The organism is Mycobacterium syngnathidarum (assembly GCF_001942625.1).
Lineage (GTDB): Bacteria > Actinomycetota > Actinomycetes > Mycobacteriales > Mycobacteriaceae > Mycobacterium > Mycobacterium syngnathidarum.
Window position 1 is genome coordinate 1 of the sequence record NZ_MLCL01000019.1, and the last position, 57,671, is coordinate 57,671.

General features: G+C 64.8%; 51 protein-coding genes and 2 pseudogenes (1 of these 53 running past the window's edge). 18 read left to right on the forward strand and 35 right to left on the reverse strand.

The window, feature by feature from the left end; genetic code table 11:
- Positions 1-532 precede the first annotated feature (532 nt).
- Positions 533-2,842, forward strand: coding sequence for an HNH endonuclease signature motif containing protein (locus BKG60_RS32300; protein ID WP_242671567.1), 2,310 nt, complete (start codon positions 533-535; stop codon positions 2,840-2,842).
- Positions 2,843-2,887: 45 nt separating this feature from the next.
- On the opposite strand, the gene BKG60_RS32305 is transcribed toward BKG60_RS32300, so the two are convergent.
- The 4 genes from BKG60_RS32305 to BKG60_RS32310 form a co-directional block, all read right to left on the reverse strand.
- Positions 2,888-3,250 (reverse strand): hypothetical protein, encoded by a 363-nt coding sequence (locus BKG60_RS32305; RefSeq protein ID WP_242671569.1) that lies wholly within the window; start codon positions 3,248-3,250, stop codon positions 2,888-2,890.
- A gap of 269 nt (positions 3,251-3,519) precedes the next feature.
- The gene (locus tag BKG60_RS03995; protein ID WP_242663674.1) at positions 3,520-4,131 is read right to left on the reverse strand and encodes a hypothetical protein; all 612 of its coding nucleotides are present in this window, start codon (positions 4,129-4,131) and stop codon (positions 3,520-3,522) included.
- A gap of 158 nt (positions 4,132-4,289) precedes the next feature.
- Complete coding sequence (locus BKG60_RS04000; protein WP_120764818.1) at positions 4,290-4,754, reverse strand: hypothetical protein; 465 nt, start codon at positions 4,752-4,754, stop codon at positions 4,290-4,292.
- Positions 4,720-5,052: a hypothetical protein gene (locus BKG60_RS32310; protein WP_075909263.1), complete on the reverse strand. Its 333-nt coding sequence runs from the start codon at positions 5,050-5,052 to the stop codon at positions 4,720-4,722. The genes BKG60_RS04000 and BKG60_RS32310 overlap by 35 nt, the downstream gene beginning before the upstream one ends.
- Before the next feature lie 190 nt (positions 5,053-5,242).
- Here BKG60_RS32310 and BKG60_RS04010 point away from each other — a divergent pair, with 190 nt between their 5' ends.
- Positions 5,243-5,755: an Rv2253/PknI dimerization domain-containing protein gene (locus tag BKG60_RS04010; protein WP_120764819.1), complete on the forward strand. Its 513-nt coding sequence runs from the start codon at positions 5,243-5,245 to the stop codon at positions 5,753-5,755.
- An 85-nt stretch (positions 5,756-5,840) separates the two neighbouring features.
- Here BKG60_RS04010 and BKG60_RS04015 read toward each other — a convergent pair whose 3' ends face one another.
- The 8 genes from BKG60_RS04015 to BKG60_RS04050 are packed head-to-tail and all read right to left on the reverse strand — an operon-like array spanning position 5,841 to position 15,032.
- The gene (locus BKG60_RS04015; RefSeq protein ID WP_070947160.1) at positions 5,841-7,409 is read right to left on the reverse strand and encodes an MCE family protein; all 1,569 of its coding nucleotides are present in this window, start codon (positions 7,407-7,409) and stop codon (positions 5,841-5,843) included.
- Positions 7,409-8,644, reverse strand: a complete 1,236-nt coding sequence (locus BKG60_RS04020) for an MCE family protein (RefSeq protein ID WP_070947161.1) — start codon at positions 8,642-8,644, stop codon at positions 7,409-7,411. The genes BKG60_RS04015 and BKG60_RS04020 overlap by 1 nt, the downstream gene beginning before the upstream one ends.
- The gene (locus tag BKG60_RS04025) at positions 8,641-10,098 is read right to left on the reverse strand and encodes an MCE family protein (RefSeq protein WP_070947162.1); all 1,458 of its coding nucleotides are present in this window, start codon (positions 10,096-10,098) and stop codon (positions 8,641-8,643) included. Before BKG60_RS04025 ends, BKG60_RS04020 begins: the two co-directional genes overlap by 4 nt.
- Complete coding sequence (locus BKG60_RS04030; RefSeq protein ID WP_070947163.1) at positions 10,095-11,177, reverse strand: MCE family protein; 1,083 nt, start codon at positions 11,175-11,177, stop codon at positions 10,095-10,097. The genes BKG60_RS04025 and BKG60_RS04030 overlap by 4 nt, the downstream gene beginning before the upstream one ends.
- Positions 11,177-12,208 (reverse strand): MCE family protein, encoded by a 1,032-nt coding sequence (locus tag BKG60_RS04035; RefSeq protein WP_070947164.1) that lies wholly within the window; start codon positions 12,206-12,208, stop codon positions 11,177-11,179. Before BKG60_RS04035 ends, BKG60_RS04030 begins: the two co-directional genes overlap by 1 nt.
- Positions 12,205-13,392: an MCE family protein gene (locus tag BKG60_RS04040; protein WP_070947165.1), complete on the reverse strand. Its 1,188-nt coding sequence runs from the start codon at positions 13,390-13,392 to the stop codon at positions 12,205-12,207. The genes BKG60_RS04035 and BKG60_RS04040 overlap by 4 nt, the downstream gene beginning before the upstream one ends.
- A gap of 12 nt (positions 13,393-13,404) precedes the next feature.
- Positions 13,405-14,265, reverse strand: coding sequence for an MlaE family ABC transporter permease (locus BKG60_RS04045; RefSeq protein ID WP_070947166.1), 861 nt, complete (start codon positions 14,263-14,265; stop codon positions 13,405-13,407).
- Positions 14,262-15,032 (reverse strand): MlaE family ABC transporter permease, encoded by a 771-nt coding sequence (locus tag BKG60_RS04050; protein ID WP_029110801.1) that lies wholly within the window; start codon positions 15,030-15,032, stop codon positions 14,262-14,264. The genes BKG60_RS04045 and BKG60_RS04050 overlap by 4 nt, the downstream gene beginning before the upstream one ends.
- A gap of 243 nt (positions 15,033-15,275) precedes the next feature.
- Here BKG60_RS04050 and BKG60_RS04055 point away from each other — a divergent pair, with 243 nt between their 5' ends.
- On the forward strand, positions 15,276-16,154 hold the full coding sequence (locus tag BKG60_RS04055; protein ID WP_070947167.1) for an alpha/beta fold hydrolase: 879 nt from the start codon (positions 15,276-15,278) through the stop codon (positions 16,152-16,154).
- Here BKG60_RS04055 and BKG60_RS04060 read toward each other — a convergent pair.
- Positions 16,151-16,795, reverse strand: a complete 645-nt coding sequence (locus BKG60_RS04060) for a TetR/AcrR family transcriptional regulator (protein WP_070947168.1) — start codon at positions 16,793-16,795, stop codon at positions 16,151-16,153. The genes BKG60_RS04055 and BKG60_RS04060 overlap by 4 nt on opposite strands.
- Positions 16,796-16,913: 118 nt before the next feature.
- On the opposite strand from BKG60_RS04060, the gene BKG60_RS04065 reads away from it, so the two are divergent.
- Positions 16,914-17,765, forward strand: coding sequence for an IclR family transcriptional regulator (locus tag BKG60_RS04065; RefSeq protein ID WP_064878331.1), 852 nt, complete (start codon positions 16,914-16,916; stop codon positions 17,763-17,765).
- 7 nt (positions 17,766-17,772) lie between these two features.
- Here the strand turns inward: BKG60_RS04065 and BKG60_RS04070 are convergent, their stop codons facing one another.
- From BKG60_RS04070 to BKG60_RS04105, 8 genes are all read right to left on the reverse strand, one after another.
- Positions 17,773-18,615: an SDR family oxidoreductase gene (locus tag BKG60_RS04070; protein WP_070947169.1), complete on the reverse strand. Its 843-nt coding sequence runs from the start codon at positions 18,613-18,615 to the stop codon at positions 17,773-17,775.
- A gap of 2 nt (positions 18,616-18,617) precedes the next feature.
- A complete protein-coding gene (locus BKG60_RS32315) occupies positions 18,618-18,956 on the reverse strand; it encodes a hypothetical protein (protein WP_242663675.1) in 339 nt (112 codons plus the stop codon).
- Between the two features lie 445 nt (positions 18,957-19,401).
- Positions 19,402-19,896 (reverse strand): nuclear transport factor 2 family protein, encoded by a 495-nt coding sequence (locus tag BKG60_RS04080; RefSeq protein WP_070947170.1) that lies wholly within the window; start codon positions 19,894-19,896, stop codon positions 19,402-19,404.
- Positions 19,897-19,898: 2 nt separating this feature from the next.
- Positions 19,899-20,744, reverse strand: a complete 846-nt coding sequence (locus BKG60_RS04085; RefSeq protein ID WP_070947171.1) for an LLM class F420-dependent oxidoreductase — start codon at positions 20,742-20,744, stop codon at positions 19,899-19,901.
- Between the two features lie 2 nt (positions 20,745-20,746).
- Complete coding sequence (locus BKG60_RS04090; RefSeq protein WP_070947172.1) at positions 20,747-21,541, reverse strand: SDR family NAD(P)-dependent oxidoreductase; 795 nt, start codon at positions 21,539-21,541, stop codon at positions 20,747-20,749.
- Between the two features lie 8 nt (positions 21,542-21,549).
- Positions 21,550-22,383, reverse strand: coding sequence for a mycofactocin-coupled SDR family oxidoreductase (locus BKG60_RS04095; RefSeq protein WP_070947173.1), 834 nt, complete (start codon positions 22,381-22,383; stop codon positions 21,550-21,552).
- Positions 22,380-23,183 carry a mycofactocin-coupled SDR family oxidoreductase gene (locus BKG60_RS04100; protein ID WP_070947174.1) on the reverse strand — a complete coding sequence of 268 codons (804 nt, stop codon included), beginning with the start codon at positions 23,181-23,183 and terminating at the stop codon, positions 22,380-22,382. The genes BKG60_RS04095 and BKG60_RS04100 overlap by 4 nt, the downstream gene beginning before the upstream one ends.
- A complete protein-coding gene (locus BKG60_RS04105) occupies positions 23,183-24,781 on the reverse strand; it encodes a flavin-containing monooxygenase (RefSeq protein WP_070947010.1) in 1,599 nt (532 codons plus the stop codon). The genes BKG60_RS04100 and BKG60_RS04105 overlap by 1 nt, the downstream gene beginning before the upstream one ends.
- A gap of 146 nt (positions 24,782-24,927) precedes the next feature.
- On the opposite strand from BKG60_RS04105, the gene BKG60_RS04110 reads away from it, so the two are divergent.
- From BKG60_RS04110 to BKG60_RS04135, 6 genes are all read left to right on the forward strand, one after another.
- Positions 24,928-25,992 (forward strand): ferredoxin--NADP reductase, encoded by a 1,065-nt coding sequence (locus tag BKG60_RS04110; RefSeq protein WP_070947009.1) that lies wholly within the window; start codon positions 24,928-24,930, stop codon positions 25,990-25,992.
- Between the two features lie 98 nt (positions 25,993-26,090).
- Positions 26,091-27,272 (forward strand): acyl-CoA dehydrogenase family protein, encoded by a 1,182-nt coding sequence (locus BKG60_RS04115; protein WP_070947008.1) that lies wholly within the window; start codon positions 26,091-26,093, stop codon positions 27,270-27,272.
- Between the two features lie 13 nt (positions 27,273-27,285).
- A complete protein-coding gene (gene bphC / locus BKG60_RS04120) occupies positions 27,286-28,194 on the forward strand; it encodes a biphenyl-2,3-diol 1,2-dioxygenase (protein ID WP_070947007.1) in 909 nt (302 codons plus the stop codon).
- On the forward strand, positions 28,191-29,657 hold the full coding sequence (locus BKG60_RS04125; protein WP_070947006.1) for an FAD-dependent oxidoreductase: 1,467 nt from the start codon (positions 28,191-28,193) through the stop codon (positions 29,655-29,657). The genes bphC and BKG60_RS04125 overlap by 4 nt, the downstream gene beginning before the upstream one ends.
- A 191-nt stretch (positions 29,658-29,848) precedes the next feature.
- Entirely contained in the window at positions 29,849-30,688 is an 840-nt protein-coding gene (locus BKG60_RS04130) for an IclR family transcriptional regulator (protein ID WP_070947015.1), read from the forward strand.
- Complete coding sequence (locus BKG60_RS04135) at positions 30,685-31,608, forward strand: alpha/beta hydrolase (RefSeq protein ID WP_070947005.1); 924 nt, start codon at positions 30,685-30,687, stop codon at positions 31,606-31,608. Before BKG60_RS04130 ends, BKG60_RS04135 begins: the two co-directional genes overlap by 4 nt.
- On the opposite strand, the gene BKG60_RS04140 is transcribed toward BKG60_RS04135, so the two are convergent.
- A complete protein-coding gene (locus tag BKG60_RS04140) occupies positions 31,585-32,790 on the reverse strand; it encodes an NADH:flavin oxidoreductase (protein ID WP_083339436.1) in 1,206 nt (401 codons plus the stop codon). The two genes, BKG60_RS04135 and BKG60_RS04140, sit on opposite strands and share 24 nt — an antisense overlap.
- 439 nt (positions 32,791-33,229) lie before the next feature.
- Here BKG60_RS04140 and BKG60_RS04145 point away from each other — a divergent pair, with 439 nt between their 5' ends.
- Positions 33,230-33,871 (forward strand): Dabb family protein, encoded by a 642-nt coding sequence (locus tag BKG60_RS04145; RefSeq protein ID WP_070947014.1) that lies wholly within the window; start codon positions 33,230-33,232, stop codon positions 33,869-33,871.
- Between the two features lie 8 nt (positions 33,872-33,879).
- On the opposite strand, the pseudogene BKG60_RS32320 reads toward BKG60_RS04145, so the two are convergent.
- Positions 33,880-34,128, reverse strand: a pseudogene (locus BKG60_RS32320) (HNH endonuclease); the annotation flags it as partial.
- 362 nt (positions 34,129-34,490) lie between these two features.
- On the opposite strand from BKG60_RS32320, the gene BKG60_RS04155 reads away from it, so the two are divergent.
- Positions 34,491-35,177, forward strand: a complete 687-nt coding sequence (locus BKG60_RS04155) for a class I SAM-dependent methyltransferase (protein WP_070947003.1) — start codon at positions 34,491-34,493, stop codon at positions 35,175-35,177.
- 129 nt (positions 35,178-35,306) lie between these two features.
- Here the strand turns inward: BKG60_RS04155 and BKG60_RS04160 are convergent, their stop codons facing one another.
- The 5 genes from BKG60_RS04160 to BKG60_RS04180 all read right to left on the reverse strand — a co-directional run bounded on the left by BKG60_RS04160 (position 35,307) and on the right by BKG60_RS04180 (position 42,171).
- Positions 35,307-37,766 (reverse strand): ABC transporter permease, encoded by a 2,460-nt coding sequence (locus tag BKG60_RS04160; protein WP_131823452.1) that lies wholly within the window; start codon positions 37,764-37,766, stop codon positions 35,307-35,309.
- Positions 37,767-37,792: 26 nt separating this feature from the next.
- Positions 37,793-38,389, reverse strand: a complete 597-nt coding sequence (locus BKG60_RS04165; RefSeq protein ID WP_242671570.1) for an ABC transporter ATP-binding protein — start codon at positions 38,387-38,389, stop codon at positions 37,793-37,795.
- Between the two features lie 160 nt (positions 38,390-38,549).
- On the reverse strand, positions 38,550-39,983 hold the full coding sequence (locus BKG60_RS04170) for an aspartate aminotransferase family protein (RefSeq protein ID WP_070947001.1): 1,434 nt from the start codon (positions 39,981-39,983) through the stop codon (positions 38,550-38,552).
- A 2-nt stretch (positions 39,984-39,985) separates the two neighbouring features.
- Positions 39,986-41,209 carry an aminotransferase class III-fold pyridoxal phosphate-dependent enzyme gene (locus BKG60_RS04175; protein WP_070947000.1) on the reverse strand — a complete coding sequence of 408 codons (1,224 nt, stop codon included), beginning with the start codon at positions 41,207-41,209 and terminating at the stop codon, positions 39,986-39,988.
- A gap of 287 nt (positions 41,210-41,496) precedes the next feature.
- Positions 41,497-42,171 (reverse strand): LppX_LprAFG lipoprotein, encoded by a 675-nt coding sequence (locus BKG60_RS04180; RefSeq protein WP_165617863.1) that lies wholly within the window; start codon positions 42,169-42,171, stop codon positions 41,497-41,499.
- Between the two features lie 314 nt (positions 42,172-42,485).
- Here BKG60_RS04180 and BKG60_RS04185 point away from each other — a divergent pair, with 314 nt between their 5' ends.
- Complete coding sequence (locus BKG60_RS04185) at positions 42,486-43,424, forward strand: polyprenyl synthetase family protein (protein ID WP_341350324.1); 939 nt, start codon at positions 42,486-42,488, stop codon at positions 43,422-43,424.
- 80 nt (positions 43,425-43,504) lie between these two features.
- Here the strand turns inward: BKG60_RS04185 and BKG60_RS04190 are convergent, their stop codons facing one another.
- The 3 genes from BKG60_RS04190 to BKG60_RS04200 form a co-directional block, all read right to left on the reverse strand.
- Positions 43,505-45,289: an IS1634 family transposase gene (locus tag BKG60_RS04190; protein WP_242663666.1), complete on the reverse strand. Its 1,785-nt coding sequence runs from the start codon at positions 45,287-45,289 to the stop codon at positions 43,505-43,507.
- Positions 45,290-45,454: 165 nt separating this feature from the next.
- On the reverse strand, positions 45,455-46,009 hold the full coding sequence (locus BKG60_RS04195; protein WP_070946998.1) for a hypothetical protein: 555 nt from the start codon (positions 46,007-46,009) through the stop codon (positions 45,455-45,457).
- Positions 46,010-46,169: 160 nt separating this feature from the next.
- Positions 46,170-47,279 (reverse strand): ParB/RepB/Spo0J family partition protein, encoded by a 1,110-nt coding sequence (locus BKG60_RS04200; RefSeq protein WP_070946997.1) that lies wholly within the window; start codon positions 47,277-47,279, stop codon positions 46,170-46,172.
- A gap of 253 nt (positions 47,280-47,532) precedes the next feature.
- On the opposite strand from BKG60_RS04200, the gene BKG60_RS31670 reads away from it, so the two are divergent.
- The 3 genes from BKG60_RS31670 (at position 47,533) to BKG60_RS04210 (ending at position 52,309) form a co-directional block, all read left to right on the forward strand.
- Positions 47,533-47,718, forward strand: coding sequence for a hypothetical protein (locus BKG60_RS31670; RefSeq protein ID WP_131827500.1), 186 nt, complete (start codon positions 47,533-47,535; stop codon positions 47,716-47,718).
- Between the two features lie 282 nt (positions 47,719-48,000).
- Positions 48,001-50,673 (forward strand): MMPL family transporter, encoded by a 2,673-nt coding sequence (locus BKG60_RS04205; RefSeq protein WP_242663668.1) that lies wholly within the window; start codon positions 48,001-48,003, stop codon positions 50,671-50,673.
- Positions 50,674-51,061: 388 nt separating this feature from the next.
- A complete protein-coding gene (locus BKG60_RS04210) occupies positions 51,062-52,309 on the forward strand; it encodes a TetR/AcrR family transcriptional regulator (protein WP_070946995.1) in 1,248 nt (415 codons plus the stop codon).
- Positions 52,310-52,404: 95 nt separating this feature from the next.
- Here the strand turns inward: BKG60_RS04210 and BKG60_RS04215 are convergent, their stop codons facing one another.
- On the reverse strand, positions 52,405-53,124 hold the full coding sequence (locus BKG60_RS04215) for an inositol monophosphatase family protein (protein WP_070946994.1): 720 nt from the start codon (positions 53,122-53,124) through the stop codon (positions 52,405-52,407).
- Positions 53,125-53,155: 31 nt separating this feature from the next.
- Between BKG60_RS04215 and BKG60_RS04220 the strand changes: the two genes are divergently transcribed.
- Entirely contained in the window at positions 53,156-53,506 is a 351-nt protein-coding gene (locus tag BKG60_RS04220) for a transposase (RefSeq protein ID WP_070946993.1), read from the forward strand.
- Here BKG60_RS04220 and BKG60_RS04225 read toward each other — a convergent pair.
- From BKG60_RS04225 to BKG60_RS04235, 3 genes and pseudogenes are all read right to left on the reverse strand, one after another.
- A pseudogene (locus tag BKG60_RS04225) lies at positions 53,449-54,492 on the reverse strand (HNH endonuclease signature motif containing protein); the annotation flags it as partial. The gene BKG60_RS04220 and the pseudogene BKG60_RS04225 sit on opposite strands and share 58 nt — an antisense overlap.
- A gap of 53 nt (positions 54,493-54,545) precedes the next feature.
- Positions 54,546-55,433: an SDR family NAD(P)-dependent oxidoreductase gene (locus tag BKG60_RS04230; protein ID WP_070946992.1), complete on the reverse strand. Its 888-nt coding sequence runs from the start codon at positions 55,431-55,433 to the stop codon at positions 54,546-54,548.
- Positions 55,430-57,355, reverse strand: coding sequence for a flavin-containing monooxygenase (locus BKG60_RS04235; RefSeq protein WP_070946991.1), 1,926 nt, complete (start codon positions 57,353-57,355; stop codon positions 55,430-55,432). Before BKG60_RS04235 ends, BKG60_RS04230 begins: the two co-directional genes overlap by 4 nt.
- Positions 57,356-57,458: 103 nt before the next feature.
- Here BKG60_RS04235 and BKG60_RS04240 point away from each other — a divergent pair, with 103 nt between their 5' ends.
- Positions 57,459-57,671, forward strand: the beginning of a protein-coding gene (locus tag BKG60_RS04240; protein ID WP_070946990.1) for an acyl-CoA synthetase. Its footprint extends 1,374 nt past the window's final position; 213 of the gene's 1,587 nt are visible here — the first part of the coding sequence; the start codon lies at positions 57,459-57,461; its stop codon lies beyond the right edge, outside the window.

Here is a 57,671-nt window from a genome sequence, read left to right on the forward strand (position 1 = left end):
GAAAGGCCCGACCGGAGCGCACAGGAACAGCTGGACAGACCAGCAGATACCCCCTGCCCGCGACCAGGACCAGCCCTCAACAGCCCAGCGAGGCACACCTACCCCAATTCATCAGTGGATCGAGGCTTAGTCCACAGATCCACCGGCGCAGGCACTTCAGGGCGTACGCCGGAAGCCGCAGCATGGACACCCGCCGCGGCCAGTCACCGGCACGAAAGTGGGCATCTGTGCCGCCGTCGACGAAGATGACACTGCTGCAAAGGAACTCGACGACGTCAGACAACGTGAACGCCATCCACGCGCCAAGGGGGTCAGGAACGAGCGCCTTGGCTTAGCGCGGGGAGGCCGGCCGCCACTCGAGGTGCATCATCAGGCCACTGCGAGATGGTAAGGCGAACACGAGGATCGATGGGTTCACTAACGGCCGCCGCCAGAGCCTGGAACCTGAAGTGTCACCACCAAGACCACCAGAACTGTCACCGATGTCCTGAGAGATAACACACTTCGTGCGGCCGCATTTGTCGGTGCTCGAATGTATGTTCGAGTCATGCAGGCGGGTGCGGTTCAGGCGGTGGCCGGGTTGCGGGCCGCCTTCGACGTGTTCGCCGCGTGTGACTTCGCTTCGCTGAACCGCGGTGAACTGCTGGCGGTGCTCGACGAGTACGAGACCCTGACCTGCCAACTACCTTCCCCGCTGCATCGGCTGCTGGCCCAGTTGCAGGCCGACACCACACCCCGCGAGTTGGGCGCCAAATCGTGGAACGAGGTGCTGCGGGTGCGGTGGCGGTTGTCGACCGCTGAGGCCTCTCGCCGGTTGGGCGAGACGGCCGCGCTGGGGCCGCGCCGCGCCCTCACCGGTGAACCCCTGCCGGCGGTGTTGCCGGTGGTGGCCGCCGCCCAGGGTGCCGGGCTGATCAATCCTGATCACGTCACGGTGCTGCGCGACGCGGTCACTCGACTGCCCGGGTTCGTCGATGCGAGCACCCGTGAACAGTTCGAGGCCGACCTGGTGCGCGTCGCGGTCGGGGTGGGCCCCAAAGAACTCAAAGACACCGCCGACTTGCGGCTGTTTCTGCTCGATCAGGACGGCCCCGAGCCCGACGACACCGAACGTGCCCGCAAACGCGGGCTGTCGGTGGGCAAGCAGGGTCGAGACGCCATGACACCGTGGACGGCGAACCTGAGTCCGGAAGCGGCTGCGGTGTGGGAGGTGCTGTTCGCCAAATTCGCCGCCCCGGGCATGTGCAACCCCGACGACGAGCAGCCCTGCACCAGCGGCACCCCGACCCAAGCCCAGATCGACAACGATCACCGCAGCCTGGCTCAACGCCAACACGACGCCCTGCTCGTGGTCGGACGCATCGCGTTGATGAGCGATCTCGGTCAGCTCAACGGGCTGCCGGTGTCGATCATCGTGCGCACCACCTTGCGAGATCTGGAGTCGCGCGCCGGGATCGGGGTGAGCGGTGGCGGCACCAAAATCCCGATCAAAGACGTCATCCGGATGGGTGCCCATGCCAGTCACTACCTGGCGATCTTCGATCAGGCCACCGGGGCGGCGCTGAACTATTTTCGGGCCCGCCGGGTCGCCAGCGCGGCCCAGCGCATCATGCTCATCGCCCGCGACGGGGGCTGCACCAAACCGGGTTGCACCGTGGGTGCCTACGGGTGCCAAGCCCACCACGCCACCGACGACTGGGCTGCCGGCGGCGACACCAACGTCGACACCATGAGCTTGGCGTGCGGCCCCGACAACCGCCTCGTCGATGACGACGGTGGCTACACCACCACCATCAACGAGCGTGGCGAGGTGGAATGGCAGCCCCCGCCGCACCTCGACCACGGCCAACACCGCATCAACTACCACCACCGCCCCGAACTACTACTCACCCCACCCGAGGACGAACCACCGGCCGAACCCAAGCCCCAGGCGCAGGCCGGGCCCCAGCCCCAAGACGCCGAATGGGACGGCACGCAACCCACGCCCCCCAACCGGGAATGGGAACCCGAGTGGAACCCCGACTGGGACAACGACCTCAACCTCGACATCGACTCTGTTTTCGACGAATCCGCCCTCATGGCACCCACCGCGGAACAACTCTGGGACTCCGAGACATTCGACCCGGAACAATCGCCCAAGTGGATTCTGCGGGACGAATCCTCGCAAGACACAGACACCTACGACGACCCTGCGGCGTGGCGATCGAACAACGACCAAGCCTTCGACTGGGCCGCCGGTGGGAACACCAACGTCGATGACATGGCCCTGGCCTGCGGCCCCGACAACCGTCTGGTCCACGCCGACGGCGGGTACAGCACCACCATCAACCTCGACGGTGTCGTGCAGTGGCACCCGCCGCCAGAGCTGGATCACGGCCAGAACCGCATCAACTACCTTCATCGGCCCGAACTGCTGCTCACCCCACCCGAATCCGAACGCGCACCAGCCGACCTCACACCGGATCCCACATGGGAACGGGGACCAGGTCCCCACCAACGTTCCCAGCCGGACCCGAACCTCACCCAAGACCCATACCCAGTCCCAGACCCAGACCTTCGGCCCCAGCCCGAGCTTGACCCAGACCCGGACTGGGACATAAAGCCACACCAGCAGCACACGCCCGATACAGAGTGGGACGTCGACTGGAACACGGACTGGGACAACACCTTCTGCCCACCTGACCTTCCCAGCGTTGAACACCTCTGGGACCCAGAACCATACGCCGTGGAAGCCGTCGAACCGGAAATCCCGGCTGGCTGGACACTGCTCGACACTCCCGACCCATGGCAGCCCATAAGCAATGGCAACTCCATCAGCGACAAGGCAGTACGCGGACCGTAGCCAGATGTCACGGTCCGAGTGCCGTCGACTCCCCCGTCGTATCCGCTAGATCGGGTCGAACGACGAGATCAGCCAGTTGCCATCCACTTTGGCAAGGCCGACGGTCACTGCACTGGCAGCCTGCGCGGGTTCAGGGTTGTCGCGACTGGTCGTGGCCTGGTTCAGGAAGACCAATACCTGCGCAGTATCCGATTCCACGTTGATCGGAGCGGCGCGGACGACCGATGCGGTGGCGTGGATGTCTTTCTCTTTGGCCGCCGGCACGACGAACTTCTGTGCGAACTCGCTGTAGTAATCCAGGAAATCACCCGTCAAGTGGGATCGTGCACCGGCAATGTCTTGATCCAAACTGTCTGGCGCATAGGACAATAACGCCACTGAACCTTCGGACGCTGCGTCGACCACCACTGTGGATGCTCCGGCACTCCCATGGTCGGTGCGGTACATGCCGAAATAGAGACCTGCCGCCGCGCCTGCCGACGCGAGGAGTACGCACACGGCGGCAATCGGTCGCCATCGTCGTGCGATTCGACGAGTCCAGGACTCCGTGGGTTCAGGTCCCTCGTCTGCGCCGGCCTCCTCGGAACCCATGCCGTCGGCGTCGTCGACTTTTGGCTCCTCGACTGTCGATTCCTCGTCGGAGGCGCTCTCGATATCTACTTCTGCTGTCGTTGTACTCACGGGACGAACTCCACTTTCGACATCTTGATCTGTCCCCCGCCTTCGACCATGGTGAGGCTCAAGCGCCAGTTTCGCGGCTGCTGATTCGCTCCGGCCGAGTTGCTGACCGTGGTCGCCGAACTGACGAGGACCACTGCGGAGTCGGTATCCATGGACTGCACTGCCGAGGCGCGGACCGTCGCCTTCGTGGTTGCTTTCGAGTCCTGCGCCGCCTTGACCAGATCCTCAGCGGAGGATTGGATGTCGTCTTTGAATTGACCGGTCGAGTTGTCGATGATCTGCCGCACGTTGTCCTGCGCGGTCGCGCTGTCGATCGACATCAATGTGACGGCAGCTTGCGAGGCGGCCGCCGCGAACTCCGCTCGGCGCTGCTGCTCATGATCCGTCTGCCGGTGAAACCAGAGCATGTATCCGCTCGCCGCAAGTAACACTCCACTGAGAAGGATCGCGGCGGCCACGAGGACCGTTGCGAGTTTCGGTCGCCATCTACGTTTTTCGTCCACGACGGGTGGTTGGTCGTCAGTGCCGTCCTGTTGAGAGTCGAGGTCATCGGCCTCGTCCAGCATGGCTGTCTCAGTTTCCTGGTCGGAGCGGCTGAGTAACCGCATAGCGCACCTCCGGTTGGTCTCGGCCAGGCACGGATGGCACCGGTAGCGGCGGTCGTCTCATAGCCGATGTGACTTGCCGCACGCTAATGCCGCCTGAGCCGACGCCGACGCTGCTGTCCCACCCAGCGGACAAATCCATGCCGGACGGACTTGCGCGATCACCAGTTGCGCAGTGAGCACAACGCCCCTTTGGGCCCGTCGGCCCGGTCGACGAGGTTTCCGTCGATGGCCAGTTCACACCGCAGGGTCTGGGTAGGTTGCGGAGCCAATCCGGCCGTGGTGACGGTGACCATGGCCCACTTCATCGGGTCGGCGAGCATGGTCTCGCGGACCCAGGGCTTTCCCGGTTCCAATGTGAGATCGTCCCTGGGACTGAACTCATACGGATTGTGGCTGTAGTCGGCCCATGTGGGCGGATCGACCTCTCGGTAGTAGATGCCGACCGTCGTCGGCTGCTCGGCAGTGACCGTGTACGTCACCCGATGCACCATCGGTGCGTCATCGGCCTGTGCCGGGACCGCCGCCGCCACACCGGCACCGAGGCCGAAGGCCAGAAGTGCAGTGACCGCGCCTGTGCGGTACCGCGCGTCAGAGGTCACCACGAAGCCACCTGCTCGTTCCATCGCTCGACACACAACTCAGGAACAGCCCATCGGGCGCCTGTGCGACAGAATTCTCGAAGCCGGTACATGGTGTGTTCTCCTCGCGGACGCCCTTCAGTGGCGGTGACCGGAAGTAGCGCGGCTCGTAGCGACGCGGCGACCCGCAGAACACCAAACGGCCCCAAGAAGTGGTGCCGAAGACGTAGTACGCGGTATCCGAGCACGGCGCGCCGAGCACGACGCCACCGGTGATTCCGGGTACGCATGAGGGTTCACTGCAGCCGACAGGCTCTGCGCTCGCCGGCGACGGGGCGATCATCGCCGCCGCAACGAGCAGTCCTGCCGTGGCTACCAACGGTATTCGCACGTACGACACTGTGGCACGGCTGAATCCGGCCGCCAGCTCATGGCCCACTAGGTGGGACATTGTCCGTCAGAAGACAGAAGACGTTGCACAGTGAACACTGCCGCGGCGACCACCGGTGGCCGGCGTACAGAGGAGTTTGGTCATGCGGGTGTCGACTGCGTTCATCGGGGCGGCGGTGCTCACCGCCACTGGGGTGGCCGGCTTGTGCAGCCCGGTTGCCGCGGCGTCTCCGAGTTGGGGCCTCAACGGCACTTACATCGCCACGTCGAACGGCGAGTGGGCCAAGACGAACGACATCTTCCACGACGAGGCCAGTATCCGTGGCACCTGGACGATCTCGACAACGTGCAGCTACCCGAGTGAGTGCACCGGCACGGTCGACACCGACTGGGGCTGGAGCGCACCCATCTACAAGAAGAGCGGCGTCTGGTACGTCAAGAAGACCGTGGACAACTGGCAGCCCTGCGGCGACGGGACCGCAGGCCCGGGTCTGCAGGTGTACCGCTTCTTTCCCTCGAACGCGGACGCCACCGCAACCGATCCGGCGTCGACGACATTGCTGGGTGAGGACTCGACCACCGGGGTCAGCGGGTCGTGCGGCACCAGCAAAGTCGTGTTTATCACGATGCCGTTCAAACTCGTGAAAACCGCCTGAACGCATAGCCTTTCAGTTACTCGGTCAGGTACACCAAGGTCCCCGCAATGGCTTCTATTGCGGGGACTTTGGCATTCACGGGCAATCAGGTGGTGAACAGGTCTTTCCACGTCGGGTCGCCGGTCGACGGCACCAGATCGGTCTGCCGGTACACCTTGCCGTCCGGTGTGGCGTACCGCCCCGACTTCGGGTCGTAGGTGGCGATCGCGACCGACGGGCCATGAGATCCATTGGGAGTGAATGCACTCGGTGCTATCGTCGGGGCGTCCGGACTCGGAGGCACCTCACCTGCAGGCGGTGCGACAGGCTCCTCCACAGGTCCTTCGGAAGGCGCGGCAGCCGGCGGCATCGGGGTGCCCTCGACCGGGCCGTGGATGGCTCCGTCCCGGTCGACCCGCGAATCCGGCGCTATCCCCTGCGCCAGCAGATTGGGATCAATCGGGTAGGGGCCGAGGGGGTGCTGGCGCATCGCCAAAGGCTCGTAAGGTCGGTCGCTGTTACAGATTTCGACAGTGGGAGCACGTTTCCCGGGTTTCCCCATGCACGGGTAGTTGCGTGCTCCGCGGACACCGATCGGCGAATCCTGCGGCAGTTTGCAATACAACCCGTCGGGGGTGTCGATGTCGCTGGTGTCCTCCGGAGACCGCCACGCCGACGGCGGTAGGAATCCGACGGTGCACGCAGGCGGATCTCCGATGTTGAGGGTGAAGTCGCCCAGCGACATTCCAACCGGATTGTTCTTCGGCGCACCGTATGACTGCGTAGAGGCCACGGTTGGCGGCAGCAGCACCAGCAATTGCTCCAACGACGGGTGGTAGGTCACCCCGACCTGACCCAAGCTGGTGAGGTTGGCGAGCAACAGAGGCAACGTAGGTTTGACCTGATTGAACAAGCGGGATGCTTCGTCCGCGGTTCCCGGCCCGTCCTTCAGCAGGGTGCGCACGTGCTGGTCGTCGTCGGCGACCTGCTTGGTTATTCCGGCCATGCTCCGGGCCCAGGTGCGGATCGCATCGACCGACTCGGCCTGCCCGTCCAGCAAGGGCGCACCGTCGTCGATGAGCGCCCGGGACTGATCGGAGGCAGCGTTCGCCTCGTTGATCAGTCTCGACGAGGAGTCGAGCAGCGCTCCCATGTCATTCCCGGTCCCGTTGAAGGCCTTGAAGGTTTCGTCGAGCAGCGGGCTGATCTTGTCCTTCGGGATACTGCCCATGAGTGAACTGACCTGATCGAGCATAGGCCCCACGGCTTGGGGAATCGACGTGCTGGATGCCGGGATGACCGACCCGTCGTGGAGATACGGTCCCGAGTCGTTGCGGGGCTGCAGATCCACGTACTGCTCGCCCACTGCCGACACGCTGAGGACTGCGGCGTGCAGGTCCGCGGGCACCTTGGGTGACGTGTTCAGCGACAGTGTGGCCACCGCTCCGTCACGGGTTGGCCGCACCTCGGTGACCTTCCCCATCTGCACGCCGCGGTACGTCACGTTCGAGAACTGGTACAGGCCACCGGTTCCGGGCAGTTGCAGGGTCACCGTCATCCGCCCGATTCCCAACAGGGTGGGTGCCTGCATGTACACGATGCCCATCAGAGCCATCCCGATCACCGACGCCACCGCGAAGATGATCAGCTGAATTCGGACAAAGCGGGTGAGCATCAGTTGCCACCTCCGTTCGGCGCTGCTGCAGGGTCGGAAGGTGGCGTTGCGGCCGGCGGATCGGACTGCCCTTCGTCCGGAGCCGGGTCGACCAGCGGCGGCATCGTGGCCACCGCGGGAGGTGGCGGAGTCAGTGGCATGTTCAGGGGATCCTTGGTGTAGTTCGAGAACCAGGGATCGCCGGGCGCCGGTGTCAACGGCAAGCCCTCCTGGCCCCACCTGGTCCCCAGGAACAATCCTCGCTTCAGCCGCGGGACGGTGAAGTCGAAGGTGATGAACTCGTTGAGGTAGTCCCCGCGAATCGCCCGGTCAATGAAGTTCTGCGGATATGGGAAAGCCGGTGCATAGGCCAACACGGTGCCCAGATTCGGACCGACGTCGGCCAGTGCCTTCACTGTGGGTTCGAGGTTGCGCAGATTGGTCAGCAGGTCGTCCCGCGTCGCATGGACAAGCTTGGTGGCGGTGTCGCTGAACTTCCCAAACTTCTCCAGTGCGGTTGTGATGCGGGGGCGTTCCTTGACCAGGACGTCCAAGGCCGGCGGGATCCGTTCCAGCGCCGTGGTGATCACCTCTTGCTGTCCGGACAGCGTGCCCGCCAACCGGTTCAGTGCCGTGATCGAAGCGTTGATGTCGTCGCGCTGGTTGGCGAACATCCCCACGATGTCGTCGAGCCGGGTGAGGAGATCGCGAATCTGGTCTTCGCGGCCGTTGAGCGCGGCGTTGAATTCGGTGACCAGGTCACCGATCTTGCCCAGACCACCACCGTTGACGAGGACCGACAGCGACGACAAGGTCTGTTCGGTCGACGGATAAGTCGAAGTCTGGTTGAGCTCGAGCGTGGCGCCCGGTGACAGCCGCCCTGACGGTGACTGCCCCAGCGGGGGGTCGAGTGCGATGTGCATGGAGCCCAGCAGGCTGGTCTGACCGACGGTCGCGACCGCGTTGGCCGGAACGACGACGTCCGGCTTGACCGAGACCTCCACGTCCGCGTGCCAGCCCTTCACCACCATGCGGGAGACGCTGCCCACGATGACATCACCGATCATGACCGGCGAATTGGCCTCCAGCGTACCGATATTGGCGAGCTCGACGTGGTAGGTCGTGGCGTCAGCCCCGCGCCCCACCGTGCCGGGCAGCGGCAGCGAGTTCAGTCCGTGGAACGCACAGCCGGTCAGGCTCGCCGCCGCGCAGGCAGCTACCACGGCCAGCCGCGTCAATGACCTCCGAGCGCTCATGGGGTGCCTCCTGGGGCGGGTGGTGCGGGGGCCGGAGCCATCTCGGCGGGTAGAAGCATGTCCCCCAACGACTTCGGTGCTTGCACCGGCGTGTCCGAGACGATCGGTGATCCGGGATAGGCCGCGGGTGACGGGTTCGCGGGAAGTCCGTTGGGTGCATACGAGCCCGGCGGGCCCGGGGGCGCACCCCATCCCGCCGGGGGCGCCACGTCACCAGCACCGGTGTAGGCCGACACCGCCGGCTGCTGGTCCGCGTACGGCTGCGGACGCCCGCCGGCCCCGCCGGGTGCGAGATTGGGATCGGTGTACACCAGATTCTCCGGGCTGGGCGCCTTGCGCAGGTAGGCGTTGAAAGGCATCGGCAGGTAGTTGAAGTTGATCAACGACAGGGCAGGCCCGAGGTACTGGGCACACAGCTTGGAAGATTCGGACGCCGTGGCGTTCTTCACCGCCGAGATCGCCGAGCACACCACCGAAACCGGATCGGCGAAGTTCGACAGCGCGAAAGCACCGACGGCGGTCCCACTGTCGGGGTTGTAGATGTTGTAACCGTTGGCGATCGCGTTGGGCGCGACGTGCAGGACATTCTCCAGCTTGGTCTTGTTGTCCACCAGATTCTGGGTGACGTTGTTCAACCGCTCCAGTTGCTCAGCGGTCTGATCGCGCGTGCCGGCGATGAACCGCCGGACGTTGCCGACTGCATCGGCCAGATTGGTCAGAGCACCGTCCAGGTCGGAACGGCTCCCGTCGACAACACTGGTGACGTTGGCGAGATGTCCCTGGAATTCTACGATCTGGGCGTTGCTGTCCCGCAGTGCCGTGACGAAGACCTGCAGGTTCTTGATGGTGCCGACGAGATCGCCGCTCCCCTGGCCGAGGATCTTTGCAACTCCGGACAACTGGCTGATCGCCTCATGCAGTTTCTCACCGTTGCCGTTCATGGCGGCGGCGGCACTGTCGACGAAGCGGCTCAGCGAGGTGGCCGACGCCCCGTTGAGCGGTCCCAGATCGCTCGCCAACCGCATCAGCTGGTCCTTGACCTGGTCCCACTCGACGGGCACCGCGGTGCGCTCGACACCGATCTGGGCACCGTCGGCCATGGTCGGTCCGGAATCTTCATAGGCCGGGGCCAGCTGCACATAACGAGCGGCCACCAGGTTCTGCGCCATCAGGATCGCCTTGGCGTCGGCCGGAATCTTCACGCCGTGATCGACGGCGAGAGTGATCCGCGCCTGTCCCCCGACCGGTTCGATGCTCGTGATGGAGCCGACCTTGACGCCTGCCACGCGGACCTCGTCGCCCGGGTAGATCGCGGTGGCGGAGGTGAAGTACGCGGTGATGGTGGTCGGCTTGAAGACGGTCTGCCGCACGATCACCACCGTGCCGGCCAGGGCCAGCACGGCGAGCAGCACCAACACGGTACGGCTGATCCGCTTGCGGTTGCGGGCGATCATCGACTTCCTCCAGGAATACCGTTGTGGGGCCATGGGAATTCGGCGCGCGGACCGGCATTGTCCGGCGGTTGTCCGGCGTTGGTACCGCGCCGGAATCCGAAGGCATAGTCGAGGAAGGGCTGAAGAGTCTGCGCCGGCAGGAGGTTCCCGACGAAGGCGTTGTAGTAGAAGCCGTTGTTCACCGATTCACCCTGAGTGACCTGGTATTTGGCGAGACCCGCCAGGGCTGCCGCGATGTTGTCACGGTTCTTCTCCAGCATCGCCGTCACCGAGTTGAGCTGCTTGAGGGTGGGTGCGAGCTCTTCTTCGTTGTCGTGGACGAGTCCGGACAGCTGCTGAGACAGCGCCGAGGTGTTGGCCAGCAGGTTGACTATCGCGTACCGGCGTTGGTCGAGCACCCCGGTCAACGCGTTCGCGTCCAGCAGCAGTGTGTTGACCTGCTCGCTGCGCTTGGAGAGGATGCCGGTCACGTCGGCAGCGCTCTTGAGCAGGTTGGACAGCGATTCGTTGCGACTGTTCAGGGTTTCCGACAGCCGGGACAGACCCTCGAACGTTGGTCCCAGTTGCGGCGCCATGCGATCGATGGTGTCCGACAACGTGTCCAGGGATTGCGTGAGCGCAGCCGTGTCGGTGCCGGCCGTGTTGTTGGTGAAGTCACCGACGGCATTGGTCAACGAATACGGTGACGCCGTCCTGGTGATGGGGATGGTGTCGGAGGCGCGCATTGTGCCCGCGCCGCCCGGTTCGAGGGTGAGCATCCTGGCACCGAGCATGGTTCCGGTGCGGATGTGCGCGGTGGTCGCGGAGCCCAGGCGCACCTTGCTGTCGAGAGTGAAGGTCACCAGCGCCTTGCCGTGACTCAGGCTCACGTCGGTGACGAGGCCCTTGGTGACCCCGGAGATCTTGACGTCGTTACCGGTGGTGATCCCACCGGCCTCGGCGAACAGCGCATGGTACTTCACCGACGTGGCCCAGGACCACAGTGCCTGAGGTTGGAGCCCGACAGCGATGACCATCGCGATCAGCACGATCCCGATCAGTCCGCTCCGAATGAGATGCGATCCGCGGTATTTCAGCATCAGGGCTCCCCACAGCGTCCGGTGTTCTGCATGATCCACGGGAAGTACGCGGTGCGCCCCTGCAGGTCGGTGACCCGGACATTCATGCCGCACAGGTACTGATTGATGAAGCTGCCGTAGGCCCCCAACCGGACCAGCTTGCGGTAGTTCTTGGGTGCGTTCAGCAACGAAAGGTCCATCCGCGCCATGTCGTCCTCATTCGAGAGCAGCGGCGCCAGTCGGCTGAGTTGATCGACGGTGCCTGACAGGGGCGGCCGGGCCTGGGTCATGAGGTCTGTCAGAGAGGCGGTTCCGTTGTCCAGCGCGGTGATCGCCTCGCCGATGGGATCGCGTTCCTGGGACAGACCGGTGATGAGTTGTTGCAGTTGGTCGACGGCCCCCGAGAATTTGTCACCGTCCTTGGCAACCGTTGCCACGGTGGTTTTCAGGTTGTCGATCAGCTGTTGCACAGTCTGTCCGTTGTCGGCGAGGGCCTGGGTGAACGAGGTCGTGTGCGCCATCAGCGATTCCACAGTGCCGCCCTGGCCCTGCAGGATCTGGATCAGCGAGTTCGTCAGCGCGTTGACATTCTGGGCGTTGAGTCCCTGAATGACGGGCTTGAGCCCACCGAGCAGCAGATCGAGATCCAGCGCCGGCTCGGTGCGCTCGAGCGGGATCTGCGAACCTGCCGGCTGGATCTTGGTCGAGCCCGGGCCCTCCAGCAGTTCCAGATAACGGTTGCCGACAAGGTCGAGATAGCGCACCGCGACCTTGGTGCCGGTCGTCATGACCACTTCACGATCAGAGTCGAAGTTGACCAGCACGGTGTTGTCAGGTTGCAACGCAACGTCCTTGACCGTACCGACGCGAATGCCCGCTACTCGCACGGAATCGCCGACCTTCAGGCTGGACGCGTCGCTGAACACGGCCGAATAACCGTTGGTCGTCCCGGTGCGGTACTGGCCCATGATCGCGAACAACGCTGCGGTCAGGAGCAACATCGTCACGCCGAACACGCCGAACTTGATCGCGGTGCCGATGCTGCGCGTCATCCCGGTTGTCCAATCTGGGGTGTGTTGCGGGGCGGACCGTCGAGCGGGCCGTACAAGGCCTGCTTGAGTCCCTCGGAGTTCAACAGGATTCCTTGGTTTCCGTACTGCGCCGGGTTGGCATCGATGTCGGTGACAATGAACGGCGGCCGTTGTTCGAAGCCGACTTCGGGCAGGCCCTGGCACTGTGGGCCGCCGGTGGCGGCGACCTTGGGCAGGTTGCCCGGGTAGCGGTAGCGTTCGGTGCCCAGCAGGAACGAGTCCAGCAGCATGACGCCGGGTAGTGGCTGCGGCGGCCCCATCGCCAGTGGCTCCATGCCTTTCAGCGCGCAGTTGAGTGCCGCGTTGTACTGATTGGTCAAATTGGTGGTCGGCGCCAGCAGCCGCATGGAATCGGTGATGGCGGCGCTGTTGCTGCCCACCACGTCAGTGCCGACATCAGCCAGTCCGATCGCGCTGACGAGCAACGCATCCAGATCGTTTCGGTGCTCGATGAGCGTGTCGCTGAGCTTGGTCGCGTTGCGCACGGTGTCCATGAGTTCTGGTCCGGCATCGGCGTACGCGTTGAACACCTGTGGTGCCACGGCCATCTCGTGGCTCATCGTCGGAAGACTGGGGGCGATCTTCGCCAGCAGGGCCTCCAGATCGACCAAGGTCTGTCCCATCTTGTCACCGCGGCCGTCGATCGCCTGAGCCATCGCTCCCAAGGTCTCGTTCAGCTTTTCCGGCTGAATCTGTGCCAGCACCGACACCAGTTGCTCGAACACCGTGTTGATCTCGACGGTGGTGTGCCTCGCATCGAGCACCTGGCCCCCGTACATCGATGCCGACGACGGCTCCGCCGGCGGGACGAGTTGGACGAATTTGGCACCGAACACCGTGCTGGATGCGATCTCGACGCCGGTATTCTCTGGAATCAGCTGCAGGTCATCAGGATTCATCGCTAGGTGCAGCGCCGCCTGCCCGTCCGGCAACGTCTCGATGGCGACGACCTTGCCGACCTGCGCACCGTGCAGTTTGACCTTGGCCTCCGGGTTCATCACCAGACCGGCCCGCGGCGAGAGGACGGTCACCGCAGCGGTGGGCGCCACCCCACCGCGGAACAGCACGATGGCGCCGGTGATGATCGCGGCGATCACCACCACCGTGGTCAATCCCGTCAGAAGACGTTTAGCGTCGTGTGACATCAGATGCCTTCCCTAGCCGGAGAGGTTGAAATTGCCGTTGGAGCCGTAGACGGCCAGCGAGATCAGCAGCGTGATCGAGACGACGACGATCAGTGACGTCCGGACCGCATTGCCGACGGCGACGCCGACCCCGGCCGGGCCGCCAGTGGCGAAGAAGCCGAAGTAGGTATGCACGAGCAGAATCGCCAATGCCATCAGCAGCGCCTGCAGGAACGACCAGAGTAGGTCGATCGGATTGAGGAAGGTGCTGAAGTAGTGCCCGTACAGGCCACCGGACTGCCCGAGCAGCACGACCGTAGTGAACTGACTGGCCACGAACGACAGGATCACCGCGATCGAGTACAGCGGGGTGATGGCGATCATCCCGGCCACGATCCGGCTGGACACCAGATATTCGACGGGCCGGATCGCCATCGATTCCAGCGCGTCGATCTCCTCGTTGATGCGCATCGCCCCGAGCTGGGCGGTGACGCCGGCACCGAAGGTGGCGGCCAGACCGATGCCGGCCACGATGGGCGCCGAGATCCGGACGTTGATGAAGGCGGCCAGGAAGCCCGTAAGTGCTTCGATGCCGATGTTGCCCAGCGAGCTGTAGCCCTGGATCGCCAGCACGCCGCCGGTGGCCAGGGTCAAAAACCCCACGATCACCACCGTGCCGCCGATCATGGCCAATGTGCCTGCACCCATTGAGATCTCGGCGATCAGGCGGACCACTTCTTTGCGGTAGTGCACCGCAGCATGCGGCATGCCTGCCAGGGCCCGGCCGTAGAACAGCACATGGTCACCGATGCCGCTCAACGTGGCTCCGGGCCGTCGCACGGCCCGGGACAGCCGCGGATAGACCGATTGCAGTACGGCCGATGCCCCCGTCATCGCGTCGTCATCTGAATGCCGATGGCGGTGACCACCACGTTGACCACGAACAACGCCATGAAGGCGTACACAACAGTTTCGTTGACAGCATTCCCCACCGCTTTGGCACCGCCACCGGAGACGGTCAGCCCGCGGTAGCAGGCCACCAGCCCGGCGATCAGCCCGAACAATGCCGCCTTGACGCAGGAGATGACGACCTCCGGGATACCGGTGAGCAGGGTGATACCCGCCGCGAACGCACCGGGGTTGACGTCTTGAACGAACACCGAAAACAGGTATCCGCCAAGGATTCCGATGATGACCACAACGCTGTTGAGCAGGAGCGCCACCAGACCCGACGCCAGCATGCGCGGAGTGACCAGGCGCTGGATCGGGTTGATGCCCAGCACCTCCATGGCATCGATCTCTTCGCGGACGGTGCGCGATCCGAGGTCGGCACACATGGCGGTGGCGCCGGCGCCGGCCACGATCAGCACCGTCACCATCGGCCCGACCTGGGTCACCGCGCCGAAGGCCGCCCCCGCGCCCGACAAGTCGGCCGCACCGAGTTCGCGCAGCAGGATGTTCAGGGTGAACGACACCAGAACGGTGAACGGGATCGCCACCAGCAGTGTCGGTGCCATGGAAACCCTTGCCACAAACCAGGATTGGTCGAGAAATTCGCGCCATTGGAATGGTCTGCGCACCACGAATCTGGCGGCGTCCACCGACATGGCGAACAACCCACCCACCCCCTCGAGTGGGCCGGCGAGTTGTCGCTGCAACATCGAGTTCTCCGTTCTTGGCCTGAATCAGATCCGGTGGGTTGGTATGACCCGGACCACATGCCTCGACCGGGAACGATCACAGTTCGCCACCGGTCGCGCCACCGCGTATCCCACCTACCGGGAATCTGCCTTCGGGGCCGTCAAAACCCGCCGCTGACCCGGTCAGCGGAACATGCCGTTGCCACACCCCACACCCCCGTGTGAGGCTGAGTGCGACAAGTCAGCCACAGGAAAGAAAACGCCGTGTCGAATTCTGTTTCGGTCACCGACGGAGCCGGTACCACGGACACTCTCCGTGAAATCCATACCCCCGCAGGCGCTTTGCGCTACTACGATGTCGGCCGCGGCCCCACCGTGCTGTTCCTGCACGGATCGGGCCCGGGAGTCACCGGGTGGCGCAACTTCCGCGGGGTGCTACCGACGTTCGCCGAACGCTTCCGCTGCCTGGTCCTGGAGTTCCCAGGTTTCGGAGTTTCCGACGACTGGGGCGGGCACCCGATGGTCACGGCCCAGGGCGCCGTGACTCCGTTCCTGGATGCGCTCGGTATCAAACGGGTGGACATCGTCGGAAACTCCATGGGCGGCGGCGTCGGCATAAACACGGCGATCAACGCGCCCGAGCGGGTCGGCCGACTCGTGACGATCGGCGGGATCGGTACCACGATCTTCTCCCCCGGGCCGAGCGAGGGAATCCGTCTGCTCCAGGAATTCACCGAGGACCCGACTCGGCAACGCTTGATCGACTGGCTTCATTCCATGGTCTACGACCGGTCGTTGGTCACCGAGGAATTGATCGAGGAGCGTTGGGCGCTGGCGACCGACCCGGAGACGTTGGCTGCCGCACGCCGCATGTACGGCAAGGCGGCGTTTGCAGCGATGATGGCCTCGATGGCCGCCTCAGACCTGCCCATGCCGTGGGCACGGATGCACAAGGTGTCGGCGCCGACACTGCTGACATGGGGACGCGATGATCGCGTGAGTCCGCTTGATATGGCGCTGATTCCGATGCGGACGATCCCCAACGCCGAGCTTCACGTGTTCCCCAACTGTGGGCACTGGGCCATGATCGAGGCGAAGTGCGCTTTCGAATCCGTGGTGACCGGCTTCCTGACCAGGGACTAGCTACTACGGTCCGACCGCTGCAGGCCGGACAGCACCATGCCGATTCCCGACCGGTGCGCAGCCACCAACTCATCGAGTTCGTGAAGTTCTTTGGCGTCCGTCCACCAGATGTAGGCATTGCCACTGACGTGGATGATGAGCCTGCTCGGTAGCGCTCGGGCGAACTCGTCGTCCCCGAGTTCGAAATGGCGCGCCAGGAACTCGGTGATGGAGTCGGCCAGGGTGGCACTCCAGTCCAGCCATCGCAGGCGATACTGCGGAGTCTCGGCGACCAGCGCCATCAGTTTCCGTCCGATCTCAACGGACTCGCGGTGCTGGACGTCGGCTGTCCTGCGCTGCCGGACTTCCACGGTGAACATATCGACGAGAACCTCGACCGGATCGGAATCCGCTGCGGCAGAGGACAACAGGCTACGCATGTGGTTCTCGCTGCGCCGGAACAGCGGGCCCAGGACGTCTTCCTTGACGGGGAAGTGACGGTAGAAGGTTCGCGTCGCGATGCCGACTTCGGCGCAGATGCGCTCCACGGTTGCCGTGGTGTCGCCGTCGGCGATGAAGATGTCGCATGCGGTCCTGGCGATGTTGAGCCGCAATTCCTCAGCGCGACGCTCGGTGAGCGTCGGCCCCTTACCTTTGGGCATTCGCTGATTGTCGTCGCACCGGCACGCGGTCTCCTTTACTTCGCAGGCACGCTGTGCCTAGACTCACACCTGTCACGTTGTGACATGTGTGCAGAGTATGACAGGTATGGAGGGATTTGTGCCAACGTCGGATGACGACGCTGCTCCCATAGCGCTGCTCAATCGGGCGGCTGCGCTTCTGGAGGTCTTCGGCGCGCGCCAAACACTCACACTGGCGGAAATCACCCGGTATTCGAACGTTCCCCGCTCGTCGACTCATCGCATCCTGCAGGGACTGGTCCAGCTCGGCTGGATCGAACGCCATGGCGCCGAATACACACTGGGTCTGAAGATGTTCGAATTCGGCCGCCAGGCAGTACGGCAGCGTCGAGTTCCCGAAGCGGCACTGCCGGTGATGGCGGACCTACACCGTCGTACCGGCCTGACGGCTCATCTCAGCGTCCTGTCAGGTACGCACGTGCTGCACATCGAACGCTTCGGCATGTGGCCCAGCTCCGGCAGTTGTTGGCAGGTCGGTTTCAAGCAGCCCGTGGAACAGAGTGCCGCCGGCAGAGCGCTCCTGGCGCAGATGGACGAGTCAGCCTGGCCAGAGTTGCGGTACGCGGTGACGTCGCCGTACGGAATTCGCAACCGGGCGGAGTTGGATCGAAGCCTGGCCGCCGTACGCGCTCGCGGCGGGGTTGCCGTCGATGCCGAGGGTTGTGAGCGGGGAGTCACCGTCGTGGCCGCTCCGATCAGCGTGAGCGAGGGAGGCAATCAATTCGCGCTGTCGCTGTGCGGGCCCGCCAGGTCGACGCGGATCGAGCCCGTCGCCGCGGCTGTACACAGCGCGTCATGGGCTATCTGCCATAGCCTTTCAGATGTGCCCCGCAACGGCGCGAGCCAGTCACGAGCAGCGCATCGCGTGGTTACGCCGGCCATGATCCATCGAACCGGCGAGCCCACAGTTGCAGCCGTCGGGGGTAGGTGACAAGAACCTAGCAGCGCACATACTTCAAGGCATAGTTGAGAATCCGGGATGTGGGTACCCGCCGAGGCCAATCATCTGGTCTGAAATGGGCATCTGATCCACCATCGACGAAGATGACGCTGCCGCATAGGAACTCAGCCGCATCAGAGAGCATGAAGACCATCCACTCCGCGAGATGATCAGGATTGCCGAAGCCGCCGACGGGAACTGGGAAGGACTGCACCGCCTTGGCTTCTCGTGGGGACGCCAGCTGTTTCTCCAGAAGCGGGGTCCGGATCGCGCCTGGAGCAATCGCGTTCAGTCGGATCCCGGCACCTGCCCAGCTCTGCAGCACCGCATTGCGCCGCACCCATCGCGATACCGCAATCTTCGATGCACCATAGCTGAGCGACGGTGCGACCGCGCGGTACCGATGCAGGGTCTTGGCCGCACGGTCAAGATCGTCGCGCAGCAGAGCCCGCACCGCGCGCACCGGCACCATCGGCATCGTGGTACTCGAATTGCTACCAACGACAACCACTTTTGCGTTGCCACAGGCCTCTAACGCCGGTCGCCACTTCTCGAGCAGGTCCACCACCCCGAGATAGTTGACCGACAGGATCAGCCGTACCGCGTTGCGATCCGGGAGCGGACCGACACCTGCCGCCATCACTGCGCCGTCGAGCCGACCCTCAGCCAACGCAAGCACCGCAGCAGCGGCGTCCGAACGGCCTTGTGCAGTCGAGAGATCCGAGATCACCTCGGCATCGCGCAAATCGACACCGATCACGCGGTGCCCGCCGATCCGCAGCCGCTCGGCCGCCGCGCGGCCCATCCCCGACGCCGATCCGGTCACCGCATAGGTACCCATTCTCACCAGTCCTGCCAGGGTATGATCGCGTTCAGTGGCGTGTCGATGACGCACTCACCGGGTGCGGTTCCAGGCGCCTTGTCAGCCAGCCGGTCCCTGATCCGGCCGGTGACGCGGACGGGATCGTCATCGAGGTAGAGCAGACGGATGCGCAGGCCGCCGGGCGGATCTGCCGCCTCCGAGGAACGAAGGCCCAGCCCATTGTGCTGGTGGCGATCCAGTGCGAAAGTCCACGCCCCCGCCACACCGTCCATTTCCAGCAGAGCCGGGATCGCCACCCGGTCCTCCCATCGGTGATGCTCGTGAGCTTCGGCGCCGTAGGGTTCGGCAAACCGGGTCATCGTCAAGTGCAGCCCCCCGGTTGGGCCGGTACGGGATCACGCCGGGCGACACCAAGGCCGAGGCAGCGGCGTAGCCCTTGACCGGTCGGAAGAATGCGAGCACTGTGCGGCGCACGCCGGGGATCATCGGTCCGCGACCCCACTGAAATGAGTCCGCCCCGAGCTGTTCCCACTCCCGCACCGACTGCTCCACGGGAGAACGGAACCAGTACATCGCGACATAGTCGGTATCGGCCTGTGCGGGTTCGACCCTTGAGACCTCGCGGCAGGAGGCCGCGCGGCTCCACCGGTCTCCCCACGCGACTCCGGGCAGCGCAAGATTCTCTGGGCGATGATCCAGTTGATGCCATTCGTTGTAGCGGCGGTGTTCCTCCGCTCCTCCACTGTCGAGCGCGACGAACGAAAAGAACACCAGAGGGCAATCAGTAGCGGACATCGCAGCCTCTCAGATCTGCTCGGGGACAGGCGCTCCCGCCAACCCCAGGTTGAGCAGAGTATGCGCGTACGGATTCCCGTTGAGCAGCCGACTGGTGCGTGTCGTGATCTGCCATTGCCCGTCAACACGGGCCAACGCGAAATGGTTGGCGGTGGCCCGCCACACCCGGTAGTCGGATGCGCCATCGCGCAACAGCACGAGTGATTCACACACCGCGACGGCGCTGTCGCCGTCGACCGTGACCACTGCCGGGCCGAGGAAATGGCAGCAACCCGCAGCCACCAGACCCTGGTGCGCTGTCGAGCCGACCATCTGATGCACACCTTTCCTCCCGGTCATCAGCCAGTCTTCGACGTCATAGGTACCGTCGGGCGCCCACAGTGCAGCGGCATTCTCGGCATTCCCCGCATCAACCGACGGACCGTATGAAGCAATCAGTTTCGTGATGGCCAGTTCATCTTCGAGTCGCTGCAGCCGATCGAGGATCTGCCGTTCGATGGTCATGATCACTGCTCCTCGATGTCACGCAGTCGGGCGAGTTGCTCGCAGTAGTGGTCCACGCTGTCGGCCCGCACTGCGCAGGTAACCGCCGTCGCGCCGGCATCACGTAGTGTCGCCAACCGCTTTCGAGTGCCAACGCGGTCGGCCTCCGGATCCACCGTGGCCGAGAGCAACACGTCGAACTCGGTGGGAAGATCGACGTCGTCGAGCAGGTCCCGCACCGACTCGGGGCTCAGCCCGAACGGCATCCAACCGTCGGCCAACTTCACGGCCCGTCGCAACGATCCAGCGCTGCGACCACCGACCCAGATCGGTACCTGCTGCTGCTCGGCATGCGGCAATACCGTCATGTCCTCGTAGTCGTAGAACGGACCGTGGTAGCTCGGCGTGGCACTGGACAATGAGGCGCGCAGCGCGCGCAGCGCATCGTCAGCCCGTTCTGCACGCTGCCACCACCGCGCGTCGATCAGTTCAAATTCCGCCTTCAGGGAACCGATTCCGACGCCAAGGACCAAACGGCCGGCACTGACGCGGTCCAAGGTTCCGTACCGCTTGGCGATCTCCAGCGGGTGGTGGTACCCCAATACGAGCACTGACGTGGCAAGTCGGATCCGTCGGGTGTGCGCGGCCAGAAACCCCAGCGTTGCCAGCGGATCCCAGTACACCGCACCCCGGACCGCCGCATCCTGCGCCGGCACCGCCACATGTTCTGAGCAGGTCAGGTAGTCGAAACCGAGATCATCTGCCGATGCCGATATTCGAGCCAGATCAGCGATCCCAGCTTCGGTCTCCCAGGGTGATGCCACGCCAGGGACCTGCACCACCACCGGTGTTGACAGACCCAGCCGCACGGTCAGTGCGTCCCCGCGATGAGCTCCGCGATCGCCCGATGAGTTTCCAACACCACGCGGGATCGGTCAGGAGCGCTATTGGCTTCCGCGCGGTCCGCGTTGCCGCCGGCCACCCACACCGGTCCGTCGGCCAAGTGGGCCAGTCCCTCGGTAGCCACTTCCGCCGGCTCGTTGACCAGGATCCCGGGAGCATCGAAGTTCAATCCGACCCGCTCCATCGCCGGGGTACGTGTCACACCCAGCACCAGTTCGAGTACGTCCACATTGTGCTCACGCAGTTCCAGCCAGAGACTTTCGGCGAACATCCTGGAGAACGCCTTGGCACCGGCATAGATGGAGTGCCGCCACGCACCCATGTATCCCGAGAGCGAGCCGACGATCATGATGCCACCGCGGCCGCGGTCTGCCATCGAGCGTCCGTAGTGCTGCACCATCTCAAGCATCCGGGTCACGTTGAGGTCGGTGACCTTCTGGAACTCGGCCAGGTCGGTGTCGAGGAACAACTCGTTGCAGGTGCTGGCGCCGGCGTTGTAGATGAGCAGCCCCACCTCGATATCGGCGGTGTCCTCGGCGATCCGCGAAACTGATTGCGGATCGAGCAGATCCACCGATATGGCGCGCACATCGACACCCAGCTCACGGCACTGGTCGGCGGTGTCGGTCAGCGGGCCTGGCTTGCGGGCGACGAGCACCAGGTTGAATCCGGCTTTGGCCAGTTGGCGGGCGAATTCGGCACCCACCCCTTCGGAACCGCCGGCGATGACGGCCCACGGCCCGTACTTGGCGAGATCAGTCATGTTTCCTCCTAGCGTTGGGTACTGCCGGCGTCAACCGGCAGGCTGACCGCGGTGATATAGCGGGCTTCGTCCGAAGCCAGGAACAAGCTGGCATTGGCGATGTCGACGGGCTGCACCCACGGCACGGCGAGCAGGTTCATCTGCGTGGCGGCGGCGGCGAATTCCTCGCGGGTGGGCGGACGGTCCAGGTCGGGCCGGAACCCGCTACGCACGGCATCGTTCTGGATCAGCGGTGTGTCGACGTTGGTCGGGTGCACACAGTTGACCCGCACACCATGGGGCGCCAAATCATGGGCAAGGCTACGCATCAGCCCCACGACACCGTGCTTGGCGGCGGTGTAGTGCGCGACGCCCACCAATCCTCGGAGACCCGCGATCGAACTGGTCAGAACCATCGACCCCGTGCCGCGTTTGATCAGGTGCGGCGCAGTGGCAGCGCAGGTGTTCCACACCCCGGTCAGGTTGATGTCGAGCATGGTGCGCCACGCCGCCTCGGAAAGTTCGATGGCGGCGCCTCGCGACGTGATTCCCGCAGTCGCGCAGACGATATCGATCCCATCGAACTCTGTGGCGCCGCGGTCGACAACGTCATGGAGTTCGTCCGCGTTCCGGACGTCGACAATCCCGGTGACGATCCGACCGCCCGCCTGCCCGACGAGGCGAACAGTTTCTGCGAGATCCTCTGGTGCGCTGGGTGGCACCTGCACCGAGTCGATCGGCCCGCACACATCGACGGCGATGATGTCCGCGCCTTCTTCCGCGAAGCGCACGGCCTGGGCGCGGCCGATGCCGCGCGCAGCACCGGTGATCACAGCGGTCTTGCCCTTCAACCGGCCGGTCATGTCGTCTTCTGGGTGAGGCCGGCGTCGACGACGAGCTGGGTGCCGGTGATGTATCGAGCTTGGTCGGAAGCCAGGAAAACCGCGGCATTGGCCACATCGATAGGTTCCACCCACGGCACCGGGAGCAGGTTTCGCGCGGTGAGCACTTCGATTGCATCGGCTTCGGTGGGGTTGTCCAGATCTGGCCGCAACCGCTTATAGGTGTCGGGGTTTCGCACCATCTGCGTCGCGACTGCCCCGGGATGGACTGTGTTCACCCGGATACGTTGCGGCCCGAGTTCATTGGCGAGTGTGCGGGCGAGGCCCACCGCCGCGTGCTTACTGGCTGTGTAGTGGGCGGTTCCGGCGGTGCCGCGTAATCCATTGGTCGAGCTGATGATCACCACCGTTCCGCCTTCGGAACCAATATGGGGCACACCGGCTTTGACGGTGTGCCAGACACCGGTCAGGTTGACATCCAGATTGCGTTGCCATTCCCGGGGGCTGATCTCCCACGCCGGCCTGTTCGCCGTGTGAATACCCGCATTGGCGATGATGATGTCGAGTCGGCCCAACGTCGTCACACCCGAGTCGACCGCGGACGTGACCTCGGCGAGACTGCCGATGTCGGCCGTACCGATGGCACAACGCCTGCCACGGTGCCGCACTCGCTCGGCCGTCTCTCGTAGGTCGTCGGTGGCCTCAGTCCGGTCGAGCGCGATGACGTCTGCCCCGACGTCGGCAAAGCGTTCGCAATGCACGCGTCCGGTACCGCCGCCGGCGCCGGTAACCAGGACAACCTTGTCCGCCAGACTCGGCACTAGGGCGCCTTCAGCAGTTCGAATCCTCTGTATCCATCGGCCGCTGCCTCGTTGCAGATATCGAGGTACACGCCGAAGCCGCCGATGAACAGCATGAACATCCGAGGCTTGCCGGGCACGTTGGCGCCCATGTACCAGGAGTTGGCCTTGGTGAACAGCGTGGCGTCGGCACGCTCGGCACATTCGGCGATCCAACTGTCCACGGCATCAGGCGTCGGTTCGATTGCCGCGTAGCTGTTCTGGTCGAGATACTCGATGGCGTCGGCGATCCAGTTCACGTGGGCTTCGGCATGCAGAACCATGTTGGCCAGCACCGCCGGTGCCCCGGGACCGGACACCAGGAACAGGTTGGGGAAGCCATCGGTACCCAGACCCAGGTAGGTGCGGGGCCCGTCGGCCCAGTCGTCCGCCAGCTTCCTGCCACCCCTGCCCACGATGTCGATCTTGGCCAGCGTGCCGGTCATCGCGTCGAACCCGGTGGCCAACACCAACGCGTCGATGCCATAGTGCGCGTCGGACGTGTTGATTCCCGTTTCGTCGATCGATTCGATCGGCGTCTTACGGACACTCACCAGCTCGACGTTGGGACGGTTGAACGTCTGGAAGTAGTTGGTATCGGTACAGATCCGCTTTGTCCCGATCGGATGATCGTCGGGAATCAGCAACTCGGCCAGATCCGGATCGTCGATCACGGCACGGATCTTGTTCTCGTAGAACTTGCGGGCTTCCTCGTTGGCTTCCAGAGAGACCATCTGATCGGTGAACGTCTTCGAGAACAGCACTCCGCCCAGTTCCCAACGCTTCTCGAAGGCATCGTGACGCTCTTCGGGCGTGGCTTCCATGGTGAGTTTGGGGTGTGCGACATGTGGTGAGCCACCGCCACTGCGCCAGGACATCCGGCGCCGCTCGGCATAGTTGGCCTTGGTTTCGGCAACCTCATCCTCCGTCAGCGGCCGGTTACCGGCCGGCACGCTGTAATTCGGGGTACGTTGAAAGACATAGAGCTGCTCGGCCTGTTCGGCGATGATCGGGATGGACTGGATCCCTGAGGATCCGGTGCCGATGACGGCGACGCGCTTGCCGGTGAAATCCACATCCTCATGCGGCCAGTGCGCGGTGTGGTAGACGTTGCCGGCGAAGCTGTCCAGGCCCGGGAAGTCAGGAGTCATCGCCGCCGACAACGGGCCGGTGGCCATGACCACGAACCGCGCGTCAACGGTTTCTCCGGCATCGGTGGTGACGGTCCAGCGCAGCGTCTGCTCGTCGAGCACCGCCGAACTCACCCTGGTCTCGAACGTGATGTCGCGGCGCAGATCGAGTTTGTCGGCCACCCAGTTGATGTATTTCAGGATTTCGGACTGGGTGGCGTACTTCTCGGTCCAGGTCCATTCCTGTTGGAGTTCCTCGGAGAACGAGTAGCAGTAGTCGACACTCTCGACATCACAACGTGCACCCGGGTAGCGGTTGAAGTACCAGGTGCCACCCACCTCCGGAGCGGCCTCGAAGACTCGCACCGACAACCCTTGCGACCGGAACTTGTGCAACGCGTACAGGCCACCGAAGCCGGCGCCCACCACCACAACATCTACGACGCTCATCGATCCACTGCTCACAGGGCGAACGGTAGGCGCCGATCACGCGCGCGACCGCCACAGTTCCCGGTCACCGGACCGCAAGACCTGACGTCCCGACCACCGGAATCGGCGGATTGCCTCATCGGCTGCATCGGCGAGAATTTCGGCCCATGACCGACCCGAGCCTCCAGACCAGACGGAGCGTCGTTGTCACGGTGGCCGATGTCATCGATGAAAGCCCCGACGCTCGTTCTCTGGTTTTCACCGTGCCGCAGGACCAGCAGGAGCGATTTTCGTATCGACCCGGACAATTCCTGACGCTACGGGTGCCAAGCGAGCTGACCGGATCGGTGGCCCGGTGCTACTCCCTCGCCAGCTCACCGCACAGCGATCCCGCCCCCAAGGTGACGGTCAAGCGCACCGCCGACGGCTACGGTTCGAATTGGTTGTGCGACAACGTCGATGTCGGCGACACCCTCGAGGTACTGCCGCCTTCGGGGTTGTTCACCCCGGCAAGCCTCGACACCGACTTTCTGCTGTGGGCAGCGGGCAGCGGAATCACTCCGGTGATGTCGATCTTGAAGTCGGTGTTGTCGGCCGGCACCGGGCGGGTGGTCCTGTGCTACGCCAACCGCGACGAACGCTCGGTGATCTTCGCCGGCGAACTACGCGAACTCGCCGCCCGCTACGCAGGCCGGCTGACGGTGCTGCACTGGTTGGAGTCGATTCAGGGCCTGCCGACCCACGCCCAGCTGAGCGGATTCGCCCACACCGTTTTCGCCGGGTCCACGGGATTCGAGGCCTTCGTCTGCGGGCCAGCCCCGTTCATGGCGGTCATCAAGGAGACTCTTCTCGAGGCCGGTGTCGAGCGGGACCGGATTCACCTCGAGGTGTTCCAGTCGCTGTCCGGTGACCCGTTCGCCGATGACACCACCGCACCGGCAACAGTTTCCGACGAAGATGACGCCGCCGACCTTCAGGTCGATCTGGACGGCACCAGTCACCGGCTGAGGTGGCCACGCCAGGCGACGTTGGTCGACGTGTTGATCCGCTCGGGTGTCGACGTTCCGTATTCCTGCAAGGAGGGACAGTGCGGATCTTGCGCGGCCACGGTGGTTCGCGGCGAGGTGGACATGGCCGCCTGCGACATTCTCGAACCCGAGGATATCGCCGATGGGGTGATCCTCGGCTGCCAGGCACGTCCGGTCTCCGACGACGTCCACGTCGAGTTCTGAGCCGTCCGTCCCCACATTTCCACTGACCGGGATTGGCCCCCGCCGCCCGGATCAAAGCGGTACACCATCAGTACAGCCCTCGACGATAGGACCGAACCATGACTGAGCGCGTAATCGACCGGGTGCGCGACCTCGCCGACCAGCTGCGCCACCAGGGCGCCGAAGCCGAGAAGATCGGCAAGCTCACCGACGAGACCGTCAAGATGATGAAGGCGTCGGGAAACATCCGCCTGTTGCAACCCAAGGCTCATGGCGGCTTGGAGGTCCATCCGCGCGAATTCGCCGAGACCGTGATGGCCACCGCGGCGCTGGACCCCTCGGCCGGATGGATCAACGGCGTGGTGGGCGTGCACCCGTACCAGCTCGCCTACGCCGACCCGAAGGTCGCCGCCGAGATCTGGGCCGACGACGTCGACACCTGGGTCGCATCTCCCTACGCACCGCAGGGGGTGGCCACGCCCGTCGAGGGCGGCTACATCTTCAACGGGCGCTGGCAGTTCAGCTCGGGTACCGATCACTGCGACTGGATCTTCCTTGGCGCGATGCTCGGTGACGCCGAAGGAAAGCCACTGATGCCGCCGCAGATGCTGCACATGATCCTGCCGCGCAAGGACTACGAGATCGTAGAGGACTCGTGGAATGTGGTGGGACTGCGCGGAACCGGCTCCAAGGACGTCATCGTCAAGGATGCGTTCGTACCGTCCTACCGGACGATGGACGCGATGAAAGTCATGGACGGCACCGCCCAGCGCGAAGCCGGGATGACCGAAACGCTGTACCTGATGCCGTGGTCGACGATGTTCCCCCTCGGCATCAGCTCGGCGACCATCGGCATCGCCGAGGGCGCGCTGGCCGCCGCCCTCGATTACCAGCGCGAGCGGGTCAACTCCAGCGGAGTGGCGATCAAGGACGACCCCTACGTCATGTACGCGATCGGTGAGGCCGCCGCGGACATCAACGCGGCTCGCCAGGAGTTGCTGGCCAATGCCGACCGCATCTACGACATCGTCGACTCGGGCAAGGAAGTGTCGTTCGAAGACCGGGCCGCGGGCCGGCGCACCCAGGTGCGGGCGGTGTGGCGCGCGGTGTCGGCGGTCGACGAGATCTTCGCCCGCTGCGGTGGCAACGCCGCCCGGATGGACAAACCGCTGCAACGGTATTGGCGCGATGTGCATGTCGGCCAGGCCCACGCGATTCACGTTCCGAGCACGGTCTATCACGCGTCGGCCCTGAGTTCGCTGGGCGTGGACCCGCAGGGCCCCCTGCGGGCGATGATCTGAGAGGACAGCTCATATGGGACTGATCAAGAGTCTTGGCTACGTCACCGTCGCGGCCTCCGATATCGAGCGCTGGCGGCACTTTGCGTTCAACGTGCTCGGCTTTGCCACCGGTACCGGGCCCGACGAGTCCGCGTTGTACCTGCGGATGGATGAGCGCGCCGCCCGCATCATCGTCGTGCCCAGCGATGTCGACAAGATCCTCACCGTCGGGTGGGAGGTCCGCGACCACGCCGACCTGGAGCGGGTGAAAGCAGCGCTCGATGCCGCCGGTGTGCCGTTCAAGCAGCTTTCACTCGAAGAGACCGATGCCCGGCGGGTCGAGGAGGCCATCGCGTTCGAGGATCCCGCCGGCACGGCGCTGGAAGTTTTTCACGGCCCGGTCCTCGACCACTCCCCGGTGGTCACGCCGTTCGGCGCGAAGTTCGTCACCGGCGATCAGGGGCTCGGGCATGTGGTGTTGCCCGCGCTCGATGTCAACGGCTTGTTCGAGTTCTACACCGAGGTACTGGGTTTCAGGTCTCGTGGAGCGTTCCGCGTCCCGGTGCCGCCGGAGTTCGGACCGGTGCGGGTCCGCTTCATGGGTGTCAACGAGCGCCATCACAGCCTGGCGATCTGTCCCGCACAAACGCTGCGCGACCCCGGGTTGATCCACCTCATGGTCGAGGTCGACACCCTCGATGCGGTCGGCCAGGCACTGGATCGCGTCAACGCCGAAGGCTTCCAACTGTCGTCGACGCTGGGTCGGCACACCAACGACAAGATGGTGTCGTTCTATGTGCGCGCTCCGGGCGACTGGGACATCGAATTCGGCACCGAGGGCATGCGGGTCGACGAAACCTACTACACGGCAGAGGAAATCACCGCCGACAGCTACTGGGGACACCAGTGGGTCACCGATCTACCGAAGGCCATGCAACCGTGACGCGAATCGACGACATCCTGCCGATCCCGGTCAACGCGGTCACCGAGTGGGCCGACGAGGCCGACGTGGTGATCGCCGGTTATGGCGTGGCCGGCGCCGCCGCAGCGGTCGAGGCGGCACGCGCGGGCGCGGACGTACTGGTACTCGAACGCACCGGCTCATGGGGCGGAGCCGCCTCGATGGCAGGTGGCTTCATCTACCTCGGCGGTGGGACCGAGATCCAAAAGGCCTGCGGGTTCGAAGATTCCGTCGACAACATGGCAGCATTCCTCAATGCGGCGATGGGGCCCGGCGCAGATGCCGCGCGCATCGCGGATTACTGCGAGGGCAGCGTCGCGCACTTCGACTGGCTCGTGGGTTGCGGGGTGCCGTTCAAATCCGAGTTCTTCGGCGAACCCGGCTGGGAGCCGATGGGCGACCAGGGACTCATGTACAGCGGTGGCGAGAACTCGTATCCGTTCAACACCATCGCCACACCTGCCCCGCGCGGGCACCTGCCGCAGATGCAGAACAAGAAGCAGGGCGAGTCCAGCGCGGGTTTCATGCTGATGAAAAGCCTCGTCGACACTGCGACCGCGGTCGGAGCGCGCTCGCTCTATGACGTGCGGGTGCAGTCGCTGATCATCGAGTCCGACGGCCGCGTCGCCGGCATTCGGACCCGGCGCTACGGCACCGTGCTGGATATCCGGGCCCGACGTGGAGTTGTGCTGGCCACCGGCAGTTTTGCCTATAACGACGCCATGGTCGCCAGGTACGCCCCGCGCATCGCCGGGCGCCCGGCCGCCTCGATCGAACAGCACGACGGGCAGGCCATCCGGATGGCGCAGGCGCTCGGTGCCGATCTGGCGCACATGGACGCCACCGAGGTCGCCCTGTTCATCGATCCGCAGCAGTTGGTGCGCGGGATTCTGGTCAACGAACGTGGTCAGCGCTACGTCGCCGAGGACACCTATCCCGGCCGAGCCGGCCAGTTGACGCTGTACCACCAGAACAACACGGCCTATCTGATCATCGACGGCGATGCCCAGGAGGAGGCGATGGCCTCGCTCTCTCCCCAGCTGATGATGCGGCCGCCGACTTGGGTCGCCGACACCGTCGCCGACCTGGAGGCTGAGATCGGCCTGCCACCGAACTCGCTGCAAGCCACCGTCGATGCCTACAACGAGGCAGCGGGTCGCGGCGAGGACCCGCTGCTGCACAAGAAGCCGCAGTGGCTCAAGCCGATCAAGTCCCCGGTCGGCGCCATCGATCTTCGCGAGAGCACGGGCGGTTTCACCCTCGGCGGGCTGCACACCACCCTCGACGCCGAGGTGCTGCACGTCAGTGGCGACCCCATTCCCGGGCTGTTCGCTGCCGGGCGCTGCACTGCCGGCCTGGCGGCGTGGGGCTATGCCAGTGGCGTGTCACTGGGTGACGGGAGTTTTTACGGTCGTCGTGCCGGACTCTCCGCAGCCAAGGCATAGCCGCTGTTCACAGCACTATCACCAGATTCATATCGCCTTTACCCCGCCGCGTTTCGCGGCGGGGTCTTTGGTATGGCGCCGCTCGCTTTTATCCAGTCATGTGACAGCACCCACACCCATGTGCTACAAACAGTCATATGACTAATAGTCATATGAGATTCAGGCATATGGCGCCAAAGCGGGAGGTCCTCATGACAATGGCTGTCGAGAAGGCGGGCGAGACGCCCAGTGCCGTCATTGACCGGGTGTCCCTGGTCCTCGATGTCTTCGACGGACCCGGCCGGTTGACGCTGGCCGAGATCGTGCGACGCACCGGTCTGCCACGATCGTCGGCCCACCGGATCCTGGAGCGTCTCGTGCAGTTGCGGTGGCTGCGCCGCGACGGCCGCGACTACGAATTGGGCATGCGGCTGGTCGAGCTGGGATCGCTGGCGCTGCACCAGGACCGCATCCACCGTGCCGCGATCCCCCTGCTTCGCGATCTGCACAGGGCCACCGGACTGGTCGTCCACCTGGCGGTACTCGACGGATCCGACGTCGTATACCTGGAGAAGATCGGCGGTCAGATGGTGGCAGCCATTCCGACACGTATCGGGGGTCGGCAGCCCGCACACTGTACGGCGGTGGGCAAGGCGATCCTGGCCGACAATTCATCGGCCGAGGTCAATCTGGCCTCGCGGTTGACGCGGTTTTCGATCAGCACGGAACGGCAACTGGAAGCCGAGTTGGCAAAGGTCCGTGCCCACGGCGTCGCATTCGAGCGGGAGGAATCGCTCACCGGATTCGGTTGTGTGGCAGCACCGATCGGTCCGGCCGGCGCCGCCGTCGCGGCGGTGTCGGTGTGTGGTCCGATGAGCCGGATGGCATTCGATCAGCGGCTGGCTGCTCCGGTGCGGATGACGGCCATGGGTATCTGGCGCAATGCCGAAGATGGACCTCATCGAGTGGTCCCCACCCTGCAACCTGTCCGGCCGCTCCGCGTAGGTGGCCCCGTCGGGCCGCGGACCTCTGCCACGCTGGTCCCGGCATGACGCTCGATCCACAGATCGCGGAATTGATCGAGACACTGGATTCAGGCTTCCCGCCGGTACACACGATGACCGGCGCGCAGGCCCGCGCCGCGATCCGCAGCCGGTTCGTCGCCAACCCCCAGCCCGAGCATGTGGCTTCCGTTACCGACCACCAGGTACCTGTCGACAACGGTCGTATCGATGTGAGGGTCTACCGACCCGAGGCCTCCGAACCGCTGCCCCTGCTGGTGTACGCGCATGGCGGCGGGTTCGTGTTCTGCGATCTCGACAGCCACGACGGGCTGTGCCGCAACCTTGCCAATCTCATTCCAGCTGTGGTGGTTTCGGTCGCCTACCGGCTGGCCCCCGAGCACCGCTGGCCGACCGCCGCCGAGGACCTCTACGCCGCCACCCGATGGGCAGTCGATCATGCAGCCGATTTCGGCGCCGACCCGTCACGCGTCGTCGTGGGCGGCGACAGCGCCGGAGGCAACCTCGCCGCGGTGACCACCCTGATGTCCCGCGACCGTGGTGGGCCGGACCTGGCGGCACAACTCCTGCTGTACCCGGTGATCGCCGCAGATTTCGATACCGACTCCTACCGGCTGTTTGGCCGGGGCTTCTACAACCCGCGCCCGGCACTGCAGTGGTACTGGGATCAATATGTTCCCCAGGCCGCCGATCGACGCCATCCGTACGCCTCACCGCTGACCGGTGACCTCAGTGGTCTACCGCCGGCCGTCGTGGTTCTCGCCGGCCATGATCCCCTTCGGGACGAAGGCATCGCCTATGCCGACGCGTTGGAGGAGGCGGGGGTGCCAGTGACCCGGCGCCCCTTCGACGGGGGCATCCACGGTTTCATGACGATGCCGATGCTCGACATCGCCCACCGGGCCCGGCGAGAGGCCGGCCGGGCGCTAAGTGATCTGCTCGACCCCTAGCACCGCGCCGTAGCGTTGGTCAGGGTCGAGCACACAATGGGTGCGGCTGAACACCGTCACCATGCACTTGTTGTTGTGGTTGCAGCGGCTGCGTGAGTCGGGATCGGCGATCATCGTGTTGACCCGGTCCGGTTCACGCAGCAACGCCCGGCCCATGGCAAAGAAATCGAAACCTTCCCGCATGCCTGTCTCAAGGTGTTCGCGATCGTTGATGCCGCCCAGCAGAATCAGTTTGGTGTTGCGCATGAGCGGCACGAACTGCCGGGCGGCCTCCAACATGTAGAGGTCTCGATACGGATAGACACCCATCGTCTGCTTGCCCACCAGGCGGACCGCCGGCCGCAATGCCGGCGGCATCACCTTCGCGAACTCCTTGACCGGGACGTCGCCTCGGAACAGGTACATCGGCTTGTACACCGACGAACCCTGGGTCAGTTCGATGGCGTCGAGGGTGGCATCGGTGTCGAGAAGTTGGGCTGTCCGCAACGCCTCGTCGATCCAGATGCTGCCCGGGAGCCCGTCGTCCATGTCGAGTTTGGCGATCACCGCGATCCGATCACCGACCACCTCGCGTACCCGCGCCGCAATCTCGCGCACGAACCGCGATCGGTTGTCGATGTCACCCCCGTACTCGTCCTTACGACGATTGATCAGCGGACTCAGAAACGAGCTGGGTAGATAGAGATGCCCGAAATGCAGTTCGACGGCATCGAATCCGGCGTCGACAGCCACCTGCGCGGCTTCGCCGAACTGGTCGATCACCTGAGCGATCTCGGCGCGGGTGATCTCACGGCAATAGGCGAAAGAGGTCGGGTTGATGAATCTACTCGGCGCCACGGCGGTGACACCGGTCAGCTTTTTCTGCGCCACCACCCCGGCATGGCCCAGCTGCGCCGAAATAGCCGCCCCCGCACCGTGTACCGCGTCAGCGAGCCGGCGCAGTCCCGGTAGAGCCTTGCTGTCCATGACGATCTGGCCAGGTGCGCTCGCACCCTGGGGAGACACACAGCAGTAAGCCACGGTGGTCATTCCGACGCCGCCCTCGGCGAAGCTGCGATGGAAATCGATGAGGTCGTCGGTGACCAGCCCATTGGGTGAGCGGCCTTCGGACGTGGCGGCCTTGATCACTCGGTTGCGCAGCGTCACGGGCCCGAGCTGGGCCGGGCTGAACGGATCGGTCATCGCCATACCATCGCGCCGACACACCCTGTCGTCAACGGTGGTTTCCCGATGGCCGGGAACGCTGTGCCACCGTCAAGGCGGTCGATCGTAATCTCGGTTCATGGCTGAGGTTTTCGTCGTCGATCGGGTAGTCACCAGGCCGGGCTGCGCCCAGAAGTTCATCGACGCCTACTTGGCCGGGTATGCCCCGGGTGCCCGCGATCGCGGCATGACGCTGCGCGACGTCGTGGTCAGCCCGCCCGTCTGGTTTGAAGACCGATCCAACGTGGTCACCGCTACCTGGACGCTGCCCAGCCCCCAGGCCTGGTGGCAGATGACCTGGCAGGGCCGGCCCGACCCTGCCGTTGCGCGGTGGTGGGACAGCATCACCGATGTGGTGGTGGAACGCAGCCGCGAAGTGGCATCCGCTGCCGATGCCATCACCGATGTCTCACCCGCCCTGCCCGTCACATCATCCGGCGCTGCCACACTCGGGGTCACCCGCTTGCTCGACGTCGACGAATCCGACCGCGACCGCATCCTGGGCGCCCTACGCGATGCAGCCGAACACAGCGGAGCGTCGAGAGCGTTGGTAGAGCCGACACTGCCGGGTTCACGCAATGGTGGCGATATCCTGGTCCATCTGCGGTTTGCAAACGAAGATGACTGGCAGAAGAGCGATTTCGACGATTCACTGGCGGACCCGGCGATCACGCGCGTGAATGGAGTGACCTACCAGGGAGCTCCGCTCCGCCGCGGCAGTGGCACCGTGTACCGTGCACTCCTGCTGCGGGTACCCGCGGAGGTGGATGCCGAGACCGTCGCAACATTCGAGAGTGAACTGTCGATGATGCCCCGATACGTCCCCACCATCACCGCGTGGCAGCTCAGCCGGGTGGGGCAGGCCGTCGGCACCAGCGAATGGACCCATGTCTTCGAACAGGAATTCGCCGACGTCGACGGACTGATGGGCCCCTACCTCATGCATCCGATCCACTGGGCGGTGGTCGACCGCTGGTTCGATCCCGAGACCACCGACATCATTGTCCGCGATCGGGTATGCCACAGCTTCTGCGACCTTCCCGCTCCCGTGCTCTCCTGACCTCCCGCCTAAGCGGCTGCGGGTGGGGGTGGTTCGAACGGTGTGTACCACCACCAGTCGGCGCGTTCGCCCGTCGGGCCGCGGTAAGACGGGACGTCGGGTAAGGGTGTGGTCGGCGGGCGGGCCAGTGACCCGCCGGGTAATCGTTTTCCGGTGTGATCGGTGACGACGAGATGGTCAGCGGGCCCGGCGATGACGATGAGGCCACGATGGTGTGCCCGGTGGTGATACGGGCAGACGAGCACGAGGTTACTGACAAGTCATAAACCTACCTGCTGTCGAGTGATGCATGCGGCTGGACACAGAGAAATGTGAGGTTTCAGGATTTTGCATATGAACGTCGATGCGGTCACGTTCACGTCATTCGCTAGGCGTGAGCAGCTTGACTGGGACAAGCATGCTCGGGTGCCAGAAGCACAAGCGCGATTTCGTCGACGAGCTACGCGCCACCGCTCGCGGCTGGGCAGCCAAGCCCAACTGAACACCACCACCTTGCTCACGCCATGCGGTGCGTTGAACCTTGTCGACGGACCGGGCACTCGCCTGGTGGGTCCATTCAAGAGACCCCGCACGGGTCGGCTTTCAGAGATCGGTGACAGCGCTGTCTAGGGTGAGTCGTATGTTCAATGTGAGCCACGTGTGGCGCAACGGAGTGTTCGCTCGCACGATCGGAGCGTCCTATGACTGGGTGTTCGGGCACCAGCGCCTTGCTGTTCCATACGGCCGATTGGTGATGGGTGCCGATTTGTCGCGGGCGTACGAGATGATGACCCTCGTCGCCGACATGCCCGATAGTGCCGCGATTCTTGATGTTCCGTGCGGAGGGGGAATCACACTGCGCCACCTGGGCGATGGTCAGCGTGTTCGGTATGTGGCGATGGATATCTCTCCGGCGATGTTGACTAGGGCACGAGGTCGTGTCCCTGCTTCGTTGGACAGCCAGGTGGAGTTCGTTGAAGGCTCCATCGAGCGAATGCCCTTCTCTGACAGTGAGTTCGACCTGTGCGTCTGCTTCAACGGCCTGCACTGCCTACCGGATCCCGGGGCCGCTGTGCGCGAGGTAGCCCGGTGCCTGCGCCCCGGAGGGCGACTTGTAGGCAACTTCGCTGTCCGCGGCGAAGTCCGCCGTGCGGACATCTACATGCGCATACTGCGGGCGACCGGCGCCTTCGGCCCAGGTGGAACGGCCGACGACGCCCGACGGTGGTTCACCGATGCCGGGCTGCGGATCGATACCCTCGATTGTGCCGGGGCGATGGCCTATTTCGAGGCGAGCCGACCCGGATCGTCCCCCGTCCCGCACTGACATGGCGCGGACGGCCGAGCCTCGTCCCGGAGCAGTCGACGCGGACCTCTGCGTAGCCCGTTGACAGGCACATCGCCACCGGCCGGCTGGCCGGACCGTGCCCCCGATCGATCGCCGAACCACCGCGGATCACTCATCAGAGATGGCATCGATGATGTTCAACTGGGCGGCACGCCGCGCTGGTGGGTACGCACCCGCCAAGCAGATCACCAATGCCGTGACGATATACACCGGCGTCAGGAGACTGAGCGTGAACGGCACGACGATCGACGTCGCCGCGCCGAGGACCACCGTGCCCAGATAGTGCAGAATCTCGCCGAACACCACACCGATCACACCACCGACCAGACCCAGGGAGAGCGCCTCGCACAGAACGACTCGGGAGGTCTGAGTCTGGGAGGCGCCGAGGGCACGCAGCACGCCGAGTTCTCTGCGCCGGTCCATGACCGAGAGCATCAGCGTGTTCAACACCGCGATCGCCCCGATCAGCGCCACGATCCACTGCGTCATCACCGCGAGCACACCGATCTGGGCGAAGATCCCGCGCGTGGCATCGAGCGCTTCCTGGCCGGTGTACACACTCAGGGTCGGCGGCACGACCTCACGCACGGCCCTCATCGTGTCGGCTGTATCAGCGTCACGTGCGAACTGAACCTCCAGATACGTGGCACCGTCGCGGCGCAACCACCGCTGCATCACATCGAGCGAAATTGCTACCAGCCCGGCATCGAGCGTCACGTAGTCGATGACCTGCAATATCCGAGCGGAGTGAAGTCCGGTAGCCGACGGGAACTGCAATGTGTCGCCCACCGACAGCTTGAATGTCTTCGCCAGTTGACGCGACAGCACGACGCCGTCCCCTCGCGAAACCTGTTCGCGCACCTCGGGAGTCATGGCGTGGAAGGCGGGCGTGGTGGAACGGGCATCAGCGCCTTCCATCAAGACACGGGCAGTACCGAGGTTGACATAGGCGTACTGAACCGGCAGAACCGTCGTGACCCCTGGAACGGCTGCCACTCTCGCTGCGAGATCGTCCGGCAGCAGTGGGCCGGTGGGAATCATGTCCTTTGTCGTCGCTGAAATGAATGCATCTGTGTCGCCGAGCGCGGACACGGTCTGTATCCCGGCGTTGGTCATGTTGGTGAGAGCACCGGATGTCGCGGTGCCGACGGCGACCACCAAAGCGACGGTCATGGCCGTCGCCCATGCACGGCGAGGGGCCCGCTTGATGACCGTCGCTGCCAGGATCCCTGACGAACCCATCGCGGCGGCGACTCTCACTGCCGCGCGAGTCAGCCACCGCTGCAGCGCGTATGCCGCCGCCAGACCGCCGGCCGCGCACAGAGCGGCCGCCGCGATCGCGCGCTGGTCATGTACGGACACCGCGAGCAGGGCTGCCGCCGCGAGGCAGATCACCGCGATCACGCCAACGCTCCGGCGTAGCGGTTGATCACGCTCCTCGCTGTCGCTGATGTCGCGCCCCGCCATAGCCTCGATCGGCGTAGTCCGCAGGACGCTGCGCGCGGCGATGATGGAGGCGATCACCGTCGTCAAGGTGGTCGCGAGGAGGACCAACGGCAGTGCGCTCAGGGGCACCACGTAGTCGATATGCGCGTCGATGGTCTGTACGAGAAATGGCGGCAGCATCCGCACGGCGACCATGCCGGCGACCAGCCCGATCGGTATCCCGATGAGTCCGCCGATGACGCCGAGGAGAGCCGCCTCGATGACAAGGTCCCCACTCAATGACCGTGGTTCGCCACCGAGCGCGAGCAGGCTGGCGATCCGTGGGCGTCGTTGCGCTGCGGTCATATTCATCGAGTTGAACACCAGGAACCCGGAGACCACCAGGGCGATCGCGCCCACCAGCAGTGTCGAATACCGGGCGAGGGCCATCGCGTTGCTGGTCTGCACCGATCGGAACTGTGGCGTGGCCACCACCGCACGCCCCGCCACGACAGTCCTCAGATCGCTTTGTAGCTGGGCGATGTCAGTGCCCGGCTTGGCGACAACGAAGATAGAGTCGATCTGCCGTGGACGGTCGGTGAGTCGTTGGGCAATACCGATCAAGGACACGGCGAAGCGGCCCCCGTTGAGTGCGCGGGCGGCGTCACCGTCGACCACGACCGCAACCCGCTCGGTCCATGTTCCGAGGTGCAGCATGTCGCCGGTCTTGACACCGAGGCCAGGCCCGGCGATGACGCCGTCAGTGGGCAGCCCGTGGCCGATCTGTTCCTGAAGTGAATTGGCAAGGGGACTATGTACATCTCGGATGCCCGCGTCGATTCCCAGAACCACGATGCGGTCCCCGCCCACGCCGACAGGCTGCCGCACAATCGGGGCGACGGAAGCTACCCCAGTCTGGCGGCGTAACTCGGCCACCAGATCCTGCGACATGCCCGAATCCGCCACTGAGGTGACCTCGATGTTGGCATCACCACCCAGACCCTCCGATACCGCGGCAACCGATCCCGTGATCGACCCGTAGATGCCGATAATGGCGACCAACAGCGCCGCCGCCACCGCTACAACGCCCAACGAGGTCCCCGTGCGGCCGCGGTGGGCATACATCTCCCGCAGATTGATCAATCGGAAACGCGATGCCGCGGAGGCGATCACTGCGGCATCAATTCCGTGACGTCGTCCGCCACGACCTTGCCGTCGCGCATCTCGACGACCCGGTCGGTTGCGTCGGCGACATCGCGATTGTGCGTGACCATGACAACCGTTCGTCCACCACCGCCGTGGGCGAGGTCGGCGAGCAGGGCGATGATAGCTTCGCCGGTGGCCGAGTCCAGGTTGCCGGTCGGTTCGTCGGCGAGAACGATGCGCGGGTTCATGATCAACGAGCGGGCCACCGCCACCCGTTGCATCTGCCCGCCGGACAATTCCGCCGGACGGTGATCGACGCGGTGGCTCAGCCCGACCGAGTCGAGCAACGCGACGGCGTCAGACTTGGCGCTGCGCAACGACTCGCCGTCGAGCAGGCGGGTGATCGCGACGTTCTCCCATGCCGACAGTGTGGGAAGCAGATTGAAGAACTGAAAGACGAATCCCACGCTACGTCGGCGGTAGGCCGCCTGCTCCTTGTCGGTAAGCGCCGTCAGATCGGTGCCGTCCACGCGGACGACTCCGGACGTCGGCCGGTCGAGGCCGCCCATCAGATGCAGCAGCGTGCTCTTGCCGGCGCCGGAGGCGCCGACGATGGCCACGAACTGACCGCTGTGTATCGTCGTACTGACTCCGTTGACGGCTGGGACGGTGACATCGCCAATTCGGTGCTCGCGCACCACTTCCTGCAACTCGACAGTTACTGGCATGGCTGAAGTTTCCTTACGTGGGGGAATGAGGCTACGGATGCGCTACGTCGGGTCACAACCGGGTCGCGTCGTGGCTGGTCATGATGTCCCACCACCATTTTCGGCGACGCGGGGCCACCACCTCGGCCGGCATCACCATGTCCGCGCCGAGACGCATGATGCGTCGGGGCAGCCGAAACTGGGTGCGGACCATGCAGTAATTGGCCCAGTCATAGCGCCACGTGGCGTGGCGGGACAGGACCGCCAGCGAGTCTTCCAATGTGGCGATGAGCTGCCTGATTTCGGCTTCGCCGATGTTCAGCGGCGGGAAGATCCGCATCGCCGGCGTCTTGACGACGGTATTCATCGAGATTCCGGTCATGACGCCGCGATGAATCATCTGCAGCCAGAGTGCCTGTTCGATCAATGAGTTGCGTAGCCGCATCCCGATCATCAGGCCCTGACCCTCGATTCCACAGACCAGCTGCGGGTAGCGAGCGGTGACGCGGCGCAGTTCATTGATGAGCAGTTCGCCCATTCGTTCAGCGTTGCCCGGCAGGTCTTCGGCGACGATCTTGCGGATCGCTGTGGCTGCGGCCGCGCACGCCATCGCGGAGGTTCCCATCTCGGTGTCGAAGGGCAGCGCGCCATGACAGTTGCGCACCGCAGCATGGTAGATCGGTGCGCGCACAATGGCGGCCGACATCGGGACATGCCCACCAGACATCGCCTTCGAGACGATCAGCACATCGGGGACGACGCCTTCTCGCTGGATACCGAATAGGGTGCCGGTACGGCCGAATCCGGTCTGGACCTCGTCGACAACCATGAGCGCACCGGTCTCGTCGCAAAGCCGTCGCACCGCCGTGAGGTATCCGTCCGGGGGCACCGTGACATAGCCACCACCCACGACCGGCTCCACGCACACGAGCAGTACGGAGTCATCGAGGTGTGCTCGGAGAGCCCCGAGGTCACCGTGTGGGATGAACGTACTCGCCGACTGGGGCGCGATGAACGGGTCGGTCAGATGGGGCTGCCCAAGAACCGTCATCGCACCCAATGTCTTACCGTGGTAGCCGGTCGTGGTGGCGATCATCTTGGTGCGACCGGGGCGTGCGAGGCGAGCGACCAGTTGCGCGACTTCAGTCGATTCTGACCCGCTGCCTGTCAGGATCGGGCAGTCCAGATCGCCGGGTGCCAGATCAGCGAGCGTCTCCAGTAGATCCGTGCGCGCGGCGGTCCGGCACTGGACCGGCGCGGAGGCCAGCATCGCGAGCTGCTCCTGTGCGGCGTGCTGAACGTCGGCGTCGAGGTGGCCGAGGGCAAACACCCCGTATCCGGCAGAGAAGTCCAGATAGCGCCGCCCCATCTCATCGATGATGTGGTGCCCGACAGCACCCGCTTCGACGGGGCACTTCCCGGCGTCGAACATCGCTGCCAGCGGTTTGTTGTAGTGCCGCCGGTAGGCCTCGAGCAGGTTGGACCGGATGGTTCTGGCTTCGGTCACGATCAACTGGCCGCCTTCTGCCGCGTATGCTCGGCGGCTTCTTCCAGAATCTCCAAACCCGCGTCGATCTCGCCGGTGGTGGCAATCAGCGGCGCGCGCAGACCAGTCCACGACGTAGCGAACCGGCCGGAATGCAACAAGAGTCCCTCGCGACGCGCCACCGCGCTGACCGTCGCGGCGATTGCCGCACTGCGCCAGTGAACGGCGGCCAGGTGACCCGCACCTGCGCTGTCGAGGATCAGGTCGGGAAAACGATCGGCCAGCGCAACGAGCCGAGCCGCGATCGTCGCACCGTGTGCCGCGCATTGGCGGGCCACATCGTCTCGAATGATAACGTCGAGCGCCGCCACGGCCGAGGCGCATGCCAGGGGGTTTCCACCCGTGGCGCTGCCGTGCATCCACGGGCCGCAGTGTCCGTACACCCGATCGTTGATGGCTTCGGTAGTGACATACGCCCCCACGGGCAGGACACCGCCGCCGAGGGCACTCCCCAGAATGACGATGTCGGGCACGACATCGGAGCGATCGCATGCCAGCAGATTCCCAGTGGCGCCGAGACCGGTGGCGGTCTCGTTGACGATCAACAGCGCTCCGACCCGTTCGCAGACCTCACGGACACCGGTCAGGTATTCGACGCCGGGTATTGCCAGACCCTGTCCGGTCGCGATCGGTTCGACGACGATGCCCGCGGGTCGATGATCACTGGCCGCGCGGTGCAGCGCCGCCAGATCCCCGAAACGGACGAACCGGGTCCGGAACGGGGCGCCCGTCTCAAGATCCGCCACGCTGCGGACCGAGGACACGGCGGCTGCCCCAGCGGTATGGCCGTGGTCGGATCCGCTGGCGGCAACGAAAGTGGACCGTCCGGAGCGGCGTTGGTGGCCCAGTGCGAGTTTCAGCGCACCTTCGACCGCCTCCCCCGCCGAGTTACACGGATAGGTCACACTCAGATCGCCAGGCAGGACCTCCGCAAGGCGAGTGACGAGGTTGGCCAGCGGGTGGTTCAGAAACATCCGGGTCGACTGCGGCAACACGTTCATCTGGGCAGCCACCGATGTGAGGACGGCTTGGTGACCGTACCCGAACAACGATGAGGAGAAATCCAGCAGTGTCGTGCCGTCCGCTAGGGCCAGCGTGGCGCCCGACCCGGCGATCACTTCCGACTGCGCGCCCGTGTACTTCCCGGCAAACGCGTTCCCATTGGCCATCTTGGCCTTCGCCGTCACCCCAAAAACTCCCTCCCGCCGCGGACCGTCACGCCGCCAGCGGCAAGCACTAAACAGCCTGACACACAATGGATTACATCGGGCCACCCGACGTTGCCGCGACACCGTCGTAAATCAGAACCGGCGGCGTCCGAGCGGCGTCGTTCATAACACCACACTCCGCTGTTACTGGCGAACGAACCCCAATTGAACAGTTGCCCCAGAGCGTCCGGTGCATTTACCGCACGTCCGAATGTGCAGACACGGCCCGCGTCGAACGGCGAAAAGCGTTGCATAACAATGCGCCGTTACGGTGCGAGGGCTGGCGAAACCTTGACCGGAACGTTCCACTTCGACAGCGTGACTGTCATGGACTGGCTGGCGCTGAGCTTGATGAGCGCACGCACCAGAACCGGGTCGCCAGCCTTGCGGATCCATACTGTCAAGTCGGCGGGGCCAGTCGCCTCAGGCACCAGGCCAGCGGCCTCATCGGCGGGGATCGTCGCGGTCACCTTGGTGGTGTCGACACCGTCGATCGATTCGGATCCAGCGACTTGGGCGGATTGCGCGCCGTTCAGCAGATGGGGCAGACCCTGCCGCGCGTCGATGATCGCAGGCGGTATCAACGCAGAGGTGGCACCAACGTCGTTCCATACGCCGCCCTGCTTGACCGAGACGGTGTCATTCGCGATGACAAGCGGTGCCGTTTCACCGTTTTGGTAGGTGACGGTGCCGTTCACTACCAGTGGGCTGGCCTGTGCATCGCCGTCGACAGCCGTCGCCTGCCCGAGGCGGTCGAACTGCCCCTCGAGGGCGATACCGACGTGAGCGCTGGCCAACGTTTTCGTCGCGTTCGCGCCGGCGCCGAGCAGATTCTGCGCCTCTGGATCGGCGCTTTCGGTCGTTACCGGTGTGGGAGCGGCGTCGTCAGACGAACATCCCGCGACGGCAGGCAAGGTCACGACGACTACCGCGGCGAGCACCGCGATTGCTCCCCGACGGCTCATGACCGGTGACCATACCGACCGGTGGCTACGCGCCGTCGCCTCGGCCAGCCCGCGGTTCCTACGCAAAGGGGCCGTGTGGTCGGAAAACACCTCGACAAGGGTGTGCAACTGCCAATATGTCCGCACTTGCACACCATCCGGGCAGGAAGCGCACCGGCGCCGCGTGTCGGGGCGCTGTCAATGTTGCTCGCCACAGCCAAACAGATACGTTGTTCCCTATGGGGGCACCGACATCTGTAGCCAACGCGGGCTTCGGTGATGAGACGGTCTCGGCACGGGTCCAGCACAGCATGCTCCAGATCGAAGAGCTAATAGGGACCGAACTGATCGCCGCCGATGCCGTGCTTCGCGAGGTGGTCTCGCAGCGAACTGGATCCGCTGCAAGCCGATTCCGCCCGCTGTTCACTGTGCTCGCCGCTCAGCTGGGGCCATATCCGGAAGCACAGCAGGTGAGCGTCGCCGGATCGGTGATCGAGTTGGTTCATCTGGCCACGCTTAACCACCACGGCGTGTTGGACGATAGCGCCATCCATCGCGGCACCGACTGGGCTACCGCCCGGTGGCACAACAACATTGCAATACTGGCCGGTGATTACCTCTTCGCGACCGCCTCGCGGCTGGTCGCTCGACTGGGTCCCGACGCGGTGCGGGTGATCGCCGATACGTTCGCGCGGATGACCACCGGCCAGATGCGTCAGAGGTGCAGTCCTGGCAGCGACGGCGATGTCATCGAGCACTACCTGCGGATCGCCGATGAGAAGACCGCGTGCCTGATCGCGGCGGCGGGACAATTCGGCGCGACTGTCTCTGGCGGCGGCCAGCGACACGTCGAGCGACTCCGCCAGCTGGGGCGCCTGGTGGGGCTTGTTTATCAGATTGCTCAGGACATTCGGGCGATCAGCACTGAATCTGTCGGAACGAACCCCATCACGTCCGCCGACCTGCGCGTGGGTGCGCACTCTCTGCCTGTCGCGTATGCCTTGCGTGAGCGAGGTTTTCGATCCGATCGGCTGCGGCGGGTACTCGCCCTTCGGCTGACTGAAGAGTCATGGGCCGAAGCCCGGCAGCTGGTCGGATCCTCGTCCGGAATTGCGATGGCTCAGCAGACACTCCGTCGCTACGCCGCGCGGGCACAGGAGAGCCTCTCCGTATTCGCCGACACCCCAGAGCGCCGCGCGATGGCCGCATTGGTGGACCGTCTGGTGGCCGCCGATGGGTCGCTGTACTAGGCCGAAGTTACGGCTGCTGAAATGGGTGAATTCCTGGGTTGACCTGGGGATTCATCTGGTTTCGGGGTGGTTGTTGGTGGCTACGCGGTGATGGTGAGGGGGATGGGGCTGTCGAGGAGGTCGAAGGCGCGGCGTTGGTCGGGGGTGGGGTCGGTGAGCTTGTCGATTTCGATGTTGGTGTTGTGGTAGCGGATGCGGTCACGGGTGAGGGTGGCGAGGTGGTCGAGCAGGCCTGTGAAGCTGCGCACAGGGTTGTGTTCGGTGTCGTGTTTGGTTGATGCCTTGGCGTGGGCTTGGGTGGAGCGTTGTGCGGGGGCGACGGGGTTGTCCCGGTGGGGTGGGTGTTCGTCGGTGAATGTCATTGGTGCCCAAGCTTTGCGCAGGTGCCAGATCAGGTAGCAGGCGAGCATGCAGATCAGTACGTGGGCTTTGACGCGGTCTTCGAGTCGGTGGTGGATGGGCCGCAGGTCGAGGTCGTCGGCTTTGATGATGCGGAAGTCGCGTTCGACGTTGGCGAGGTTTTTGTAGTCGGCGACGATGTCGGCGGGCTCGAGGGTGTCGGCCGCGACGCTGGTGCGGATCACGTAGAGGCCGTCGAGGCGGGCTTCGGCGTCGATGCTGTCGGTGTTGCGGGTGTAGGTGAACGAGTCGTGGGTGATGGTGCGGTGAAAGTGCTTGCCCATCTTGTGTTTACCGATGACTTTGCCGACTGCTTCACCGATGCGGCCGGCTCCGGTCAGGGTGCCGCGGGTGACCCGGTTGGCGACACCGGCCAGCAGTTTCTCGGTCGCGGCCAGCATGTCGGCTCGTTTGCGGGCACGTTCGGCGGCCAGGGCGGGGTTGCGGCAGGCGATCAACCGTTCGCCGGGGTAGTCGGGGTGGGCGATCTCGGCGAGGTTCTGGGTATCGAACAGGCTCATCTGCAGCGGTCCGTTCTCGGCGGCGAGTTTGGCGATCGCGGGGGCGCGCAGTGCGGTGATCCAGCCGAAATCGGTGGCGGTGTCGGGATCATCGTTGAGTTCGCGCAGCGCGTCGATGCGGGCACCGGTGATCATGCCGCGATCACCGACCAGCACCAGTTTCTCGATGCCGAACTTGTCGCGGATCACGGTCACGATCTCGGTGAACGCGGTCGGGTCGCCGGTGTTGCCGGGGAATACCCGTACCGCCACCGGCCGCCCGGCAGGGTCGGTGAGCAGCCCGTACTCGATCTGCTCGCAGCCCTTCTTGCCGTCGCGGGAGTAGCCGCGCGCGGCCAGCGGGCAGCAATGCCCGGTCACCCACGCACTGGGCAGGTCGAACAACGCCATCCGTCCCGGATTCACCGACTCGTCCAAATGCCGTGCCGTGAGCTTCTTTTCGATCCTGTCCTGCCGATCGGCAAGCCAGTCCATCGCGGCGTAGATCTCGTCGGTGGACGCGTCGGCGACGCCCAGGTCCACACCGAGGGTGGTGTCGGGCCACCACGACAACGTCGAGAGCTTCGATTTCGGTCGCAACACCCGGGAGATGATCAGCGCGAGGGTGATATCGCGCGACCGGCACGCCGGGCCCAGCAGTGCGGCCAGCCCAAGCTTGTGCGCCATGGCCGCCACCGCGGCAGCGTGCCCGTGCGGCAGCGACCGGGCGATGGCGAACTCGCTGCCGGCCGGCACCAGTGACTGCCCCTTCACTGTCGCCTCGATCGTGGCGATGACCTGCGGCGGCAGCTTCGACAGGTTGGCCAGGGTCTCGTGACGAACCTTGTCGCCATCGCGGAAGGAGCGCCGCAACAGGACCGTCTCGTAGACGCGTTCCTCTCCCGACTTCGCCACATAATTCCGCTTGTTCCGGGCTACATGCATCGCACCTCTGTAGGCCGCCATACCAGAATGATACGACGATCTCAACGCATTTCACCGAAACAACACGCCAAATTCGTGGCTACACAAACAACACCGCGCTCCCACCAATTCGCCAGGTCAGCTACACAAACCCCCCACGAAGACCGTCGTAACTTCGGACTAGATCACAGCGGCGACTGCCGAAAGCTAGGCCGGCGCGCTAACGGGTCTTGTGCGGAAGCGTGGCTGCATCAACCAGATGTGAAGCGCCACCACGCCGATCCCCCCGAGAGTCACCGCGGCCGCAACGAGGCGGACCCATGGTGGCATCGGGGGGTGAAGCAGCACCGAGGTGCCGGGGTTCCACGCAACGAGCGGCTTGGCGGCCAAGACCAGTGCAACGAAGGCAAAGCGCAGGCCTGACGTCAGGATGTGCAGCACGTACTCGTAGCTCGGCAGTCCGCCGGCGGCGGCGCGGCTGTTCTTCTCGGCGAACATGTCGAGCACCTCGACCCCGAACCACACCACGACGAGGGCCACGGTGAGCCACAACAGGATTCCGCCGAAATTGAAGAAGAACAACAGAAAGACCGATGCCACCGCGAAGGCCGCGTGCAGGGTGTGCAGTTGGTGTTCGTAGAAGGTGGTGTCGGACGCGTGCAACCGCAACAGCACCAGATGCACCAGCACCACATCAATCCCACCGGTGACCGTCGACAGCACCAGTAGGGCGGTGGCGAGGGTGATCAGGTGGTCGGGCACAGGGCGACGGTAGCACCGTCGATACGCTGTGCCCCAGAGTGTTGCCCGACCTCAATACCCGATTTCTTCCCAGCCGTACCGGGGTGCAGACTCATCAGCGGCCGCGTTCGGTAACCCTTGGGATACTCCAGGTTCTCGACTCGTTACTGCCGACCGGCGCTCAGCCGCACTGCTCGTCAACAAGGCATTGGCCGGCGATGTCCTCATCCTCGGTCGGCATCCCGCGATATTCGGCGAGGTAAGCGGCGATGTACGCCCAGTTCGCCGCGGACCGCGTCGCGAATTCGATGAGGTGCTCGATGCTGTGATGCGGCGCCAAGTCCCGGATCCGATCGCCGTCGACACCGCTGACCGCGTGGCTGTGCAGCCACCGCAGCAACTCCCGGCCACGGGCATTCATCCGCAACGCCGGGTCGCGCGTCAACGTTGCCAGCACCGCGTTGACGTCGGCGGCCTTGGGGCGGTTGGTCTGCGGTGAGCCCGAAGACGGCGCCTTGTGCGCGGGGGGTGCGGCCTTCTCCCGGGAAGGTACGGGATCGTCGCCGCGCTGTAGTCGTAAGCGGACGTCACGCACCGTTCCCGGTGAGATGCCGGCTTGCTCGGCGATGTCACGTAGGGAGGCCGCAGGGTTCGCGGCAATCAGTTCGGCGGCGAGTTGGCGACCGGTAGCGGCACTGACCGGCCGTACCCGACCGTCGCGGCCGAGCCGGTGGCGTGGCGGCGAATCGGCGTCGTCGGCCGTGCGGAGCGCCGCGACGGTCTTCGTAGACAGCCCTGCCGATGTCGCGATCACACGGTCTGACCAGTGCGGATACGTGGATAGGATGTGGCTGGCCGCCCGCTTGCGATCGGCGAGGGATAGAGGTAGTCCGTGTTTGACGTTGCTCTCCACTGCGACCACGAAGGCCGCGTCGAGAGAATCGTCGAGGAAGCACACGTCGATCTCGTTCGCACCGCGAAGGCGCGCGGCGTACACGCGGTGGAATCCGTCGATGATCCGCAGGGTCGCGCGATGCACCAGGATCGGCGGCAGAGGGCCTTCGACTTCGTTCAGGCGTCGCACGTGGGCCTCATCGATGCCGCCGCTGCGCAGTGAATCGCCGTGCACCAGACGATTGATCGTCACGGATTGTGATGCCAGATCGGCCGTCTTGGCGGTGGTGAGCCGATGCCGCATCTCGGAGACGACCGGTGACGCCGGCCTGGCCGCCGCGGTGCGGTCTGTCGGACGCCACGCACGCTGCGCCGCGACATCTTCTGCAGCCGTCACTGCTCCCCCTTGTTGCAGTGTCCTCCCCGATGCGGCGCGTGCACGCCGCTGGAGACAGGCACGACACCACATTTACACTTATCTCATGCAGGCTAGTCTGGCAATACTTACCTAATGTATTGATATGAGTGTCAATTTACCGGCGTCCGCTGAGAGAGTGCCCTGTGACGGCGCTACCTTAAGGCATCACGATCATCGTGGCGAAGGGTGTGACTGTTCTCCGTGGACGCGGGCGCAGACCCAGGCGAGAGCCGTGTTCCGATCCCCGGCGCGACTGATGCCGGAAGCGATCGTCGCCTGCACATATGCCCCAGGGGATTTCGAGGTGATTCCGGCAGGTGGCCGCGTCGAGAAGAGGCACGACAACGACGAACTGGCCACTGCGGCGGACACGTCGCGCCTTGGCGGTGCGGCCCAGCCTGCGGCCAACAGCGAATAAAACGTATACGCTTAGTGCGTCGTCGCGAATTCGCGAATGCTCGGATCGATTAAATGCGTACCGAGCCGCCCGGAACAGATTGCGAACCGTCCTGCAGACCGTTGTCAATAACTGAAATGCGGGAGGGGTCAGCCATTCGGACCGATCGATTGTGTCTGGTTGACATTCTGCAGATCCGTCGTGTGTAGTCGACCGGTGGAGGACTCAGCCGCGCGGTCATCACGAGCCGCCCTCCGGTTGGTCCCGGTGTCAATTTGGGTGGTTCTCGCTCTCATCCTGAACATGCTGGCGCCCAACAGTTTTAGCGTCTTTCTCGGCTGCCTACCGGCGAACTTGTCGGCCCTCGCCTCGCACCAGCACGCGGTGGTTTCTGGGCCGGGCACCGACAACACCGTCAGCTTGGTGTTGACCAGGGCGCGTGCGGTCTCCGCTGACGACGTGCTGAGCTACCTCGACGACGTTCAACAGCGTTTGAGCCGTGAACCCGGGGTAACGGCTGTCCTGAATATGTCGGCTGACCCACTCACGGCACCAGCGGCCCAGAGCAGCGACCGACGGACCGCATACCTGCCGATCTGGCTCGACGGCGAACTGGGAAGCGTGCGCGGGCTTCAAACTCTGGCAGCTGCTCAGTCCGCCGCCGCCCAGGTATCAACGCCCTCCGGGGTACAGCTGACGTGGGCTGGTCCAGCCGCCGACGCACAGGCCGGCCACAACGAGGACCGGCGCATCGCCGGGTGGCTGCTACTGGCGGTGATCCTCGGCTTCGCGGCGCTGGCCTTGCTGGCGGCCGCACCGGTCCGGAAAATCGTCGCCGCGGTGCTTAGCGGCGCGCTCGCCCTGGCGGTCGCGGTGCCGTTGTGCGCCTTGCTCTTCCCCGGCGTTGCCGCAGCGCCGGCCGCCCTGGTAACAGCACTCACCATCGGTACCGCTTTTGGCGGCATCCAACTGCTGCGCAACGGCGTCGGTCGCGGCGGAGGCCAGGCCGGACGCGGTCCGTACCTGGTTGCTGCCCTCACCCTGGTCGGTGCGGCTGGGGCCGCATCGGCCACATTGATCGCGTTCGGGCTCATGGCATTTCCGGCTGGCAACGCATTGGCGCTCTGGGCCGGCCTCAGCATTACCGTCTGCGCGATGGTAGTCATGACTGTCGCGCCTCTAACTGCCGGCAATGGAGGTCGATCGTCGACGATCCACCTCCGCGCAGCTACAGCGGTACTGAGATTGCGCACCATCGCCTACCGCCGCGCGAACGTGACGTTGGCTGCCGGCACGATACTTCTCGCAGTCGCGATCGCTGCCCTGCTGGGATCCCATCCCACGACCACCGATGATCTCCGCGTTATCTCCTCGACGTCACGCGATTCCGCCTCGACGAAAACGCGACCGATCACCGTCGTCATCACTGGAAGCCGTGACCTGCGGAACCCAGTCGGACTGCTCGCGGTGGACAAGATCACCCGGCAGGTGTCGGGCATCCCTGGCGTGCGCAGCGTGCAGTCGGCGAGTTGGCCCGGCGGACAACCTTGGGCGGATGCGACCGTCGCGCACCAAGTTGGTGAATTGAACCGACACGTTCAGTCCGGCGGACTGGCAGCCTCACCGGTAATCACCTCGGCGGCCGGACTGCCGGACCTGATAAGCCAGATGATCGCCTCGATCGATCAGCTTGAGCGCTCCGTGGACGCCTCCGCCAACCACCTGCCTACGGTGACCGGCTCAATGGACTCGGTGCATGCCAGCATCACCGGACTGACCCAGACCATCGGACAATTGTCCAGGCATGCCGAACCGCTTCGCACGTGGATCGCTTCCTTCCCCGACTGCGCCGCGGATCCGCTCTGCGCGCTGGGTGAGCAGATCATCGAACCGGTCGACGCAGTCATTGCCGACACCACCCGACTACGGGCGAGTAGCGGTGAGATCTCCGATGCGGCCAGCTCCAGCGGTGGGGTTATCAGCACCTCGCGTGTGGCCATCGCCCAGATGCGGGCCTCGCTCACCCAACTGGGAGACCTGACCAAAGGGTTGTCCACCACAGCAACCGAGCGCTTGCCGCAAATGACGAAGATGACGGCATTTCTGAACCTGATGACCACCGACCTGAGCACCGGCGACGCAGGTGGCTTCTACCTATCTCAAGAGCAGATCAACGCCAAACCCTATGCACACGTGCGCGATACCTTCTTCTCCAGCGACGGCCGGTCTGCCAGCTTCATCGTCACCGGCGACGCCGAGACCCACGCTGATATCGTCGCGGCAATCCCGGCCGCAGTTGCCGCCGCCACCAAATTCGGTCCGCTGCAGGAAAGTAGCGTGGCGGTAGCCGGCGCGGGAACGCAGCACGCATGGGCGGCCGGTGTCTGGTATTCCGCCGGCATCTCGGCTCTGGCGGCGATGGTCATGAGCGGATTGTGCCTGCGCAGTGTTCGGGCAGGCGCGTGGGTTGCTACTGCCGCGATGCTCAGCGCCGTGACAGGACTTGGATTGCACGTGGTGCTGAGTGCGGGACTATTGGACACGGCCGTCAGCTGGCCGGGGTGTGCGTTGGGTGCCGGCATAGGAATGGCAGTGGTCGCCTTCGACGCCGCGGGGGTGGCAGCTCACGCCCTTGCCAGGCGGCGTGCCCGCGGCCCCACGGTGGCGTTCCACGCTGGGGGAACACCGCTGGTGGGCGCTGCGATCGTCTGGACTGGGGTCACCGGCATAGCCACCTTGATACATCAGTCGGCGCTGGGACAGGTCGGCGCGCTGGTCGCGCTGATTGTGACGATAGGCGCTTTGCTCTCGCGCGCTTGGTTGCTGCGGTCCCTCGCCTCTGAATGCGCAGAATCACGTCGAGCGGAGCGTGTCATGCTGGTGAATGGCCAGCTTTCCCGGCAGACACCCGACGATGGGAAACCGATCCGACGCAGACCAACGCTGCCCTCGAAGGGCGGTGAACAATGCCCTTGAAGGGCCTGACCCGGCATATCTGGTAGATGGCACCGCACGGGCGTCGTCCGCCCATGCCTTGAGCCAACGCGAGCTGGGCACCAAGCTCACCAGAGCATTTCAGGCTCCGGTGTCGATTGCGAGCCGCTGCGGTCCCCGCGGCGCGTCGACGATCGTGTAATTGCCACAGCGGCGACCGCTTGGCCCTACTCGGCCGGCAGTCGCCCGATCTGCAACTCGGTGCGCCACACCGCCACGCTCTTGATGCCAGATGCTCCAATCTTGTGACAACGGTTTTTGGGGTGCTTGGATGTTTGCCCCCGTCCGGCCTCGATGGCCTCTATGTTAATATCCATTCTCTGGCGAACCACCATTTTCGCCGGGCTGTTCGGTCGGTTAGTGTGACGGAATGGCGCGCATCTCGCCCCGGTCGATCGACAGTGGTGCCGATGGTGTGCGACGTCGTCCGAAAGACCGAAGGGCCCAGATAGCGCGGGCCTCGGCGGAGTCTTTCAGCGCGCTGGGGTACCACGGCGTGAGCATGGAGGCCATCGCCTCGCGGGTCGGAATCTCTGCGGCCGCGTTGTACCGGCACTATTCGAGCAAGTATCAATTGTTTCGCGACGCCGTACTCAACCTCAGCCAGCAACTTGTCGATGGGACGGCGTTTGCTGACGAGGCCGACGGGGACCCACGTGAGCAGTTGCGCGGGATCGTCGCCGCGCTGAGCGACACCGCGTTGGTTAACCGGGAATCCGGTGGCCTGTACCGCTGGGAGGCGCGTTATCTGCGCGGTGATGACCAGAGCACGCTGGACGCGCAGGTCCGCACGGTGCACCGCCGGATACACCGCCCACTGATGGAGCTGCGGCCCGAACTGGGCTCGCGGGCCCGCTGGACCCTGTCGACCGCGGTCCTCGGCGTGATCGGCAGCGTCGTCGACCATCGGTCCAAATTGCCGGCCGGGCAGATCCGCGCCCTGCTCGCCGAGATCTGCGACACCGTGCTGGCCGCTGAACTGCCTGACTTTCCGAATCCGGGCGACCCCGTGACCGCGCCCCCCGCGCCCGTGACAACCACGAAATACGAAGCGCTGCTGACCGAATCGATGCGCCTGTTCAACCAGAACGGCTATCGCGACACCACGATGGAGGACATCGCCGCCGCGGTCGGAATGCCCGCCTCGGGGATCTATCGGTACTTCTCGGGCAAATCCGACATCCTGGCCGCCGGGTTCCGCCGGGCCGCCGACCGGCTGTCGGCGGACATGTCGGACGTGCTCAGTGCGACCGATGACCCCGAACAGGCGCTGGGCGCCCTCATCGACGGCTACGTGGCCAGATCCTTCGACCGGCCGGAGCTGGACTACGTCTACTACACCGAACGCCTGAACATGACGCCCGCCGACCAGAAGATCCTCCGCGACCTGCAGCGCGCAGCCGTGGAATCGTGGGTCGAGGTCGTGATGCCGGTGCGTCCGGGATGGAGTGCGGCTCAGGCACGTTTCGCGGTTCATGCCGCGATGGCCTTGGTGATCGACTTGGGCCGGCTCATGAATTATCAGAATTCCGAGCAGGCCCGAGCCGTCGTTGCCGTCATGATCGACCTGACTCTGCTGGGCCGTTATCGGTTACGGACGGCGTTGCCGGCCAGGTAGGCCACGTAGCCGAGCGTGCCGACGATCGCCAGCGGACGGAAGCAAAGGGAGCGCAGCAGAGCCCGCAGGTAGCCGCCCGTGCAACGGGTTGTGGGTCATCGTGCGGTGTCGTCGCGGTGACCAGGACTGGCGGTGTTGAGGGTGTCGAGAATGGTGGACAGCTCGCGGGCGATGCCGGGGGCAGCGGCGATGGTCGAGGTGGACTGGTGGGTGTGGGCGTGGCCGTGGACGTCGGTGACGATCGCGCCCGCCTCGCGGGCTAGGAGGCTTCCTGCGGCGATGTCCCACGGCTTGTTTGCCATGATGACGGCGGCGTCGGTGGCGCCTTCGGCCAGCATTGCCAGGTCCAGGGTGGCGGTTCCGAGCATGCGGATACGTTCGACGCGGGGCACCAGGGCCGAGGTGAGCGCCAGCCGGTAGTGGTTACGTCGGGCCGAGTCATCTCCGACCGCATAGTCGCCGAGGGTGACGATGGCCTCGGTGAGGACGGTGGTAGCGCTCGCGCCAATCGGTTGGTCGTTGAGGTAGGCCCCCTGGTCAGCGATGGCGTGGTAGGTGCGGTTGAGCACGGGTGCGCGGGTGACGGCGATGATCGGTCGGCCGTGATGGAGCAGTGCCAACGAGACCGCGTATAGGGGTAGGCCGTGAACGAAGTTCGAGGTTCCGTCGATGGGGTCGAGCACCCAGAGGTATTCGGGGGTGGCGAGGTTGAAGCGGTGGGCGTTTTCTTCTCCGAGTAGGTCGATGTCGGGGGTCACTTGTTGGAGGTAGGTGGTGATGTGGCGTTGGATGCTCAGGTCAACGTCGGTGACCATGACCAGAGCGGGGATCCGTGATCGGCATGCGATGTGGGCGGTGCGCAAGAATCCGGCCGATCTGTGCGGGGAGCAGAAGACCAGCCTGGCCGAGATCGCCGTCACCAACAAGACCCTCTACCGGGCTTATCTGCTCAAAGAGCAACTGCGCGAGGTGTTTCGGTTCAAGGGCACCCACGGGCGGGCGCTGTTGGCCGGGTGGTTGTCGTGGGCGTCGCACTCACGTATCCCCGAATTCGTCAACCTCGCCCGCAGCATCCGCCGCTACCGCGACCTTATCTGCAACACTCTCGATCACGGGCTGTCCAACGCCCGCTCGGAGGCCACCAACACCCATTTCTCGAGGTCGGTGGCACCGCCGTCTTCCCAGTGCACGATGTGATGGGCATGAAGGCCGCGTGTTGCCCCACAGCCGGGAACCACACAGCAATGGTCGCGGTGTTCCAGGGCGCGGCGCAGTCGGCGGCTGATGGTCCGCGTGGCCCGTCCCGCGCCAATGGGCTGACCGTTGCGTTCCAGCCATACCTCGCAGGTGGCGTCACACAAGAGGTATTGGCGTTCCTCGTCGGTGAGCACCGGACCCAGATGTAGTGCGGCGATGCGGTCCTTGATGTCCAGATGCACCGCGACCGCCGTGTGTTGACCGTGCGGGCGGCGCGCCACTTCGATGTCCCAGCCGGCTTCGATCAGGCTCATGAAGGCGTCGACATTGTCAGGGAACGGTCGCGCCTGAACACCCTCGCCGCGATCCCCGTCGGTGTCCCGGTCATCCTCGCCGTGGTCACGTCTCCAGTCGGCGATCAACCCATCGCGTTGCGATTGCATCGCGGCGTCGAATTTCGCTGCTTCCACCCGAGGCAGCCGGATCCGCCACGTGGTGTACCCGTCGCCCTCAGCCTTGTTGAAGAACCGCTGCGGTTCAGGTTTGGCTTCGGGTTCGGGGCATGGCTCGAGTTTGATCGCGGTACGGAGCTGTTGCACGGTGGCGTTCTCGGCCAACTGGATGTAGTGCGTATCCGAACCGGGCGCGGCGCGCCTGGCCAGCACCCCGACCTGATCGAGGGACAGCCGGCCCTCGCGCAAAGCATCGGTGCAGCGGGGGAATTCCTCGCGGCGCCGCGCCACAGCCACCAGGGTTTCGGCGTTGGCCGGTGAGACACCAGTTTTCCAGGCCACCATGGCCGGTACCGAGCGAGCGCCGGTGATCCCGCACAGTTCGTCACGGTCGATCTCGGCCACGATGTCGACGATGCGCCCGTCGATGGCGTTGCGCTGCCCACAGAGCTGCGACAACTCCTCGAACAGCACCTCCAAACGGTCACCCGGCAACACCGGGGAGCCGTCCAAAGAAGCTGTCACCGAGGACATGCCCCCATCATCGCACCGACCACCGACAAAAATCGGCGCCGAACAATCCGCTGCTACACCCCCGCAGGCAGGATGTTCGGATTCGCCGCCGCAGGTGGCTGCAGCGGCGGCAGTACCGTGTTCCCGTCCAGCGAGTGCACCGGAAGTTGTTGCGACCACGGGTAGTGCAGGCTGAACGCCACCAGACCGGTCCGCTCCGCGGCGGGCAGGTGACACATCGCCAGTACCGTTTCGGCCAGGTATTCGACCGGTTCGGTCGGAAAGCTGTCCGGAATAAGCGATGCCGCACCAGGCGTACGCACGGCCGTCGACGGTCCGACGCAGTTCACTGCGATGTCGGCATCCAGCAGTTCGGCGGCCACCCCCTGGGTGAACCGATGCAGTGCGGCCTTACAGGACGCATAGATCACGTCGCCCGCCGTCTTGTTGTAGTCCCGGTACGGTCGCACCGGGGCCACGCCGGTCACTGAACCGATGTTGACGATCCACCCGGCGCCCTGGGTACGCATGTGCGGCACAGCGGCTTTCGTCAACGCAAACGGCGCCTTCAGATAATGCTCCACCGTGCGGTCGAAGGTCTCGACCGGCATGTCCTCGACGACCGAATAATCGGCATAGCCCGCGTTGTTGACCAGGATGTCGAGCCTGCCGGTGCGCTCGACCACGGCCTGGATCAGGCCGTCGCGGGCAGCGCTGTCTTCAAGATCGGCGGCCAGGCCGAAAGCCGACCCGCCGGCGTCTTCGATGAGAGCGATGGTCTCCTCGATCGTTCCCGGGATCGCCTCGGTGACACCAGCCCGCGTGGACGGTGTCGGAGTCTGGGAGCGCGCGGTCACGGCCACGGTCGCCCCTTCCGCCGCCAACCTCTGTGCGATGGCACGCCCGATGCCGCGACTACTGCCGGTCACCAACGCTGTTCTTCCGGAGAGCATCTGACTCATCGGAGGACGAAATCCTCTTCGATCGGGGCTCGGTGTTGCTGCCAGATATCCACCAGTCGGAACGGTGTGGCCACCACAACCCGGCCCGACCCTGAGCGGTAGTAGGTGTGAGCGTTGGGCGTATGGCACCAGACCGTGCGCTGCATCGCCTCGTCTATCCCTGCGACGTACTCGTCGTATGCACGTTGGGTGACCTCCATCGTCGACGCCCCGCGCAAAGCCATCAGTTGCAGGCACTCCACGATGTAGTGCGCCAGCACTTCCATCGAAAAGTTGGCGCCTGCCCCGTGACCGGGGCTGTAGTTCGGCGCCGAGGTGATGAACAGATTCGGGAACCCCGCGACGGCACCTCCTCGATAGGCACGCGGGCTGTCGCCCCATTCCTGGACCAGAGTCTTGCCTTCGCGGCCGCGAATATCGATGGTGGACAGGAAATCCAAGTGGTAACCGGTGGCGTAGATGATGACATCGAGGTCGATCTGGCGGCCGTCGGCGGTGACAATGCCCCTCTCGTTGACCTGAGCGGGTTCACTGGCCTCCACCTCGACGTGGTCACGGGTCAGCGCGGCATAGTAACCGCCGGGGTCGCGGATGATCCGCTTGCCGTACGGAGCAAAATCCGGTGTCACCTTCCGCGCCAATTCGCTTCCGGCCCCGAACATCCGGTCGATGTACTCCTGACACATCTTGAGCAGCACATCGTTGGCCGGTGAGATCGACAGGTGCGTTTCGGACCACTCGGAGTCCCGCAGAATGACCGGATAGTTGTTGTCCGCCGTTCCCCAGTACGACTTGAGACGGTGCCACATCGCGTAGTAGGGCAACGCTTTGCCCAGATAGCGCCGATGTTCGGGGACTTCATCCGACAGGCGCCTACGAGGGGCGACCCAGTGCGGCTGCCGCTGGAAGACTGTCAGGTGTTCGACCTCACCGACGCAGGCGTCGACGATCTGCACGGCCGTGCAACCGGCGCCGATGATGGCCACCTTCTTGCCTGCCAGCTCCAGTGAAGGGTCCCACTGCGCGGAGTGAATGCTGGTGCCGGCGAAGGTGTCTCGTCCCCCGATGTCGGGGAATCGCGGACGGTTGAGATAGCCGGCCGCGGTGACGACTACGGTCGCGTAGTCGATGCTCCGGGCTCCGTCAGCGTGACGGGAGTGGATCTCCCACTGCTGACGCTGCTCGTCCCACCACAGTGCCTCCACCTCGGTGCCGAAGCGGATGTGGCGACGCAGATCGTGCTTGTCGGCCAACGAGACCAGGTAGGCCTGATATTCCGCGCCCTGCGGATAGTAATTCGACCAGTCCGGGTTCACCTCGCGCGACAGGGAGTAATACGCCGAAGGCGTATCCACCCCGATGCCGGGATACCTTGTGGTCAGCCAGGTACCGCCCACCTCATCGTTGCGGTCGAAGATCTCGAAATGCACGCCCTCTTCGGCAGCGGCGAGCGCTACCGCGATACCAGCGATGCCGGCGCCGATGATCGCCATGGTGGTGGACGAGGGAATCGGCGTGGTGCGCGGCAGCGTCGGGTGCGACGGCCGGAAACCGCCTTGTTCGAGCAGTAGGTCGACGTGCTCGTCGCCGACGGGACCGCCCAGCGCAACCGGGAGCAGACGAACGAAGAACTCGCGATCGTCTACCGGCGGCGCGCCAACGGGACGCGGCCGGCCGAGCGCGGCGACGATTTCGTCGGCCAGCAGCGCGGCGGTCTGGGTATCGGTTGTCCCGGCCCGCTCGGGCGGATCGGGAACGTGATCGATCTTGGATGCGTACCGATCGATGACCGCCGGATCACCCGTCATCTGCGCCAGCACCGCGACCAGGACACCAGGGTCCGCCTCCAGGAGATGGGCGCGCAGGACGTCTGGGTCTGGGGCGCGATCCGCGAGTGACGAGGATTCAGTGGTAGCGGTCATGGTTTCGAGTATCGAAGGGTCGACGCCCCCGCCGCGCCCTCCCTGTCTACTGAGCGGGAGACGAACCACCGCAGCCGCAGGCGGCGTGCCTACTCTGCCGACCATGCATTCCGACGACCTTGCCGCCGTCATCGCCCGGGCCCGTAGCCACAGCCTCGCAGATATCCCCCGCCGGTCGGCGCGTAAACAACCTGAGAAGACAGCCATCATCGACGGCGACGTCGCCCTGAGTTTTGCCGAGTTCGATCACCTGGTGGATCGCGCCGCCGCCGCATTGCACGAGAACGGGTTACTCCCCGGCGACCGACTCGCATTG

Bases quoted from the DNA above. Each gene is read 5' to 3' on its own strand.
- BKG60_RS32300 (WP_242671567.1), top strand. From the start codon at position 533: ATGTATGTTCGAGTCATGCAGGCGGGTGCGGTTCAGGCGGTGGCCGGG.
- BKG60_RS03995 (WP_242663674.1), bottom strand. From the start codon at position 4,131: ATGCGGTTACTCAGCCGCTCCGACCAGGAAACTGAGACAGCCATGCTG.
- BKG60_RS04000 (WP_120764818.1), bottom strand. From the start codon at position 4,754: ATGGAACGAGCAGGTGGCTTCGTGGTGACCTCTGACGCGCGGTACCGC.
- BKG60_RS32310 (WP_075909263.1), bottom strand. From the start codon at position 5,052: ATGATCGCCCCGTCGCCGGCGAGCGCAGAGCCTGTCGGCTGCAGTGAA.
- BKG60_RS04010 (WP_120764819.1), top strand. From the start codon at position 5,243: ATGCGGGTGTCGACTGCGTTCATCGGGGCGGCGGTGCTCACCGCCACT.
- BKG60_RS04015 (WP_070947160.1), bottom strand. From the start codon at position 7,409: ATGCTCACCCGCTTTGTCCGAATTCAGCTGATCATCTTCGCGGTGGCG.
- BKG60_RS04020 (WP_070947161.1), bottom strand. From the start codon at position 8,644: ATGAGCGCTCGGAGGTCATTGACGCGGCTGGCCGTGGTAGCTGCCTGC.
- BKG60_RS04025 (WP_070947162.1), bottom strand. From the start codon at position 10,098: ATGATCGCCCGCAACCGCAAGCGGATCAGCCGTACCGTGTTGGTGCTG.
- BKG60_RS04030 (WP_070947163.1), bottom strand. From the start codon at position 11,177: ATGCTGAAATACCGCGGATCGCATCTCATTCGGAGCGGACTGATCGGG.
- BKG60_RS04035 (WP_070947164.1), bottom strand. From the start codon at position 12,208: ATGACGCGCAGCATCGGCACCGCGATCAAGTTCGGCGTGTTCGGCGTG.
- BKG60_RS04040 (WP_070947165.1), bottom strand. From the start codon at position 13,392: ATGTCACACGACGCTAAACGTCTTCTGACGGGATTGACCACGGTGGTG.
- BKG60_RS04045 (WP_070947166.1), bottom strand. From the start codon at position 14,265: ATGACGGGGGCATCGGCCGTACTGCAATCGGTCTATCCGCGGCTGTCC.
- BKG60_RS04050 (WP_029110801.1), bottom strand. From the start codon at position 15,032: ATGTTGCAGCGACAACTCGCCGGCCCACTCGAGGGGGTGGGTGGGTTG.
- BKG60_RS04060 (WP_070947168.1), bottom strand. From the start codon at position 16,795: ATGCCCAAAGGTAAGGGGCCGACGCTCACCGAGCGTCGCGCTGAGGAA.
- BKG60_RS04070 (WP_070947169.1), bottom strand. From the start codon at position 18,615: ATGGGTACCTATGCGGTGACCGGATCGGCGTCGGGGATGGGCCGCGCG.
- BKG60_RS32315 (WP_242663675.1), bottom strand. From the start codon at position 18,956: ATGACCCGGTTTGCCGAACCCTACGGCGCCGAAGCTCACGAGCATCAC.
- BKG60_RS04080 (WP_070947170.1), bottom strand. From the start codon at position 19,896: ATGACCATCGAACGGCAGATCCTCGATCGGCTGCAGCGACTCGAAGAT.
- BKG60_RS04090 (WP_070947172.1), bottom strand. From the start codon at position 21,541: ATGACTGATCTCGCCAAGTACGGGCCGTGGGCCGTCATCGCCGGCGGT.
- BKG60_RS04095 (WP_070947173.1), bottom strand. From the start codon at position 22,383: ATGACCGGCCGGTTGAAGGGCAAGACCGCTGTGATCACCGGTGCTGCG.
- BKG60_RS04105 (WP_070947010.1), bottom strand. From the start codon at position 24,781: ATGAGCGTCGTAGATGTTGTGGTGGTGGGCGCCGGCTTCGGTGGCCTG.
- BKG60_RS04110 (WP_070947009.1), top strand. From the start codon at position 24,928: ATGACCGACCCGAGCCTCCAGACCAGACGGAGCGTCGTTGTCACGGTG.
- BKG60_RS04115 (WP_070947008.1), top strand. From the start codon at position 26,091: ATGACTGAGCGCGTAATCGACCGGGTGCGCGACCTCGCCGACCAGCTG.
- bphC (WP_070947007.1), top strand. From the start codon at position 27,286: ATGGGACTGATCAAGAGTCTTGGCTACGTCACCGTCGCGGCCTCCGAT.
- BKG60_RS04130 (WP_070947015.1), top strand. From the start codon at position 29,849: ATGACAATGGCTGTCGAGAAGGCGGGCGAGACGCCCAGTGCCGTCATT.
- BKG60_RS04135 (WP_070947005.1), top strand. From the start codon at position 30,685: ATGACGCTCGATCCACAGATCGCGGAATTGATCGAGACACTGGATTCA.
- BKG60_RS04140 (WP_083339436.1), bottom strand. From the start codon at position 32,790: ATGACCGATCCGTTCAGCCCGGCCCAGCTCGGGCCCGTGACGCTGCGC.
- BKG60_RS04155 (WP_070947003.1), top strand. From the start codon at position 34,491: ATGTTCAATGTGAGCCACGTGTGGCGCAACGGAGTGTTCGCTCGCACG.
- BKG60_RS04185 (WP_341350324.1), top strand. From the start codon at position 42,486: ATGCTCCAGATCGAAGAGCTAATAGGGACCGAACTGATCGCCGCCGAT.
- BKG60_RS04190 (WP_242663666.1), bottom strand. From the start codon at position 45,289: ATGGCGGCCTACAGAGGTGCGATGCATGTAGCCCGGAACAAGCGGAAT.
- BKG60_RS04205 (WP_242663668.1), top strand. From the start codon at position 48,001: ATGCTGGCGCCCAACAGTTTTAGCGTCTTTCTCGGCTGCCTACCGGCG.
- BKG60_RS04210 (WP_070946995.1), top strand. From the start codon at position 51,062: ATGGCGCGCATCTCGCCCCGGTCGATCGACAGTGGTGCCGATGGTGTG.
- BKG60_RS04215 (WP_070946994.1), bottom strand. From the start codon at position 53,124: ATGGTCACCGACGTTGACCTGAGCATCCAACGCCACATCACCACCTAC.
- BKG60_RS04220 (WP_070946993.1), top strand. From the start codon at position 53,156: ATGTGGGCGGTGCGCAAGAATCCGGCCGATCTGTGCGGGGAGCAGAAG.
- BKG60_RS04230 (WP_070946992.1), bottom strand. From the start codon at position 55,433: ATGAGTCAGATGCTCTCCGGAAGAACAGCGTTGGTGACCGGCAGTAGT.
- BKG60_RS04235 (WP_070946991.1), bottom strand. From the start codon at position 57,355: ATGACCGCTACCACTGAATCCTCGTCACTCGCGGATCGCGCCCCAGAC.